This is a genomic window from Streptococcus sp. oral taxon 058 str. F0407 (assembly GCF_000235485.1).
Taxonomy (GTDB): Bacteria; Bacillota; Bacilli; order Lactobacillales; family Streptococcaceae; genus Streptococcus.
This window is the reverse complement of sequence record NZ_JH378888.1, coordinates 1-51975: the sequence shown is the minus strand read 5'-3', so window position 1 is coordinate 51975 and position 51975 is coordinate 1. Positions and strand designations below refer to the sequence as shown.

The 51975-nt window shown below is 41.2% G+C and carries 50 protein-coding genes, 1 tRNA gene, 1 other RNA gene and 5 pseudogenes; 15 read left to right on the top strand and 42 right to left on the bottom strand.

Going from position 1 to position 51975, the window contains the following annotated elements; translation table 11 throughout:
• From HMPREF9184_RS04665 to HMPREF9184_RS04655, 3 genes are all read right to left on the bottom strand, one after another.
• Nucleotides 1-520 (bottom strand): PTS sugar transporter subunit IIA (locus tag HMPREF9184_RS04665; protein WP_009444203.1); only part of this gene is annotated, 520 nt, incomplete at its 3' end.
• Nucleotides 517-1428, bottom strand: a complete 912-nt coding sequence (gene pfkB / locus HMPREF9184_RS04660) for a 1-phosphofructokinase (RefSeq protein ID WP_000640729.1) — start codon at nucleotides 1426-1428, stop codon at nucleotides 517-519. The genes pfkB and HMPREF9184_RS04665, both read right to left, overlap by 4 nt.
• Nucleotides 1425-2165, bottom strand: a complete 741-nt coding sequence (locus tag HMPREF9184_RS04655) for a DeoR/GlpR family DNA-binding transcription regulator (protein ID WP_000920636.1) — start codon at nucleotides 2163-2165, stop codon at nucleotides 1425-1427. The genes pfkB and HMPREF9184_RS04655 overlap by 4 nt, the downstream gene beginning before the upstream one ends.
• Before the next feature lie 161 nt (nucleotides 2166-2326).
• On the opposite strand from HMPREF9184_RS04655, the gene HMPREF9184_RS04650 reads away from it, so the two are divergent.
• Nucleotides 2327-2414: transfer RNA gene (locus tag HMPREF9184_RS04650), tRNA-Ser, on the top strand.
• 209 nt (nucleotides 2415-2623) lie between these two features.
• On the opposite strand, the gene ssrA is transcribed toward HMPREF9184_RS04650, so the two are convergent.
• The 4 genes from ssrA to HMPREF9184_RS09485 form a co-directional block, all read right to left on the bottom strand.
• Nucleotides 2624-2971, bottom strand: a transfer-messenger RNA (tmRNA) gene (gene ssrA, locus HMPREF9184_RS09490).
• Nucleotides 2972-3029: 58 nt separating this feature from the next.
• Nucleotides 3030-3665: an SGNH/GDSL hydrolase family protein gene (locus HMPREF9184_RS04645; RefSeq protein ID WP_000290627.1), complete on the bottom strand. Its 636-nt coding sequence runs from the start codon at nucleotides 3663-3665 to the stop codon at nucleotides 3030-3032.
• Between the two features lies 1 nt (nucleotide 3666).
• Nucleotides 3667-4494 carry an HAD family hydrolase gene (locus HMPREF9184_RS04640; RefSeq protein ID WP_000152910.1) on the bottom strand — a complete coding sequence of 276 codons (828 nt, stop codon included), beginning with the start codon at nucleotides 4492-4494 and terminating at the stop codon, nucleotides 3667-3669.
• A gap of 23 nt (nucleotides 4495-4517) precedes the next feature.
• Nucleotides 4518-5837 (bottom strand): CapA family protein, encoded by a 1320-nt coding sequence (locus HMPREF9184_RS09485; protein ID WP_000415402.1) that lies wholly within the window; start codon nucleotides 5835-5837, stop codon nucleotides 4518-4520.
• A 155-nt stretch (nucleotides 5838-5992) separates the two neighbouring features.
• On the opposite strand from HMPREF9184_RS09485, the gene def reads away from it, so the two are divergent.
• Both def and rlmB read left to right on the top strand, forming a co-directional pair.
• A complete protein-coding gene (gene def / locus HMPREF9184_RS04625) occupies nucleotides 5993-6604 on the top strand; it encodes a peptide deformylase (protein ID WP_001272939.1) in 612 nt (203 codons plus the stop codon).
• A 44-nt stretch (nucleotides 6605-6648) separates the two neighbouring features.
• Entirely contained in the window at nucleotides 6649-7377 is a 729-nt protein-coding gene (rlmB, locus tag HMPREF9184_RS04620; RefSeq protein ID WP_000855730.1) for a 23S rRNA (guanosine(2251)-2'-O)-methyltransferase RlmB, read from the top strand.
• 35 nt (nucleotides 7378-7412) lie between these two features.
• Here the strand turns inward: rlmB and trxB are convergent, their stop codons facing one another.
• The 7 genes from trxB to HMPREF9184_RS04585 all read right to left on the bottom strand — a co-directional run bounded on the left by trxB (nucleotide 7413) and on the right by HMPREF9184_RS04585 (nucleotide 11767).
• Nucleotides 7413-8324, bottom strand: a complete 912-nt coding sequence (gene trxB / locus HMPREF9184_RS04615; RefSeq protein ID WP_000272326.1) for a thioredoxin-disulfide reductase — start codon at nucleotides 8322-8324, stop codon at nucleotides 7413-7415.
• A gap of 65 nt (nucleotides 8325-8389) precedes the next feature.
• Nucleotides 8390-8614 carry a DUF4059 family protein gene (locus HMPREF9184_RS04610; RefSeq protein WP_000926602.1) on the bottom strand — a complete coding sequence of 75 codons (225 nt, stop codon included), beginning with the start codon at nucleotides 8612-8614 and terminating at the stop codon, nucleotides 8390-8392.
• A 77-nt stretch (nucleotides 8615-8691) separates the two neighbouring features.
• Nucleotides 8692-9435 (bottom strand): amino acid ABC transporter ATP-binding protein, encoded by a 744-nt coding sequence (locus HMPREF9184_RS04605; RefSeq protein WP_000590974.1) that lies wholly within the window; start codon nucleotides 9433-9435, stop codon nucleotides 8692-8694.
• Nucleotides 9435-10235: an amino acid ABC transporter permease gene (locus tag HMPREF9184_RS04600; protein ID WP_000219155.1), complete on the bottom strand. Its 801-nt coding sequence runs from the start codon at nucleotides 10233-10235 to the stop codon at nucleotides 9435-9437. The genes HMPREF9184_RS04605 and HMPREF9184_RS04600 overlap by 1 nt, the downstream gene beginning before the upstream one ends.
• A gap of 156 nt (nucleotides 10236-10391) precedes the next feature.
• The gene (locus HMPREF9184_RS04595; RefSeq protein WP_000889070.1) at nucleotides 10392-10748 is read right to left on the bottom strand and encodes an arsenate reductase family protein; all 357 of its coding nucleotides are present in this window, start codon (nucleotides 10746-10748) and stop codon (nucleotides 10392-10394) included.
• Nucleotides 10749-10760: 12 nt separating this feature from the next.
• Nucleotides 10761-11276 carry a methylated-DNA--[protein]-cysteine S-methyltransferase gene (locus HMPREF9184_RS04590; protein WP_000810634.1) on the bottom strand — a complete coding sequence of 172 codons (516 nt, stop codon included), beginning with the start codon at nucleotides 11274-11276 and terminating at the stop codon, nucleotides 10761-10763.
• Nucleotides 11273-11767, bottom strand: coding sequence for a GNAT family N-acetyltransferase (locus tag HMPREF9184_RS04585; protein WP_000405849.1), 495 nt, complete (start codon nucleotides 11765-11767; stop codon nucleotides 11273-11275). Before HMPREF9184_RS04585 ends, HMPREF9184_RS04590 begins: the two co-directional genes overlap by 4 nt.
• Nucleotides 11768-11901: 134 nt before the next feature.
• On the opposite strand from HMPREF9184_RS04585, the gene HMPREF9184_RS04580 reads away from it, so the two are divergent.
• On the top strand, nucleotides 11902-12348 hold the full coding sequence (locus HMPREF9184_RS04580; protein WP_001084369.1) for a DUF1836 domain-containing protein: 447 nt from the start codon (nucleotides 11902-11904) through the stop codon (nucleotides 12346-12348).
• Entirely contained in the window at nucleotides 12345-12992 is a 648-nt protein-coding gene (trhA, locus tag HMPREF9184_RS04575) for a PAQR family membrane homeostasis protein TrhA (protein WP_001097973.1), read from the top strand. Before HMPREF9184_RS04580 ends, trhA begins: the two co-directional genes overlap by 4 nt.
• A 55-nt stretch (nucleotides 12993-13047) precedes the next feature.
• Here trhA and nox read toward each other — a convergent pair whose 3' ends face one another.
• Complete coding sequence (nox, locus tag HMPREF9184_RS04570; protein WP_000036767.1) at nucleotides 13048-14427, bottom strand: H2O-forming NADH oxidase; 1380 nt, start codon at nucleotides 14425-14427, stop codon at nucleotides 13048-13050.
• A 308-nt stretch (nucleotides 14428-14735) separates the two neighbouring features.
• Between nox and HMPREF9184_RS04565 the strand changes: the two genes are divergently transcribed.
• From HMPREF9184_RS04565 to HMPREF9184_RS09480, 4 genes and pseudogenes are all read left to right on the top strand, one after another.
• A complete protein-coding gene (locus tag HMPREF9184_RS04565) occupies nucleotides 14736-15665 on the top strand; it encodes an FAD:protein FMN transferase (protein ID WP_001131131.1) in 930 nt (309 codons plus the stop codon).
• 18 nt (nucleotides 15666-15683) lie between these two features.
• Nucleotides 15684-16289 carry an NADPH-dependent FMN reductase gene (locus HMPREF9184_RS04560; RefSeq protein ID WP_000915930.1) on the top strand — a complete coding sequence of 202 codons (606 nt, stop codon included), beginning with the start codon at nucleotides 15684-15686 and terminating at the stop codon, nucleotides 16287-16289.
• Nucleotides 16290-16306: 17 nt separating this feature from the next.
• Nucleotides 16307-17551 carry an NAD(P)H-dependent oxidoreductase gene (locus HMPREF9184_RS04555; RefSeq protein WP_000673669.1) on the top strand — a complete coding sequence of 415 codons (1245 nt, stop codon included), beginning with the start codon at nucleotides 16307-16309 and terminating at the stop codon, nucleotides 17549-17551.
• A 128-nt stretch (nucleotides 17552-17679) separates the two neighbouring features.
• Nucleotides 17680-19220, top strand: a pseudogene (locus HMPREF9184_RS09480) (IS1182 family transposase).
• On the opposite strand, the pseudogene HMPREF9184_RS04540 reads toward HMPREF9184_RS09480, so the two are convergent.
• A pseudogene (locus HMPREF9184_RS04540) lies at nucleotides 19172-19357 on the bottom strand (AI-2E family transporter); the annotation flags it as partial. The pseudogenes HMPREF9184_RS09480 and HMPREF9184_RS04540 sit on opposite strands and share 49 nt — an antisense overlap.
• A 140-nt stretch (nucleotides 19358-19497) precedes the next feature.
• On the opposite strand from HMPREF9184_RS04540, the gene HMPREF9184_RS04535 reads away from it, so the two are divergent.
• Together HMPREF9184_RS04535 and HMPREF9184_RS09475 are read left to right on the top strand one after the other, a co-directional pair.
• On the top strand, nucleotides 19498-20292 hold the full coding sequence (locus HMPREF9184_RS04535) for an ABC transporter ATP-binding protein (protein ID WP_000411233.1): 795 nt from the start codon (nucleotides 19498-19500) through the stop codon (nucleotides 20290-20292).
• 50 nt (nucleotides 20293-20342) lie between these two features.
• Nucleotides 20343-20546, top strand: a pseudogene (locus HMPREF9184_RS09475) (beta-carotene 15,15'-monooxygenase); the annotation flags it as partial.
• 285 nt (nucleotides 20547-20831) lie between these two features.
• On the opposite strand, the gene HMPREF9184_RS04530 reads toward HMPREF9184_RS09475, so the two are convergent.
• The 23 genes and pseudogenes from HMPREF9184_RS04530 to HMPREF9184_RS04425 all read right to left on the bottom strand — a co-directional run bounded on the left by HMPREF9184_RS04530 (nucleotide 20832) and on the right by HMPREF9184_RS04425 (nucleotide 44590).
• Nucleotides 20832-21608 carry an ABC transporter permease gene (locus tag HMPREF9184_RS04530; protein ID WP_000736660.1) on the bottom strand — a complete coding sequence of 259 codons (777 nt, stop codon included), beginning with the start codon at nucleotides 21606-21608 and terminating at the stop codon, nucleotides 20832-20834.
• Nucleotides 21595-22548: pseudogene (locus HMPREF9184_RS04525) on the bottom strand (ABC transporter ATP-binding protein). Before HMPREF9184_RS04525 ends, HMPREF9184_RS04530 begins: the two are co-directional and overlap by 14 nt.
• A complete protein-coding gene (locus tag HMPREF9184_RS04520) occupies nucleotides 22548-23144 on the bottom strand; it encodes a TetR/AcrR family transcriptional regulator (RefSeq protein ID WP_000179443.1) in 597 nt (198 codons plus the stop codon). The pseudogene HMPREF9184_RS04525 and the gene HMPREF9184_RS04520 overlap by 1 nt, the downstream one beginning before the upstream one ends.
• Nucleotides 23145-23384: 240 nt before the next feature.
• Nucleotides 23385-23495, bottom strand: a pseudogene (locus HMPREF9184_RS09470) (SAM-dependent methyltransferase); the annotation flags it as partial.
• A gap of 281 nt (nucleotides 23496-23776) precedes the next feature.
• Nucleotides 23777-24034, bottom strand: coding sequence for a DUF896 family protein (locus tag HMPREF9184_RS04515; protein WP_000371291.1), 258 nt, complete (start codon nucleotides 24032-24034; stop codon nucleotides 23777-23779).
• A gap of 41 nt (nucleotides 24035-24075) precedes the next feature.
• Nucleotides 24076-26112, bottom strand: a complete 2037-nt coding sequence (gene glyS / locus HMPREF9184_RS04510) for a glycine--tRNA ligase subunit beta (RefSeq protein ID WP_000164738.1) — start codon at nucleotides 26110-26112, stop codon at nucleotides 24076-24078.
• A gap of 259 nt (nucleotides 26113-26371) precedes the next feature.
• The gene (gene glyQ / locus HMPREF9184_RS04505) at nucleotides 26372-27289 is read right to left on the bottom strand and encodes a glycine--tRNA ligase subunit alpha (RefSeq protein ID WP_000038733.1); all 918 of its coding nucleotides are present in this window, start codon (nucleotides 27287-27289) and stop codon (nucleotides 26372-26374) included.
• 35 nt (nucleotides 27290-27324) lie between these two features.
• Nucleotides 27325-27696 (bottom strand): GFA family protein, encoded by a 372-nt coding sequence (locus tag HMPREF9184_RS04500; RefSeq protein ID WP_000912020.1) that lies wholly within the window; start codon nucleotides 27694-27696, stop codon nucleotides 27325-27327.
• Between the two features lie 270 nt (nucleotides 27697-27966).
• Nucleotides 27967-28809 (bottom strand): aldo/keto reductase, encoded by an 843-nt coding sequence (locus HMPREF9184_RS04495; RefSeq protein ID WP_000675354.1) that lies wholly within the window; start codon nucleotides 28807-28809, stop codon nucleotides 27967-27969.
• A gap of 79 nt (nucleotides 28810-28888) precedes the next feature.
• Nucleotides 28889-30280, bottom strand: coding sequence for a peptidoglycan-N-acetylglucosamine deacetylase PgdA (gene pgdA, locus HMPREF9184_RS04490; protein WP_000739620.1), 1392 nt, complete (start codon nucleotides 30278-30280; stop codon nucleotides 28889-28891).
• 105 nt (nucleotides 30281-30385) lie between these two features.
• The gene (gene ezrA / locus HMPREF9184_RS04485; protein ID WP_000064796.1) at nucleotides 30386-32113 is read right to left on the bottom strand and encodes a septation ring formation regulator EzrA; all 1728 of its coding nucleotides are present in this window, start codon (nucleotides 32111-32113) and stop codon (nucleotides 30386-30388) included.
• An 80-nt stretch (nucleotides 32114-32193) separates the two neighbouring features.
• On the bottom strand, nucleotides 32194-34140 hold the full coding sequence (gene gyrB, locus HMPREF9184_RS04480; RefSeq protein WP_000134066.1) for a DNA topoisomerase (ATP-hydrolyzing) subunit B: 1947 nt from the start codon (nucleotides 34138-34140) through the stop codon (nucleotides 32194-32196).
• A gap of 13 nt (nucleotides 34141-34153) precedes the next feature.
• Nucleotides 34154-34717, bottom strand: coding sequence for an HAD-IA family hydrolase (locus HMPREF9184_RS04475; RefSeq protein WP_033585975.1), 564 nt, complete (start codon nucleotides 34715-34717; stop codon nucleotides 34154-34156).
• A gap of 84 nt (nucleotides 34718-34801) precedes the next feature.
• On the bottom strand, nucleotides 34802-35356 hold the full coding sequence (locus tag HMPREF9184_RS04470; RefSeq protein WP_001140923.1) for a DJ-1 family glyoxalase III: 555 nt from the start codon (nucleotides 35354-35356) through the stop codon (nucleotides 34802-34804).
• 10 nt (nucleotides 35357-35366) lie between these two features.
• A complete protein-coding gene (locus HMPREF9184_RS04465) occupies nucleotides 35367-36590 on the bottom strand; it encodes an FtsW/RodA/SpoVE family cell cycle protein (protein ID WP_033585950.1) in 1224 nt (407 codons plus the stop codon).
• 5 nt (nucleotides 36591-36595) lie between these two features.
• On the bottom strand, nucleotides 36596-39085 hold the full coding sequence (locus HMPREF9184_RS04460; protein ID WP_033585974.1) for a bifunctional DnaQ family exonuclease/ATP-dependent helicase: 2490 nt from the start codon (nucleotides 39083-39085) through the stop codon (nucleotides 36596-36598).
• Nucleotides 39086-39292: 207 nt separating this feature from the next.
• Complete coding sequence (locus tag HMPREF9184_RS04455) at nucleotides 39293-40144, bottom strand: NAD(P)H-hydrate dehydratase (protein WP_000643708.1); 852 nt, start codon at nucleotides 40142-40144, stop codon at nucleotides 39293-39295.
• 13 nt (nucleotides 40145-40157) lie between these two features.
• A complete protein-coding gene (locus tag HMPREF9184_RS04450) occupies nucleotides 40158-40979 on the bottom strand; it encodes a hypothetical protein (RefSeq protein ID WP_000601052.1) in 822 nt (273 codons plus the stop codon).
• A 54-nt stretch (nucleotides 40980-41033) separates the two neighbouring features.
• The gene (locus tag HMPREF9184_RS04445; protein WP_000673622.1) at nucleotides 41034-41807 is read right to left on the bottom strand and encodes an HAD hydrolase family protein; all 774 of its coding nucleotides are present in this window, start codon (nucleotides 41805-41807) and stop codon (nucleotides 41034-41036) included.
• A gap of 4 nt (nucleotides 41808-41811) precedes the next feature.
• Nucleotides 41812-42669, bottom strand: coding sequence for a bifunctional methylenetetrahydrofolate dehydrogenase/methenyltetrahydrofolate cyclohydrolase (locus HMPREF9184_RS04440; RefSeq protein WP_000057231.1), 858 nt, complete (start codon nucleotides 42667-42669; stop codon nucleotides 41812-41814).
• Between the two features lie 149 nt (nucleotides 42670-42818).
• Entirely contained in the window at nucleotides 42819-43139 is a 321-nt protein-coding gene (locus tag HMPREF9184_RS04435; protein WP_000168523.1) for a TfoX/Sxy family protein, read from the bottom strand.
• 33 nt (nucleotides 43140-43172) lie between these two features.
• Entirely contained in the window at nucleotides 43173-43907 is a 735-nt protein-coding gene (locus HMPREF9184_RS04430; protein ID WP_000140932.1) for an amino acid ABC transporter ATP-binding protein, read from the bottom strand.
• A complete protein-coding gene (locus HMPREF9184_RS04425) occupies nucleotides 43907-44590 on the bottom strand; it encodes an amino acid ABC transporter permease (RefSeq protein ID WP_001011651.1) in 684 nt (227 codons plus the stop codon). Before HMPREF9184_RS04425 ends, HMPREF9184_RS04430 begins: the two co-directional genes overlap by 1 nt.
• A gap of 190 nt (nucleotides 44591-44780) precedes the next feature.
• Between HMPREF9184_RS04425 and HMPREF9184_RS04420 the strand changes: the two genes are divergently transcribed.
• The 4 genes from HMPREF9184_RS04420 to HMPREF9184_RS04405 all read left to right on the top strand — a co-directional run bounded on the left by HMPREF9184_RS04420 (nucleotide 44781) and on the right by HMPREF9184_RS04405 (nucleotide 48441).
• A complete protein-coding gene (locus HMPREF9184_RS04420; protein ID WP_000443579.1) occupies nucleotides 44781-45011 on the top strand; it encodes a DUF1797 family protein in 231 nt (76 codons plus the stop codon).
• Between the two features lie 238 nt (nucleotides 45012-45249).
• Nucleotides 45250-47499, top strand: coding sequence for an ATP-dependent Clp protease ATP-binding subunit (locus HMPREF9184_RS04415; RefSeq protein ID WP_000882492.1), 2250 nt, complete (start codon nucleotides 45250-45252; stop codon nucleotides 47497-47499).
• Between the two features lie 131 nt (nucleotides 47500-47630).
• Nucleotides 47631-48083, top strand: a complete 453-nt coding sequence (locus HMPREF9184_RS04410) for an NUDIX hydrolase (RefSeq protein ID WP_000013077.1) — start codon at nucleotides 47631-47633, stop codon at nucleotides 48081-48083.
• Between the two features lie 58 nt (nucleotides 48084-48141).
• Nucleotides 48142-48441, top strand: a complete 300-nt coding sequence (locus HMPREF9184_RS04405) for a DUF1827 family protein (protein WP_000767192.1) — start codon at nucleotides 48142-48144, stop codon at nucleotides 48439-48441.
• A gap of 66 nt (nucleotides 48442-48507) precedes the next feature.
• Here the strand turns inward: HMPREF9184_RS04405 and metK are convergent, their stop codons facing one another.
• From metK to HMPREF9184_RS04390, 3 genes are all read right to left on the bottom strand, one after another.
• Nucleotides 48508-49698 (bottom strand): methionine adenosyltransferase, encoded by a 1191-nt coding sequence (gene metK / locus HMPREF9184_RS04400; protein ID WP_000003907.1) that lies wholly within the window; start codon nucleotides 49696-49698, stop codon nucleotides 48508-48510.
• Between the two features lie 344 nt (nucleotides 49699-50042).
• Complete coding sequence (locus HMPREF9184_RS04395) at nucleotides 50043-51386, bottom strand: DEAD/DEAH box helicase (RefSeq protein ID WP_000010997.1); 1344 nt, start codon at nucleotides 51384-51386, stop codon at nucleotides 50043-50045.
• Nucleotides 51387-51652: 266 nt separating this feature from the next.
• Nucleotides 51653-51975 (bottom strand): LPXTG cell wall anchor domain-containing protein (locus HMPREF9184_RS04390; RefSeq protein ID WP_000303067.1); only part of this gene is annotated, 323 nt, incomplete at its 5' end.

Sequence of the window (51975 nt, the reverse complement as noted above, 5' to 3'; positions counted from 1 at the left end):
AAGCCGTAACAGCCACGATAAAGTCACCAGATTCATTGGCAGGTGCTTGGACAGGCGCCTCTGCTTTTTCTGAAGCTTGGTCAAAGAGTTCAATGACTTGGTCGGCAGATGTTACTTGACGAAGTTTGTCAGCAAAACCGTCTTTCATCAGGTATTGAGACAATTCTGCCAAGGCAGCCAAGTGGGTATCATTGGCACCTTCAGGAGCCGCAATCATGAAGAAGAGGTCGGTAGGTTGCCCATCCAAACTCTCATAGTCAACACCCTTGCTTGACTTAGCAAAGAGAACAGTCGCTTCTTTGACAGCAGAGTTCTTGCTGTGAGGCATAGCAATTCCGTCACCCAGACCAGTGGAAGTGAGAGCTTCACGCGATAAAATTCCTTCTTTAAAGGTTTCAAAATCTGTCACATAACCGTGATCTACCAAATTTTTAATCATCTCTTCGATAGCTGCTGTTTTTTCAGTTGCTTGCAAATCCAGCAACATGACATCTTTTCTCAATAGGTCTTGAATTTTCATCGTTTTTCTACCTCAACTTTTTCATATGTTTCTTTAATAAAGTCCGCTGTTGCCAAGTCATCTGAGAAAGTAGTTGCTGTGCCACAAGCAACTCCCCATTTGAAGGCTTCTATTGCGTCTTTTGATTTGACAAATTCACCTGTAAATCCAGCTACCATAGAGTCACCAGCTCCAACAGAATTTTTCACTGTTCCCTTGATAGGTTTGGCGAAGTAAGCTCCCTCAGGTGTGACAAGAAGGGCCCCGTCCCCAGCCATAGAGATAATGACGTTTTGAGCACCTTTAGCCAGTAACTCTCGCGCGTATTTCTCAATTTCATCTAAACTGTCTAATTTAACACCAAAGATAGCTCCTAGTTCGTGATTGTTTGGCTTAACCAAAAGTGGCTGATAGTCCAAACTATCTATCAAGGTCTGACCCTCAAAGTCACAAACTACTTGCGCACCTGTCTGACGGGTCAAGGCAATCAAATCCTTATAGATAACATTTCCTAGATTTTTAGCACTTGAACCTGCAAACACAACCGTATCATCTGCAGTCAGACTAGATAAAACAGCTTTCAATTCTTCTAGCTGAGCTGGTTCGATAGTTGGACCTGTTCCGTTGATTTCCGTTTCTTGGTCTGCTTTAATCTTGACATTGATGCGCGTATCTTCTGCTACTTGGACAAAGCGTGTCTCTATCTCTTCTTTTGCCAGGGTATCTGTGATAAATTTACCAGTAAAGCCACCGATAAAGCCGGTCGCTGTATTTGGAACATCCAAGCGTTTCAAAACACGACTGACATTGATACCCTTACCGCCAGCGAACTTATCATCACTGTCCATACGATTGACACTACCAACTTGAACTTGGTCCAAGCGGACGATATAGTCAATGGAAGGATTGAATGTGACTGTATAAATCATACTTCTATTACCTCCGTTTTCTCCTTAATAGCCTGCAAGAGCTCATGCCCTTGACTTGTAATAACAATAGCGCGTTTGAGTGGTGCTACCTTGGCAAAGCAAGTTTGTCCAATTTTTGACGAATCCACCAAGACATAGGTCTGTTTGGCATTCTCTAAAATAGCACGCTTAACAGCTCCCTCCTCCATATCGGGAGTCGTATAATAACCATCGTCCACACCATTCATCCCGATAAAGGCACGGTCAAAGTGCAATTGATTGATTTGGTTAAGAGCAACACCACCGATACATGCATCTGTCGCCATCTTGACACTACCTCCAACCATGACCGTTGGAATCTGTTTTTCAACCAACTGAACCGCATGGTGAATGGAGTTGGTCACAACTGTGATATTCTTATTAACCAATTCCTTGATCAAAAAAGCTGTTGTTGTGCCAGCGTCGATAAAGATAACATCTTTATCCTTGATAAGAGAAGCTGCTTTCTGAGCCAGCAATTTCTTTTCCTGAAGGTTTTTGACAGATTTTTCTTGAATGGTTTCTTCCTCTTGCAAGGAGTGTGGCAATTCTGCTCCACCATGCACACGGCGAAGCTTGTTCTCTGCTTCCAACTCATCCAAGTCTCTTCGAACCGTTGATTCTGACGTTTCTAATAGACTAACCAATTTTTCAAGAGAAACTACATGATGTTGATTTAACTCCTCTAAAATCAGTTGCTTCCGCTCCGTTTTTAACACCAAATCACCTCCTGTTATCGTTTACACTATTCATTCTAACACTTTTTTTATCAAAGTCAAGCATTTTTTTTCATTTTCTTTCAAAAACTATCATTTTTGCCAATTCCAACATTTTTATTGCAAGATAAGTGGCTTTATGGTAGACTATTTGAGTAAGTATTGGAAGATTACTCAAGAGGCTTAAGAGGCCGTGTTGGAAACGCGGTAGGCGTGTAACAGCGTGCGTGGGTTCGAATCCCATGTCTTCCGTAGAAAAGAAAAATTATTTTGGGGATACGACAAAAACGTTGTATCCTTTTTGTATCCCTTTTTTAAAAATAATGTCCAGAAATTTTCTACCAACAGTAAAAAAGGACCATTTTTAAGTCTGTTAAAACCGCAAAAGAATACCAAAGATAAAAACAAAAAACGTTGATTTAACAACGTTTTATCAAGGAATGCGAAAGAATGCAAAGGAATAATGGAGCCGGTGGGAGTCGAACCCACGTCCAAACACCTGCCAACATATTTGTCTACAACCATAGGTTATGTATTATTTTAACAGTCCCTCGACACATAACTCAAGCCCAGGAACTGCGAGTCTATCAATCTCTTATCAAACCACTAGACAAGGCTTAATCGTATCTCGCTAATCATAAGACCTGTCATTGAACACGAGCAATCCAAATCGGGTCACGCCTGCTGGTTTTTAGGCAGCTAGAGCGTAAGAAGTGTTATTTTTTGCAGTTATATTTAACTGAGCGTTTACGTCGCCACACGGGTTGCAAAATATGCCTCATAATGCCTGTCGAATCCGTAACGACCCCAAGATTATAGAACTATTATAACCTATCTTCATAAAAAATGCAAAATCAAGCCGATTCTTTAGAAAAGATACGTTTTCAGAGCATCTGATAAGACTTGATAACCTGCTACACTTAGATGGAGACCATCCGTTGTATAGGCTGATTTAAGTTGTCCTTCTGAATCCGTCAAACTATCGTAAATCGGTAGAAAATCTACTTGCATATAGGCGGAGGCTAGAGCCTCATAGGCCTGATTCCATTCTTTGATCTTTTCATTGGTACGAATATATACTGTTTGCTTGTATTCTTCTCCCTCATTGACTGGCAGAATGGAAAGGAGCTTTATTTGTGACAGCGGATAATCTCGAGCAATTGACTGAATCACACGCTCAAGATTATCCAAGGCTTCATTCATGGGAATATCTTTTCCGATATCGTTTGTCCCAATCAAGAGAACAATTTGATCGACAGCATCACCATAAAGATGGGCATCAAGGTTATCTAGTAACAATCTCGTCTGGTAACCTCGGATGCCACGATTGACAATCGTCTTTGCGGCCCCAAACAACTCTTGCAGAGGATAATACTCCACAATCGAATCTCCGATAAAGATAATATCCGGCTCTAGGACAGAGACTTGATTCAATTCACTATATTTGGTTTGAATTTTTGCCTGCTCTTTTAGGAGCCAATTTTCTAATAACTGTACTGCCACCTTACCCCTCTTTCTCTAACCAATTTTCTAGGACCTGATAAACGCCCCCTTGGCTGTTAGCTGGCGCAAGGGCAGTCGCGACTGCCTTGGCCTCATCATCAGCATTTTCCACAGCATAGGCAATTCCAGCCATCTCCAACATCTCAACATCATTTTCGCTATCACCAAAAGCCATGATTTGTTCCGATTTCAAATCCCAACGCTTGAGCAATTCTTCCAATCCCCAAGCCTTGTGAACACCAGCCTGCAGGATATCAATACAACCATAACCGCTAGAAACAGCTCTTACACGACCATCAAATAAATCATTAATTTCCTGCAAAACAGAACTAGAACGTTCCTCACCGACGACCATGCTCATCTTTAGCACTCCACCAAAGAGGTCTGAGTTTAGCTCATCCACAAAATTGGTCCTTTGGTAAAGTTTTTCAATCATCTCTGGAGTCATAAATTTTTCAAGGTCTGTAAAAACAGTTCCTTCCTTGACAAAACTCCCGTTCATACTGGTGACGACGAACTGATCTCGACACTCTCTCCCTTTAAAATGAAGGAGAGCCTTGTCAACCATAGCATCATCCCAGGTCTGAGCCTGAAGCAATGTATCGTGTTCAAAAATACGAGCACCATTGGCAACGACTAGGACAACTCTACTCGCCAAATGTTTAAGCAATTGTCTCATCCGATGGACTTCATTTCCCGTCGCAATGACAAAACGGATACCTCGTTCATCTAATTGGTCTAAAATCTTTTCTAAACGTGGCAAGTCCAGTTGCCCTCTTGGATCCAGCAAGGTTCCATCCATATCTGTTGCAATTAATTTAATCGTCATCTCGTCTCCTTTAGGGCGAGTGGCTACCACTTCAACCCTACATGTTCATTCATTTCTTTATAGGCTGTGTCAATTCGTTCCTTGGTCGCCTCATCCAACTGCTCACGGTGACTGCCCCCCTCGATGAAGTCCTCTAGGATATAGGTCTGATAGAGGAAGAGCGGATAGCCTTCTGGTGAATAAGTTCCTTTTGGAGTTCGATTGACCCAAGTCGGATGCGCTTTGACAGTTTCAATCCTTGTTTTTCCATCTTTTTTCTTAATGGTCACATCCATGAGAACACCGCGCTCTGTCCACTTGGCATTTTCCTCGTCTTGCATGGTTTCAATGCGCTGATTTGAGAGGAAATTTCCCATGGAATAGATAATCAATTTCTTGTCACCATCTTTTTCAACCGTTTCGGCAGGTTCAACGACGTGAGGGTGCCCTCCAAAGATAATATCAGCTCCCCAGTCCACCATCTTGTGGTACAGTGTCTTTTGTTCTTCCGTTGGTTCTAGCTGGTACTCAATTCCCATCTGAGGCATAACAACAGTGATATCCGCTTCTTTCTCTGCACGCTCGATTTCCGCCTTCATCTTGTCTTCGTTTAAGTCAGAAAGGTAGCGATTATAGTCTTCTTGAGAGATATACTGTTCAATGCCATTAAAACCGTAGGAATAGGCCAGGAGAGCTACCTTGATTCCATTGACTTCCTTGATGACTATAGGGGCTTGGTCACGGGATTCATGTGTGTAGACTCCGATGGGTGTCATTCCAGCCTTTTCAATAGCTTGAGCCGTTGAAACTACTCCCTCAATTTGAGAATCCAAAATATGATTATGAGCCAAGTCTAGAACTTGGTAGCCTGCATCCTTGATCGCATCCATGACTTCTCCAGGTGCATTAAAAAGAGGATAACCTGCCAAATAGTGGTCCTTGTTCACAGTTCCTTCAAAGTCACCAAGCACTAAATCCGCTTGCTTGAGCCAAGGTTTTACATATTCAAAATTTTCGTGGAAATCATAGGTCCCATCTTCTTTTAGGGCTGTTCGGTAGATAGGGATATGGTAGAGAAGGTCACCATTTGCCATGATACGGGCTGTCTTTTCGTCAGAATCATTTTCCTTGAATTGACTAGAAGTACTTGCAGAATCAACTGTTTGGCTACTAGGACTTGTTCCCATGTTGCCTTGTACTGCTCGAACTAACAAGTTCAGCCCCATGGATAAGGCAACTGCAAGCAATAACACAATAATAAACTGAGCATTGGTCCAAGATTTATAATTCCTAAAGAAACTAATACTAGTCTTCAACAATCCATCAATAGGACCATGAGACCGTCTGTCTTTTCGCTTTTCCATTCTTATTCTCCCTTACTTTCTTATGCAAGCCTTTTCTTTTATTATACCACAGACAAAAGGGGAATACCGTTTATTATATTATTTTTTAGGAACTTCTGTGACTTTCTTTCTAACCTATTTTGTGTTATCATGTAGAGGTAATGAAAGGAGAGAAAATGTCTGCTATAGAACGTATTACAAAAGCTGCTCATTTGATTGATATGAAAGATATTATCCGCGAGGGAAACCCAACTCTACGTGCGGTTGCTAAGGAGGTCACTTTCCCACTGTCTGACCAGGAAATCATCCTTGGAGAAAAGATGATGCAATTCCTCAAAAATTCTCAGGATCCTGTTATGGCTGAGAAAATGGGACTTCGTGGTGGTGTTGGCCTTGCTGCTCCCCAGCTGGATATCTCAAAACGTATTATTGCCGTCTTGGTCCCAAATATTGTAGAAGAAGGCGAAACTCCACAGGAAGCCTACGACTTGCAAGCCATTATGTACAATCCAAAAATCGTCTCTCACTCTGTTCAAGACGCTGCTCTTGGCGAAGGAGAAGGTTGCCTATCTGTTGACCGTAACGTGCCAGGCTACGTTGTCCGCCATGCCCGCGTCACTGTTGATTACTTTGACAAGGACGGCGAAAAACACCGTATCAAGCTCAAAGGATACAACTCCATCGTTGTCCAACATGAAATTGATCACCTAAACGGAATCATGTTTTACGATCGTATCAATGAGAAAGACCCATTTGCTGTAAAAGATGGTTTACTGATTCTGGAATAAAGAAAATCCCGTTGCAAGACGGGGTTTTGTGTTATAATAGAGGCATGAAAACAAATGATATTGTCTATGGCGTCCATGCCGTTACTGAAGCCCTCCTTGCAAACACTGGAAACAAACTCTATCTCCAAGAAGATTTAAGGGGGAAGAATGTTGAGAAAGTCAAGGAACTGGCTGCTGAGAAAAAGGTGTCCATCTCTTGGACCTCAAAAAAATCCCTCTCTGAAATGACCGAAGGCGCTGTCCATCAAGGATTTGTCCTTAGGGTATCTGAATTTGCCTATAGCGAGCTAGAACACATTCTTGCCAAAACGCAGCAAGAAGAAAATCCTTTGCTATTGATTCTGGACGGGTTAACTGACCCTCACAACTTAGGCTCCATCTTAAGAACCGCTGATGCGACCAATGTTTCAGGTGTCATCATTCCCAAGCACCGTGCTGTCGGAGTTACTCCAGTCGTTGCCAAAACGGCTACAGGTGCTATTGAGCATGTACCGATTGCCCGAGTGACCAACCTTAGTCAAACCTTAGATAAACTCAAGGAGGACGGCTTCTGGACCTTTGGAACGGATATGAACGGTACCCCTTGCCACAAGTGGAATACAAAAGGGAAAATCGCCCTCATCATTGGAAATGAAGGAAAAGGCATCTCTAGCAACATCAAAAAACAGGTCGATGAGATGATTACCATTCCCATGAATGGGCATGTTCAAAGCCTCAATGCCAGTGTTGCTGCAGCCATTCTCATGTACGAAGTTTTCCGAAACCGACTATAAAAAAGTTTCCAATCACTTGATTGGAAACTTTTTTCTTAACTATGTTCTGTGATAAATTTATAGGCTTCTTGGCCTGCGATAGCCCCATCTCCAACTGCTGTTGTCACTTGGCGAAGGTCTTTCTGGCGAACATCCCCAACTGCAAAGATACCTTCAACGGCTGTCTTCATGTGATTATCTGTTACAATCCAGCCTGACTGGTCTTGAATATTCAAATCCTTAACAAAATCACTAACAGGGTCCAGTCCAACATAGATAAAGACACCTCCAAAGGCTTGCTCTGTTACTTGACCTGTTTTCACATTTTCAAATACAACTGACTCTACTCGGTTTTCACCTTTGATTTCCTTGACTACAGAGTCCCAGATAAAGTTAACTTTCTCATTTGCAAAGGCTCTGTCTTGCAAAACTTTTTGAGCACGAAGTTCATCTCGACGGTGAACAATGGTAACAGTCTTGGCAAAGCGAGTCAAGAATAGAGCTTCTTCTACCGCAGAATCTCCACCACCAACTACGAGCAAGTCTTGGTCACGGAAGAAAGCTCCATCACAGACCGCACAGTAAGAAACACCTCGACTATTTAGTTCTTCTTCTCCAGGAACACCTAAAAGACGGTGTTTAGACCCAGTTGCCACGATGACAGTACGAGTTTCATAAACTTGGTCATCTGTGATTACCTTCTTATAGTCAGCATGATCTTCAATCTTTTCAACAAATCCATAAAGGTGCTCTACTCCAAGATTTTCAAGAGGTTCAAACATCTTCTCTGCCAATTCAGGTCCACTGATATTGGCATATCCAGGATAGTTCTCGATATCAGATGTGTTATTCATTTGCCCACCTGGCAGACCACCTTCAATCAAAGCTACTTTCAGATTGCTTCGAGCGGCATATAAGGCAGCTGTCATTCCCGCAGGTCCAGCACCGATAATAATCGTATCGTACATTTCGATTCCTTCTTTCTTGTTGTAACTATCTTTATTCTAACTGTTTGGAGTTTATTTAGCAAGCATTATGCTCTGAAAACTAAAATGAGACTCATGACGGCAAAGGATAATACTGGAATCACCAAAACCCCGATCATAATCATATCATAGAGATGGGCTTGACGGGCCTTAGCTGTCTTGTCCACACCAGACATAGCTCGCAATCCAATCCAAATCCCTAAAAAAATCACGACGAGAATGGTCGTTAAGATCAAACTCTCGAAATATAAAGAAAATAGTTGCAGCAGCATGATCTCTCTCGTTTCTATCTTTTTTAAAGAGTAAACTCAGCTAGTCCAACTAACTGAGTTTTCCTTTTTCTATTATATCAAATATAAGTCCGTTTGTAACTAGCGAAGAATTCTTTTGTCCGTTCTTCTTTTGGATGATTGATGATTTCATCGGGTGTGCCTGACTCGATGATTTTCCCTTTATCTAGGAACAAAATCTTATCTGCCACTTGGGCTACAAAAGACATATCGTGACTAACCAAGATCATGGTCTGACCAGACTTAGCAGCGTCTGCAATAGACTTTTCTACCTCACCGACCAATTCTGGGTCAAGTGCTGAAGTTGGTTCGTCCAAGAGCAAGACGTCTGGTTTCATAGCGAGGGCACGCGCTAGGGCAACCCGTTGCTTTTGCCCACCTGACAAATGGCGAGGGTAATGCTGTTCACGATCAGAAAGTCCAACCTTAGCCAACTCTTCCTTGGCGATTTTGGTTGCTTCCTCGTCCGATAGTTTCTTAACAACGACCAAGCCTTCCTTAACATTGTCAAGCGCTGTTCGGCGTTCAAATAAGTTGAACTGTTGGAAAACCATAGACAACTTGCGACGAAGGGTTAGGATCTCTTCTTGGTTAATCTGAGAAAAATCAACTTTGAAATTGTCAATCTGAATCGTTCCACTATCTGGTGTTTCAAGATAGTTGAGGCTACGCAAGAAAGTTGATTTTCCAGCTCCAGATGAACCAATCAAGGCCACTACTTCTCCCTTTTGGATATCCAAGTCCAGATGATCCAAGACAGTCTGTCCTGAAAAGGATTTGCTTAAATTCGAAATCTTAATCATTAACGAAGGTCTCCTTTCACATCTGAAGTTACTGTATCCGGTGCTGAAATTGCCATTTTCTTCTCGATAAAGCGACCGAGGCTTTCAATTCCGATATTGACTACCCAGTAAACAAGAGCAACGGAGATGAATCGCTCAAAGTAACGATAATCCGCTCCGCCCAAAATCTGAGCCTGGGCAAAAACTTCGACAACACCCGCACTAAAGGCTAGAGAAGTTCCCTTGGTCAAACCGATGAGGGAATTGATCAAAGTTGGTGTTGCTACCACCGCTGCATTAGGAATAATAACACGACGATAAACTTGTGCACGGGTCATCCCCAGACTGCGCGCCGCTTCAATCTCACCAGGATTGACAGAAAGGATGGCTGCACGAATGGTTTCGCTGGCATAAGCCGCCTCATTAAAGGCAAAAGCTACAATAGCAAAAGTCGCTGCTGGAATAGCATTGATATTGAAGCTGGTTCCCCATTGTTGATTGAGTGCTTTCAGAGCAAGTGGAATCCCGTAGTAGGTCAACATGAGCTGAACCAAAATCGGTGTCCCTTTTAAAAAGCTGACAAAAAAGGCCTGCAAGGGATACAATATCTTAACACGGTTGATTTTAACAATGGCAAAAACCAAGGCCAGGACCAAACCAAAAATCGCACCTCCAAGAGTCAACATCAAGGTTGTAGGCAGTTGTTGGACAATCCTTGGAATCCCATCAAAAACCGAACGCAAACTAAAGAGCTTGCCATCCGGAATGAATTGCATCAAACTTTGGTACCAATCTGATGCTAAAAATGTTGTAACAGTCATAAAAACATCCTCTCCTGATAATGATTCATTCTATCATACTTCTGCTCGCAAGCAAATTATTTGCTACGGGCTGATCAGACTTTGTCTATCTTCTAGTTTATCACACTTTAAAACAGGGAGGCTATATATTTTACCTATCAAGGAGATAGATAAAAACTATCTCAAACCTAAGTCCTCATAGCTTTTTCTATAGCCGATTTGTTTAACAGCACCATTCTCCACCAAAATTGGACGTTTTAACAACATGCCATCACTAGCCAGAAGCTTAGCTGCTTCTTGTTTTGACAAGCTTCCCACCTTATCTTTCAAGCCCAGTTCACGGTATTTGATCCCGCTGGTATTGAAAAATTGTTTCACTTCAAAACCAGAAGTTTCCAACCAGTTCAAAATCACTTCTTCACTTGGTGTTTCTTCTACAATATGGACGTCTTGGTAGTCAAGTCCGAGTTGGTCTAGTTCATTTTTTGCTTTCTTACAAGTTGAACATTTTGGGTATTCGATAAATTCTAACATCTTCTTTTCTTTCTATTCTTTATTTTCTTGAAAAACTGCACCTTCATGCTGCAAGAGCCAGGCTTTCTTTTCGACTCCAGAAGCATAGCCTGTCAGACGATTACCAGACCCTAGTACTCGGTGACAGGGAACGAGGATGGACCAGGGATTACGCCCTACTGCTCCGCCAATCGCTTGGGCAGAGGGCACCTGCAAGTCTTGAGCTATTTGTCCGTAAGTTACTGTTTGCCCATAAGGAATGCTCTGTAAGTAGGCCCAGACCCGCTTTTCAAAATCCGTCCCAATGGGAGCCAAGGGCAAGAGAGAGAAGTCTTGATCCTTCCCATCGAAATAAGCATCTAAATAGCAACTAACCTGGTCAAGAACAGGATGCTCCTTAACGATTTCCATCCTATCCGTATCAATACCTCTCTCAAAATGAGTTTGGTCCTGCACCCAAATTCCATACAGATATTGCTCGTCAGCAACCAAGGACAAGGTTCCAATTGGCGACGAGTAGAGCATTTTTACGTACTTTTTTTGCTTCATTTTTTTAATTTCTGATAGGCTAAGCGTTCCCCATCAACTGGAACCTTACCGACCTGTTGGAAACCTAGCTTTTCAAAGATATGCTGCATGGCCTTGTTTTGTGCATGCGTATCTGAACGAAAATCTAGATAATCAAAACCTTCAATCAAGCCTTCTAGGAAAGTCTGAGCAACACCTTGTCCTTGTACATCTGCTGCCACAGCGATACGGTGAAAGACCAGATATTCTGATTCTTCCCCCTGCCAACTTCCTTCATAAATGGCTTCATAGGCTTCCTCTGGGCTCTTGGTCACAGCAGCATAGGCTAGCAGTTCTCCCTCTTCCAAGGCCACATAAGCTTGGCCTGAGATAATATCATCAATAATGATGTCAGCATTTGGATAGCCATTTTGCCACTGGCCACTACCAGACTTAGCTAAACATTTTTTGGCATCCTCCATCACCTGCATAATCGCATCTACTTCGTTTGGAAAAGCTAAACGAATCTCCATCTCTTCCCCTCATTTCTAACTAATTTCTCTCATCATAGCATAATTTAGAGCTTTCTACAAGCAGTTGAAACTTGACTTTTGTTTTTTATTATTTTATAATCTAGTTATCGAAACTAGATAAAAAGGAGTTGGAAATGAATTCTATCTTTTCCTACCCAAAATGGGAAGACATTCCAAACATTGACCTCTATCTGGATCAGGTTTTGCTTTATGTCAACCAAGTCTGTGCCCCCATCTCCCCAGATAAAGAAAAGGGCCTGACCGCATCTATGGTTAATAATTATGTCAAACATGGTTACCTGACAAAGCCTGACAAGAAGAAATACCAACGCAAACAGATTGCCCGTTTGATTGCCATTACTACTCTCAAGTCTGTCTTTTCAATCCAAGAAATCGCTCAGACCCTCAATACTCTACAAACTCAAGCGAGCTCAGACCAGCTCTACGATGCTTTTGTGGACTACATGAACCAAGGAATCGATCCAGAAAATCCTATTATCCAAACCAGCTGCCAAACGGTTAAACTGTATCATCAAACTCTAGACTTAATCCTTAGCAAAGAAGAGGAGGAAATCCAATGAATACCAGTTTAAAACTCAGTAAAAAACTCAGTTTTGGAGAAGAAATCGCCAATAGCGTGACCCATGCTGTGGGTGCAGTTATCATGCTCATCTTACTCCCCATTTCATCCACCTATAGTTACGAAGCACATGGATTTTTATCGTCTTTTGGCGTTTCTATCTTTGTTATCAGTCTATTTCTCATGTTCCTCTCGTCAACCATTTACCACTCTATGGCCTATGGTTCGACCCACAAATACGTCTTGCGAATCATCGACCATTCTATGATTTATGTGGCTATTGCAGGCTCTTATACGCCGGTCGTATTGACCTTGATGAATAACTGGTTTGGCTATCTGATTATTGCCATTCAGTGGGGAACAACCATTTTCGGCATCCTCTATAAAATCTTTGCTAAAAAGGTCAATGAGAAATTTAGCCTTGCCCTTTACCTGATTATGGGCTGGTTGGTTCTGGCAATTATTCCTGCCATCATCAGCCAAACAACGCCAATCTTTTGGAGTCTCATGGTAACTGGCGGACTTTATTATACAGTTGGAGCTGGATTTTACGCTAAGAAAAAACCTTATTTCCACATGATCTGGCATCTCTTTATCTTAGCTGCGTCTGCACTCCAATACATCGCTATTGTTTATTTCATGTAAAAAAGTTGAGAATCTTTTCTCAACTTTTTGTTTTCATATTCAAATAACAATTCTATTATTTTTCAGCTGTAAGTGCAGCCATTGTGATGTAGTTGTAAGGTTTGTTAAAGTGTGGCAAGAAGAATAGGTCTGTCAAGGCCAATTTATCAATTGTCACATGCTCTTGGATAGCAAGTGAGAACATGTGGATTCCCATGCTGATAGCAGCATCATGTGAAACCATCTGTGCACCAAGAATTTCACGGCTGTCTTTGTCAAAGACAATCTTGATAGCAACTTCGTGGTTGTCATGTTTGATAAATTCAGGTTTTTGAAGATCGTTAAAGCCAGTTTCAGTTGCGTTATAACCAGCAGCTTTTGCTTTCTCAAGAGTCAAACCAGTTGAAACCATGTGAAGACCGTAGATAGAGATACCGTTTGATCCTTGTACACCGATTCCTTCCAATTCATGTCCACAAGCGTTGTAAGCACCAACGATACCAGTGCGTACAGCATTTGAAGCAAGCGCGATGTAGCTAGTGTCTTTACGAGCGTTGTCATAAACAGTTGCACAGTCACCAACAGCATATACACCTGGGATAGATGTTTCTTGTTTCTTATCTACAAGGAAAGCACCGTTACGGAAAAGTTCAATCTTACCATCAGCAAGGGCTGTGTTTGGACGGAAACCAACTGCAAGAACCACCATATCTACATCAAATGTTTCTTTGTCCGTTACCAAGCGTTCAACTTTGCCATCACCTTGGATAGCTTTTACTGTTTGACCAAGCGCCAAGCGGATGTTATGATCTTCCAAGTTCTTCGCCATCATTTGAGTGAAGTCTTTGTCGTAGTAGCCGTTCAACACAGTGTCTACGATATCAACAAGGACAACTTCTTTTCCAAGACGCTCGAAGGCTTCAGCAAGTTCTACACCGATGTAACCACCACCGACAACGGCAATGCGCTCAAGGTGTTTGCTCTTGTCTTCAAGTTTCTCAATAACTTCTTCAGCATTTTGGTACAACTTAACAAATTGAACATTTTCAAGTGTTGCTTTGAATTCGCGGTTGCCCTTAACGATTTCAACACCTTCGATTGGAGGCAAGATTGGAGTTGAACCAGTCGCAAAGATTAATTTGTCGTAAGATTCTTTGTGTTCTTGACCTTCAACTTCTGCAGTCACAACTTTATTATCGTAGTCAATTGAAAGAACTGGTGAGTTCATGTAAACTTTAGCACCTTTTGCTTCCAATTTTTCTTTATCAGAGTAGAAGAGACCTTCTGGGCCATCAATTTGTTCCCCGATCCAAAGCGCCATTCCACAACCTAGGAATGAAATATTTGAGTTTTGGTCAAATACAACGATTTCATTTTCATGTCCGAAGTTGTCCAACATAGTATTGATACATGCTGTACCAGCGTGGTTAGCACCAACTACAACGATTTTACTCATAGAATAATTCCACCTTTAAAATTTAATTTACTCTCCTAGTATATCATTTACTGTTAGCGTTTACAAGGTATTTGCTTAGAATTCTCTTATTTTCAGAAAAAAATACACTTAACATTGATAAATCTAATTTTTCTATCGTTTTCATACTAATTTTAAGCATATTTCTTGACTTTTTGTTAAAAATTATTTGTGAAAACGCTGACTTTATGTTATGCTATAAACATGGAAAGAAAATGTAAGGGGTTAAATTATCCTAGAATTTAACATAACTTAGAAGATTTCCTATGAAGTAGAAAGGAGTTGGTAGCTTGCCTCTTCGTTCACGTTCTGAACGGCTAATGGGAACAACTATCACCATTTCATTAGTAGATGAACGGGCTGATTGCCTACTTCAAGGAGCCTTTGATTTGCTCAAAGAGCTCGAGTACCGCTTCAACGCCAACAGTCAAGAATCCGAACTGATGGAAATCAATCACCAGGCTGGAATTGCACCTGTAAAGGTCCATCCTGACCTGTTTGAACTGATAGCTCTTGGATTAGAACACAGCCTAGCTCCATCTAGCCACCTCAATATCAGTATTGGCCCCTTGATTCAAACTTGGCGAATTGGCTTTTCAGATGCTCGGCTTCCAAAGCCAAATGAAATCGAAGCCGTCTTGCCTCTAGTTGACCCACATTTTATCAAGTTAGATCCGACTAGCTCTACTGTCTTTTTAGAGAAGAAAGGAATGAAGCTCGATTTAGGTTGTTTGGCTAAGGGCTATAGTGCAGATAAGGTTGCCCAGTATTTAAAAACACACGGTGTCACCTCTGCCTTGATCAATCTGGGAGGAAATATCCTCACCATCGGGAATAACCAAACCAAAGAAGGGAAAGACTGGCAGATTGGTATTCAAGATCCACGAAATCCTCGTGGCAATCATCTCCTAACCATTCCTGCTTCTAACAAATCCGTTGTCACTTCAGGTATCTATGAACGCCACCTGACAGTAGATGGAAAAGACTATCACCATATCTTTGATAGTGAGACAGGATTTCCTGTCGAAACCGATCTTGCTAGCCTAACGATTGTCTCTGATAAATCCGTTGATGGTGAGATATGGACAACACGCCTTTTCGGAGAACGAAGTGCTTCTATCCTCTGGCAAGTCGAAAGTATAGATGGGATTGAAGCCATCCTCATCGACAAAGAGGGACGCCTTGCTTGTTCTTCAGGCCTTCAAAATTGTATTATGTAAAAAGAGAAAGGAAATCTCATGCTAAAACTTATTGCCATTGTTGGAACGAACTCTAAACGTTCTACAAACCGCCAATTGCTCCAATACATGCAAAAACACTTTGCGGATAAAGCTGAAATTGAACTCGTTGAAATCAAGGATATCCCTGTTTTCAACAAACCTGCAGATAAACTTCTTCCCGCTGAAATTCTTGAAATTGCAGCTAAAATTGAAGAGGCTGATGGTGTGATTATCGGTACTCCTGAGTACGACCACTCTATCCCTGCCGTTTTGATGAGCGCTCTTGCTTGGCTATCTTACGGTATCTACCCACTTTTGAACAAACCAATCATGATCACTGGTGCTTCATACGGTACTCTTGGTTCATCTCGTGCTCAATTGCAACTTCGTCAAATCTTGAACGCTCCTGAAATTAAGGCAAATGTTCTTCCGGATGAATTCTTGCTCTCACACTCTCTTCAAGCATTTAACCCAAGTGGCGACTTAGTTGACCTTGATGTTATTAAAAAATTAGATGCCATCTTTGATGACTTCCGTATCTTTGTGAAAATTACTGAAAAATTGCGCAATGCACAAGAATTGCTTCGCAAAGATGCTGAAGAATTTGACTGGGAAAATTTGTAAGATAGGAGACCGAAAGAATGAAATTTGTTGGACTTGTTGGATCAAACTACGATCAATCATATAACCGCAAACTCTTGGAATTTATCCGTCGCAATTTCAAATTCAAATTTGAATTAGAAGTTCTTGAAATCGACGAAGTTCCAATGTTTAACCAAGACGAAAAATGGGACGAAAGTTTCCAATTGCGCTTCTTGTATAACAAAATTACACGTGCTGATGGTGTCATTATCGCTACTCCTGAGCACAACCACACTATCTCAGCTTCACTCAAATCTGTGCTTGAATGGCTCTCATATGAAGTTCATCCATTTGAAAACAAGCCTGTTATGATTGTGGGTGCATCATACTACGACCAAGGAACATCACGTGCCCAAGTTCACCTTCGTAAGATCCTTGACGCTCCAGGTGTCAATGCCTACACGCTTCCAGGTAACGAATTCCTTCTTGGTAAAGCCAAAGAAGCTTTTGATAACGATGGAAACATTACCAACGAAGGAACTGTTAAATTCCTTGAAACTTGCTTAGATAACTTTGTTAAATACGTAGGAGTCGTTTCGAAATTGAAAAAACCAAAACCAATCGAACCAGAAGACTTGGATTGTGGAAGACCAATTGCTACAACCATTACAGAAGTTGACCCTGACGATCCAGAATGGGTAGAAAAAGTTGCAGCAATCACTGGTGCTGTCTCTGGTGATACCTATGTCAAATTGGACCACGGTATCCTTACAGTTAACCAAATCGATATGTTCTTGAAAGCTATGCCATTTGAATTGACATATGCTGATGACAACAACCAATTCCTCTACTACAACAACGCTCACCAAGATCCAGACACTATGTTTGCTAAACGTGTACCACCTCAATCAGGTAACCGTATGTCAACTGTGCATGCTTCTCTTCCACCAGCACGCATGAAGAATGTAGAGTGGGTTATCGGAACACTTCGCAACGGAAATCAAGAATACGTTCGTACTATCGTTCCAGGTTCTCCTGCAGGTGTTATCAACACTCACAACTACCAAGCTATGTACTATCCTGACGGATCATACGCTGGTATCAATGAAATCGTCTTTAACTTCCAACCATGGCTTGACTGGTACTTAAAAGAAACTGGTCAACGTTTAGTAGGTGGTAGCGGACCATTTGCTCCTGCCGCTGGAGGTCATGGAGATGCTGATGCTACTTCTGGCGCTTCTGATTCAGGTGACGCTGGAGGCCACGGTGGTGGCGCAGACGCTACTTCTGGCGCAAGCAACTAAGAAACCAAAAAGGGAGCCTAGTGGCTCCTTTCAGATTGAAGACAAAGTCCTTAGAAGACACTTTTCTAAGGGCTTTTCTTTTTGTAAAGTTGTATCATAGAGGTAAGAAAAGTTGTGAGGTGCTAACTATGTTTCACAAAGAAAAACCAGATTATCATCGCTGCCAATATGGCTTCTATACGATAGACGAATTGGTCCCAAGAGATCACTTTCTTCGCCAAGTGGAATCAGAGGTTGATTTCGACTTTATCTATGACTTAGTTGAAGATACCTATAGTCCAGATAATGGTCGTCCTAGTCTCGATCCCATCATGTTAGTCAAAATTCCTTTGATTCAATGCTTTTATGGCATTCGCTCCATGCGCCAAACCATTAAAGACATTGAAGTAAATATAGCCTATCGTTGGTTTCTTGGACTAACCTTGGATGACAAGGTGCCTCATTTGACCACATATGGAAAGAATTACAGTCGTCGCTTTCAAGATAAAGAACTGATTACCGAGATATTTTTACAAGTACTCCATCAAGCTTTATTTGCTGGTTTAATGGATCCTTCGGAAATATTTGTGGATGGTACCCATATCAAAGCTGCAGCTAACAGTCACAAGTATCATAAGGAAATGGTTGCCCAACAAGCTAAATTTATGAGTGAGCAATTGGAAGTTGAGATTGATGTAGATAGGAGAAAACACGAAAAAAAAGTCCTTAAAGCCCGCAAAAGAAAGCGAGGCTAAGGAAAAGAAAATCTCAAGGACAGATCCTGAGAGTGGTTGGTTCCACAAGGGGGAACACAAGGAAGTATTTGCCTATTCTGCCCAAGTAGCGTGTGATAAGCATGGTTGGGCCTTGGCTTATAGTGTTGAAGCAGGAAATGTACACGACAGTCAGGCTTTCCCTGCCCTTTTTTCAAAGTTAGAAGCTTTCTCCCCACGCTACATTATTGCGGACTCAGGCTATAAGACCCCAGCTATTGCCCATTATTTATTACAGCGAAACATTATCCCTGTCTTCCCCTATACCCGCCCCAAGGGAGTAAGGGGGAACTTAAGACCCGGTGATTTTGTTTATGATGCCTTCTATGACTGTTACCTCTGTCCAGAGAACCAAGTATTAGCCTATCGCACGACGACCCGAGCAGGCTATCGTGAGTATAAGAGTGATCCAAAAGTATGTATCTCCTGTCCCCTATTATCCGTTTGTACCCAGAGCCAGAATCAGCAGAAAGTCATCACAAGACATGTATGGAAAGACGACCTTGAATATTGTAAAGAGATTCGACACCAAAGAGGGATGAAGGAGCTTTATAAGAAGCGCAAAGAAACAATTGAGCGACTCTTTGGGACTGCCAAAGAATACCACAACCTCCGTTATACAAGAGAGAAAGGTAAGTCCAAGATGGAAGATAAGATTGGGCTTACTTTAGCGTGTTTAAATCTCAAAAAACTAGTAAAAATGAGGGTGGACAAGCCTTTTTATTTTGTTCAAATGACCATTATTCTATCAAAAGATGGAATTTTAGCCTGACAAACAGAAAAAGACAAACACCATTTGGAATGTTTGTCTTCAATCTAAGACGGAAAATCCTTCTTCCGTCTTATTTCTGGTATCGAGACTCTGGAATCAATCGATTCCAAGCTCTTCCTTCTTCTTCTGCTGGGTTTCCTTGTGATTATCATAGCGATCTACCAAGAACTTGGCGATTTCTTTGAGGATAAAATGAGTCGGGATTGCCACAATCATCCCCAGCATGCCATGGATATTGCTGGATAAGAGCAAGAGCACCCTGATGGTAATAGGATGGACCTCATCTAACACCAGATAAAGAAGATAATCATTAGCAAAAGGACCTACATCAGCTTACTTTTATAAAACATCTGCCTCCTCCTATCGGTTATTTTTTCCTAAATTTTGTTATAATAAAGGAGATTTAACGAAAGAGAGTAAAAATGGAAAAGATTATCAAACTAGAAAATGTAAGCTTGGCTAAACAAGGCCGAACCATCTTAAAGGATCTCAACTGGCAGGTGAAAAAGGGGGAGCATTGGGCCATTCTCGGTCTCAACGGTTCTGGAAAGTCTACTCTCCTGCGCCTGCTTATGGCTGAACATTGGAAGACCCAGGGCAAGGTGACGGTTCTGGGTACGGAATTTGGCGCTGGCGATATTCCTCAGCTGCGAACTAAGATTGGAGTAGTTGGCTCCTTCATTGCTGAACGCCTGCCTAGCCATCTCATTGCCGAAGAAATCGTCCTGACAGGTAAGTATAAAAGCAGTATTCTCTATGCTCCTTACGGGCAAGCAGAGCTGGATCAAGCTAGGGAAATGCTGGTCTCCCTTGGCGGACAAGATTTGATTGGCCGGAGCTACATCAGTCTCTCTCAAGGGGAAAAGCAGCTCTTGCTGATTGCGCGCAGTCTCATGGAAAAGCCAGAACTGCTTATCTTAGATGAAGCGACCAGCGGTCTGGATCTCTTTGCTCGCGAGCGCCTGCTGGATCAGATTGGTAAGATTACACAGATGGAGAAAGCTCCAACTATCCTCTATGTCACCCACCATGTTGAGGAAATCACTGCTGCTATGGATCATGTCCTACTCCTAAAAGAAGCTGAAATTATTGCCCAAGGTCCTAAAGGAGACATACTTCAAAAAGAGGTCATGGATCGCTTCTATCCTCAGCCAGTCGAGCTGATTGAGCTGGGAGAAGACCGTTATTTCATCAAGATGGAGAACAGGTCCTCATGAAGCAATTTTCTAACACTATCTTCAACCTGGGCTAGTTTCTGATTCTGACCATGACTGCGATTGTCTTGCCTTTCCTATCTGGACAGAGTCTGCTGTCCCACACTTACATCCCTTTGAGGATTGCTGAAGGGGTCCAATTCGTCAGTAATCCTTGGTATTTCTATCCTATCCTCCTGCTCTTTCTCCTCAGCCTCTTTTTAATCCGGCCCCTGCTAGAAAAAGTTCAGACCAAGCATCTTTTTTGGATTTTGTCCTTCACTTGACTGATGCCCGTAACGAGATTTTACCTTGTTCTAAAACTGCCATCTGAGAACGGTTTGACACTTAACTTTTCAAGGACAAGGTTATTTTTTCCCAATCACATATATTAGAAACTATCTTTTCATTTAGTCCAACGATATTCACATAGTCCCCTCTCCCCAAAACTTTCGATTGTCATAAATAACCCCTCTTGTTCTTCAATCTGAACAGGAGGGGTTGTTTTGATTTGAAATGAATCAGACTTGGCTTTGTGTTATTAGCATTTTCATCACTTCATTTTAATCGTAATCAGCATACCTCCACCAAGCTATTGTTGCGATAAGACCTAGAATACTTACCCCAAATAAACTGACAATGCTCCCAAAATTCAATAGTGCTTTTCCTGCAATACCACTTGCGAGTGCAGGAATCGCCCATGGAATGTATTTCCCAAAGTTAAGAGCAGAACCAAGCTGAGAAAAAATAATAGTAAAAATAGTAAATGCCAATGGTGACAAATATCCCCGGCCTAAACAAGCAAAAAAAGCCACTGGAGTAGAGAGTATGATTGTAAGAGTAGTACAAAAACCAAAAGTAAGTATACCTTTGAAAATCACCGCTAAGCTCCCACCCTCAAGTCCAATCAGATTGCCAGCTAATAATCCCAATAAAAGTGCAAAAATTGATAGAATATAGCTCCACAAAACGATAACGATAAACTTGGATAATACGATTGTATCTCTTTTTATCGGAAGCGCTAATAGGTCTATCATTGTTTTATCAGAATATTCTCTACCAAAAATCCAAGATGCTGTAAATCCAAAAATGAGCAATCCCCCAACAGAAATGACTTGTGATACGGTCATTAAGTACGACGACCAGTCTGTTATCCTCATCATTTCCATTTTTGCAGAAATCAATCCAAGATTTTTGAAATTCTCTGGATATTTCATCATAGTTGCAAACAACCCAACAATAAAAGGAACTAAACAGATAGAACAAGCAGTTACGATGGAAAGTTTTGATTTTATTAACTTTTTCCATTCAATTAAAATACAGGAACTAAGCTTTTTCATTCGAAACACCTCCATTATAGTCATTCAGTATTCTTAAGAAATAATGCTCTAAATCTTCTTTCTCAACAGTCAGTGATTTAGGTGGATAACCTGCATTAACTAGCAATGTAGCAATTTTTTCCGGATATTCCACAGCTTTTGTATCAGTTAATTCTAAGAAATCGATATTATTTTCTGTGTCTGATTGAATGTTTACATGATAGCCCTGGTTAGATAATACTTCTTTCATAGCCTTATTATTAGAGCCACTTACTAGTAACTTCTTTTCTAAGTACTGCTCTAATTCATTGCTTTCAACTTCTCTTATAAGTCTGCCCTCATGTACAATAACTATCCTAGTAGCAATTTTAGATATTTCTTCCAGATTATGACTTGAAATAAGAACAGTTGTGCCTAGATTATTCGCCAATTCCTTTAATAGTTCTCTCACTTCAATAACTCCAAAAGGATCTAATCCATTTGTTGGCTCATCAAGAATTAGAATTTTAGGTTTATGAATAATCGCTTTTGCAATTCCTAAACGCGCAACATTTCCTAAAGAAAGATGCTTCTCCTGTTTATGTTCATATTGCTTTAGTTTTAATTTCTCAATTACCCAGTCAATATTATCTTTATTAACCCCTCTTAATTTACTAACTATTTCTAAATTTTCTCTCACAGTTAAGTCTGGATAAGAATAAGGCGTCTCAATAATATAACCTATTTCGTTTCGAAGTTCTAAATTACTCAGATCTAACTTTCTTCCTTGGATATAACATTCTCCTGATGTAGATTTTATCAATCCTAGCATCATTCTCATCGTCGTTGTTTTCCCTGCACCATTTAGTCCTTAAAAACCTACTATTTCACCAGGTTTTATTGAAAGATTCAAGTTGTCGACAACATTTTTTGTTCCATATCTTTTAGAAAGCTTTGCGGTTCTAATTGCTTCTTTCACCATTACCTATCCTCCTTAGTAATTTGCTCAACAATTCCTTGTATAACGAACTTCAATGCGATATCAAATTGTTCTTCACCGATTTCCTCGATGTGTAATATAGTCATAGCAATCGTTCTAAATAAAGCAGAGACGATTTCTACCGATACATTTTCTTTAATGTTGATTCGAGACACAATTTTTTTAACCATCCTATCGTCTATCAGATGATGATTTGTTATCGCCTCTTTCGGCAATTTTCTTATGAGTAATTCCATTTCATTATTTTTAAATATGGTATACATAAATGAATAGCAAAAACCTTGATAAAAATCATAAAGTAACTCTACCAGACGATTTCTATCTATCTTGGTTTCCATACCTAATTGTTCTGTCAGGCGATTCATAACATCTATTTGATATTCTTCTAAGACCGCAAAAAATAACATTTCTTTTGAGGAATAAAAATTATAAAAAGAACCTTTGGAAATATCTACCATTGCTGCCATCTGGTCAACTGTGGTTTTCTTAACCCCATATCTTTGAAGGCATTCCTTTGCAACTTTATGTAATTTCTTTCTAATTACTTCTTTTTCTTCAGTAGTAAAAGCAGTAGCCATAACTTCCTCCTAAAAACTCTGTGACGTTTTTTGATTTTACAGTCATAAAATATCATATAAATTGAAAAATGTCAAAAGTCTTATATCTTCTGTGTAAGAAAATATAAATCTTTAAATTCACAAACACCATAATTCTCTTCTTTTAGACCTAATCATTTGATTTTCACGATTTAAAAAATAAGGATACAGTTACTGAAAGCTCCTATTATCTGGCTTTTCTCTCTGTATCCTTATTGTATCTCAAGTTCCTTCTCTCAATTTCTCAATCATGACCAAGAAAGGCGGATGGTTAATCTGATTGATGGTCTTGTAGAGGGCAACAGTGAAGTTCCGCTGAGGCAGGTAACTAAGATTAGCTGAGCATTGTTCAAGCAAGCTTCTGCCAAACGCTGGCGGTTTACTACTTCATTTAAAACAAAGAGTCTGAGACAAAAAGATTTTGATTTTAGAAATTCCTTATTATAAATTTTTAAAATCGATAGATTAGAGCAAAAAAGTGAACAAGACAGAATTCTGAGTGTCAGATAACTCGTTTTGTTCGCTTTTTATATTGAAGGTTAGACTTTTGTCCCAGACTCTTTTTTATTGAAAAAGAAAAGGGGATTGTAAATCATCTACAACCCCCTTTCGTTTTATGAGTTGGGATCATCTAAACTACGGCCGTGTAAACCTTTTTCACGTTGTACCTGACGTAGTTTTTCTGGTGTAACGTCGTTGCCTTCTTCGTCCACAATTTTAATTCCTTCAATGTGGTGACGAACAGAACGACGATAGCCTTCGATATACTCCTCACGAAGTTTAGCTTGTTCCACTTTTTCAGCAGAAGTTAAGCCTTCTGTTTTTTTCTTTTTGGCAAGCTCGTTGATACGAGCGATTTTTTTCGGATCCATTTCTTCTCCTTTATGATAAGATACAGTTCGTTTGACTGAGTTTATTTAGTATTGATTTGGTTAAAACGAGCGAGCTTAGCTGTTTTCTTGGTTAATTTCAACAAGATGGCCAATCGATTTTGACGAATATCTTGATCGTCGGTCATTACCATAGTATTCTCAAAGAAAGCATCAATAACTGGACTAAGCGCAAAGAGTTGTTCTAATTGCTGACTTGCAGTTCCTGATAAAACTAATGATTCTACTGCCTCCGCCAAAGCTTTTTCTTCTTCATTTTCAAAGAGAGCAGGATCAACTGTTTCATATCCTTCCGCTTTCTCAGCCAAGTTGAAAGCACGAGAGAGAGATTCAACAGATGGTTTGAAATCTTCTTTTTTGCTTGCTTCTACGAGAGCACTTGCTGATTCCAACATATCCGCCACAACAAAATTTGAACTTGCAAGGACTGCTTCCTTAATGTCTTTTGGAGTAGAACCCATCATCTTATCGACACGAGCCTTGATAAAGTCCATGACCTCTGCTTTATTTTCATAAGTCAAGCTGTCGAATTTCAAAGCATAAAGGCTATCAATGAGCTCATCCATAGCAATATGCCAACCAAAGGCATCCAAGATACGAACTACACCTTGAGTCGCACGACGGAGGGCATAAGGGTCATTTGAACCTGATGGAATCAAGCCTACTGAGAAGAAACTCAAAATCGTATCCAATTTGTCTGCAATAGCAAGCACTGCCCCGACCTTGCTCTCTGGAAGTTCTCCTTCAGCTGATGTCGGCATGTAATGTTCACGAATGGCTGCTGCAACTGCTGGAGTTTCCCCAGCAAGAAGGGCATATTTCTCACCCATAATCCCTTGAAGTTCATCAAACTCACCAACCATACCCGTCAACAAGTCAAACTTGTAAATAGCTGCTGCACGAGCTAGGTCAACCGTTTCATCCACTGATAAGCCAGCTTTTTCTGCCAAGAGAATAGCAATCTGACCAGTACGAATCATGTGTTCACGAAGGGAACCAATCTTCTCGTGGAAGGTCACATGGTTCAATTTTTCAACAAGGTCAGAAATAGCCAATTTTTGGTCTTCACGCCAGAAGAATTCTCCGTCTTCCAAGCGGGCTACCAAGACTTTTTCATTTCCCTTGATGACATTTTCCAAATGCTCTGCGTTTCCGTTACGAACTGAAATAAAGTTTGGCAAGAGTTTTCCATCTTGATCACGAACAACAAAGTAACGTTGGTGTTCCTTCATCGAAGTCACCAAAACTTCTTCTGGAACGTCAAGGTATTTGGCATCAAAACTTCCCATAAAGGCAGTTGGGTATTCAACCAAGTTCAAGACTTCATTAAGCAAGTCCGCATCAATTTCGATACGTACACCATGTTTCGCCTCGATTGCTTTGATTTGGTCAACAATCATTTGCTCACGTTCACGAGGATCCGCGATTACAAACTGTGCACGAAGGTCTTCTTCGTAGCTCAATGCTGACTGAATCTTGGTTTCTTGTCCCAAAAATCGATGTCCACGACTGACACGTGCACCCTTGATATCGAGAAAGTCCAAATCAAACTCTTGCTCATCCAAAAGTACAGTCAAAGTGTGAACAGGACGGATGTATTCAAAGCTGTTGTTTGCCCAGTGCATGCTGACAGGGAAGGTCAGGGCTTGCAAAACTTCCGTCACTGCTGGGATGATTTCCTCTACCGGGCGACCGACTTCTTCCTTGGTAACATAGACATATTCTTCACCCTTGATTTCACGGAATTCAATATCTTCAACTGTCAAGCCTTTCCCACGGACAAATCCTTGAGCTGCTTTGGTGAAGTTTCCATCACCATCCAAGGCAATTTTCTTTGCTGGTCCCTTGAAATCTTCTGTCAAATCAGACTGTTTGTCTGCAAGACCAGTCACACGAACAGCTAAACGGCGTGGTGTTGAGAAAGTTTGAATGGCTTCAAAAGACAGACGGTTTTCCTTGAGGAAGGCTGCCATCTTTTCACCTAGTTGTTTTTCACTTGGAGTTACTACGTAGGCTGGTAACTCTTCAAGACCGAGTTCTACTAATAAGTTTTTTGTCATGTTTTTTCCTTTACATCTTCTTCAATCTTTTTTGATATGCACCTTAGGTACTGGGGACGTCGCTAACTAACTTTGTGAGTCTGTGTGGAAATCTGATGCTAAATTGATCAAGATTTCCAACAGTCTCATCAAAGTGGATTTAGCTGACTGATTTTTGAACCTAAGGTTTCAAAAATCCCCACATAACAGTACAGCGGTGCATATCCCTCTAGCAAGTCTTCGACTTGCCTCTAACGATTTTAGAGCACAGTATTACTCACTATTCTGCGTCTTCTGCTAAGAGTTTAGCTCTTGTTGCTTCATCCAAAAGTGGGTAGCCTAGGCGTTTGCGTTCTGCGACAAAGGTTTTGGCTACGACACGGGCCAAGTTACGGATACGAGCGATATAGCCTGCGCGCTCTGTTACAGATACGGCACCACGCGCGTCAAGCAAGTTAAAGGTGTGTGAACATTTGAGAACATAGTCATAAGCAGGGTGAACCAAGCCTTCTTCCAAGGCACGCCCAGCTTCTTTTTCAAACTTATCAAAGTTTTCCAGCAACATTTCTTGGTCCGAAATTTCAAATGAATATTTTGAATGCTCATACTCAGGCTGGATAAAGATTTCTCCGTATTTTACACCATCAGCCCACTCGATATCATAGACAGAATCCACTTCCTGAATATAAGAAGCCAAGCGTTCCAAACCATAAGTAACTTCCGCAGTCACAGGCCCAGTTGCCAATCCACCAACTTGTTGGAAATAAGTAAACTGAGTGATTTCCATCCCATCAAGCCAAACTTCCCAACCAAGACCAGCCGATCCAGTTGATGGATTTTCCCAGTTGTCCTCAACGAAACGAATATCGTGCTCCAAAGGATTGATACCCAATTTTTCCAAAGATTCAAGGTAAAGCTCTTGGATATTTGATGGAGAAGGCTTCATGACCACTTGGAATTGGTGATGTTGGTAAAGACGGTTAGGGTTTTCCCCATAACGACCGTCAGCAGGACGACGTGATGGCTCTACATAAGCCGCATTCCATGGCTCAGGCCCTATGGCACGAAGGAAAGTGTAAGGACTCATCGTCCCCGCACCTTTTTCATTGTCATAAGCCTGCATGAGCATACAACCTTGGTCATTCCAAAATTGTTGCAAAGTAAGAATAATTTCCTGAAAAGTCAATTTTTTAGACATTGTTTACTCCTTTAGTTTATATTATCTTCTTAGATTTATTTATCAAGCAACCAAGAAAAAGCTGGGTCCTGAAAAATATGACGTTTGGGAACAGTTTGTAAATTCTGATCGCATTCATCTATTGTTCCTAATTTCAAAGCACAGACTTCGGGTATATTTTCTTGAGCAGTGAAAATTTGACTGTGACAGTTCTGGCAGTAATAACGTTGTTTCCCTGGAGATGAACTATAGGTAACCAAATTCTCTTTTCCATACAATGCCAGATTTTTGCTGCTAACTTTGGCATTAACTGTGTAGACCGACGCAGTTGCTTTCCGACAGAATGAGCAATGGCAAAAAACTATTTCCGACAATTCTTCATCTAAAGTGTAGGTGACTGATTTACATAAACAAGATCCTTTAAGCATTATTCTCCTTTCCACTTAGGTATTAGACGGAATTCAAAAAGAACCGCATTTCAACACCCAAGCCTTACGACTAGGGGCGTCAGAAACGCGGTTCCACCCTAATTTATTACTTCATTGTTTTTAAAAAATACGACAGAAAGCGCCAGTTTCTTACCTTGTTCTACTTGGCTCCCACTGTCCCAAGCTCGCTTGAAGAACGCCATAAGACTTTCTTTCCTGTTGAATATTATATCAGAAAGGCACGAAATTTACAATTCTTTTTCTTACTTTCTAAAAATCCATCTCATCCACACGTGGTGCACCAGAAGTCACCGAGATAGTCTTTAAGATTTCTCGCTCTTCTTTGCTGAGTTCAATCCCAAAACAGTCAAGATTGCTCTGGATACGAGAGGCAGTCACGGACTTAGCTAGTGGTAAGAAGCCTTCTGCCAAACTCCAAGCCAAGGCGATTTGAGCCACTGATTTCCCATGCTTTGCAGCAATTTCTTGGACCTCTTTCTGTTCAAACAATTCTCCTTGCCCAAAAGGTCCCCAAGCCTCTAGGAGAATTCCTTTCTCTCTACAGTAGTCAACCACTTCCTCTTGATAAACTCCTGGTGCCAAGCGCACCTGATTGACCGCTGGAATGATTTTTGCTGTTTCAAGCAAGGCATCCAAATGCTTGGGAAGGAAATTACTAACGCCGATAGCGCGGATTTTACCTTCTTTGTATAGGTCCTCCATCGCTCTCCAGACTTCAGCATTGCGACTTTTCCATTCGTCATTTTCTCTTAATGGTTTTGGATTTGGCCAATGGATAAGGTACAAATCTAGATAGTCCAATCCCAATTTTTCCATTGATTGCTCAAAAGCTTGGCGGGCTTCTTCATAGCTGTGATTGGTGTTCCAAAGTTTGGTTGTTACAAAGATTTCTTGGCGTGGAATACCGCTGTCTCGAATAGCGCGACCAACACTCTCCTCATTTTTGTAGATCGCTGCAGTATCGATATGACGGTAACCAGCCTTTAAGGCTTCTAAAACAGCTTGGTAAGCTACTTCTCCATTTTCAGCTTTCCACGTCCCAAATCCTAAAACTGGAATTGAAACTCCGTTATTAAGGGTATAAAATTTCATCATTTTTCCTTTCTATGTGAAGAAAATCTAAAGAAACAAAGCCAGATTAACAGAGGCACGTCTCTTTAGATTTTGTCGATTATTGATCACGGTCATAATACATTTCGTGAGCTTTCAATCGAGAATTCAGCAATTCTGGAATAGTCACAAATGTATAACCTTGGTCTTTCAGATATTCTATAATCTTTGGAAGAGCATTAACTGTAGCGCCATGAATATCATGCATAAGAACAATCGATCCATTACGAACTTGATGCTGAATCTCTGTCAAAATAGCTGTCTCATTTTTACTCTTCCAGTCCAAACTATCCACATCCCACATGATAAAGCTCAAGTCCAGACTGTTACGGATATCATCTGTAATAGCCCCATAAGGCGGACGCATGAGTTTAGAACTCGAACCTAGAACCTTGGTCAAGGCATCTTCTGTATCCGTGATTTGCTTTTTAGCATCTTCAAGAGTCAATTTTGAAAGAATAGGATGATCCCAGCTATGGTTTCCCACAACATGCCCTTCAGACTTCATTCGTTTCAGAAGATCTTCATTGCCAGCAATGTTTTTACCAAGTACAAAGAAGGTCGCCTTTACATTGTACTTAGCCAATGTATCCAAAGCTTGTGTCGTTGTAGATGGATTTGGACCATCATCAAAAGTCAAGGCTACAACTTTTTTATTTTTTTGTACAAAGTAAGCTTGGTAGAGCTCAGCATCCTTTTCTAATAGATAAGAGGAATCAATGACATCAAAGAAACTGGATATTGGTAGGGCAATTTCCTCCAGAGTCTCCCCTGAATTAGGAGGATAAAGGATGATTTGACTATCTTTATAATCAAAGCTCCATGATGCCAGATCTTGGTCCGTAAAGTATTTTAGGACCTGATCAATTTTTGTCTGGTCAAGCTTCTTATCCTCAAGAGTTGATTTTATTTGACTCAGTAGGAGTTCCTTAGCCTTATTAGCATCCTTGAAAAGTTGACTAAGTGTAAAAAGTTTACCATCTTCTGTCAAGAAAATTTTCCCTAAAGACGTCTTTTCTTTTTCTTCAACCTTTGCTGCAGACAAATCGTAAACTTGCTTACTAATATTACGAGCAACAACTCCCTTTAAAACAGGATCCAATTGCTCGGTATAATAAAAGACCAAATCTTCTTTATCTTCCAGCTTTTCTTTAATATCTTGGTTGATTTTTTCTCTAACAGGCGCAATGACTTCCTCTCCTTGAAGAGGATAATAGGCAATTACCTCAGCTTGACCTTTTCGGAAATGGTCTTTCTGACTGCCTGCGTTGAATTGTTGGTCTTTTTCGTTTTTTAAGGCTTCAATTTTTTGTTCATAGGATTGTTTCTGTAGAATCTTGTGACCAATCACGCCACCTAGGCAGATCATAGCAAGACTTAAAATACCTACTAAAACAAGTAATACATTTCTCTTTTTATCGTGGGAAACACGCTTCTCTTTATTTTTCTTCATACCTCCATCATATCAAATCAGAATTATAATTTCAATGATAAATCGATATTCTTCTATTTTTGAAAGAAATAATAAAAAGCCTAGATGATCTAAGCTTTTCGGGTATTAGAAGCGAATCGCTTCACGTGTTTTTTCATAAGAAGAAACAAAGCGATTTGTGACTCCTGGTTCTGCAACTTCCAAGGCCTGAGAAATCTTCTCAAATGATGCCTTGTAGTCAAATTCTTTTTCAAAAATTTCAAGCGCTTCATTGAAAGCTTGCTGGATACGCTCATCAAATGAACGGTAACGGTTTGAATACTGCAAGAGTTGCTCCGTCAAGGTCGCATATTGAACAATATTGTAGGTTTCTGTTTCAAGAGCTTCCATATCATGGGTCGCAATTTCAAGAATTCGTTTAACTGATTCAATATTCACTTGTGCTTGCTCTAACTCTGCCATCAGATCTTCTGTGTTATGGCTTGCAGTGAAGAAAAGTTTCAAGAAACTTTGAGGAATACCCGGCAAGTTTCTCTTTTCCATATACCGTTTAATGGTATGCAAACGATTCACATAAACATTGGCTTTCTGACGAGCATTGATGTCGTCTTTTTCGATTTGAGCTAGGCGTTCACTAACAGAAACTTGTTCGTCTTCAATGTCTTTTAGATTACTTTGAAGTGAATTAAACTGCTCCTCTAAAACAGAGTAGGCCTGAGTAGGTTCTGTCTGATCTTCAGTTGCCTCTGTGATTGCGGTATCAAGACCTGACAATTCAGCTTGAAGACGGCGGACATGGTTCCCATCACTTTCTGGGAGAAGATAGGTTTTATTTAAGCGTTCAAGATCCTGAACCAAAACCTGATTATTTTCTTTCAAGTGATTGAGATAGGTTGGAAGCGTTGAAAGGAGACTCTCAACGACTTTTTGAGCAGCAATTTCACGCGTGAAAATATCGTAGAGCGCATTAATCTCTTCTTGGATTTGTGTATTTTCATACTCCGCATTGTCCAATTCCAACTGGCGGATGTTTTCTTGATTATTTTTCAAAGATTCATGTAAAAGTTGGAAGCGTGACTCGATGTCCGTTTCAGTGAAGTGATAATTAGCATCTAAGAGTTTACGGTAGCCTTCCTCCAAATCTTCCAATTGTTCTGGCAGTTCCTTTGTCAAGGTTTCAACAAGAGCTGGAATTCGATCAACGATATGTGTCAAAGCGAGAATATGATTTTCAGTTGAATCAAGAATTGCTGCAGCCTCAACTGGGTCACCTGAAGAGTTCAAGGTTACAAATTGAGAAAACTCTGACTGGATATTTTCCAATTGTTTCTCAATTTCAGGAAGGGCTTTACCATACTGTTCCGAATTTTCTGCTACAGTATGTTGCAGACTTTCAAATAAGTCCAAAGCATGCAGAACACGTCCGCTATTCTTAGACTCTTGTTTTTCAAGTTCTGAAAGCGCATTGCGAATCGCCGCAATGTCTTCTTCAATTAGATCAATTTGACTTTCGATTTGATCGATTTGATGAGTAGCTTTGAAAAAGCGAAAAGAATTATTATAACCTTCAGCCTCAAACAGATTATTTTCAATATCAGCAAATGAGTTAAGGGATAAATCAACCCATTTTTGATTCCATTCACGGAAGGTTACCTGACTTTGACCAATCAAATGCATGTTTTTAACCGCTTCAACCTCATCATTTACAGGAAGGTTGTAGAGTTCTTCTTTTCTTTCTTCGAGGGCCGTCAATCTACTTACATTACGCTTACGTAGGAAGATTGCCGCTACATAAGCCAGAATCAAAATGACTGCAATCGCAACCATTAGATAAATTAGTTGTCCATTAGACATATCAAACTCCTTTTATACTAGAAACAATCGTAATGATTATATCATATTTTTTAAACCAAGGGAACTATTTCCCACATTTTTTAGACGTCAAGTGTACTGTAAACAGCGTTTTCTTCGATAAATTCGCGGCGAGGTTCAACTCGGTCACCCATCAACATATCAAAGATTCTATCTGCTTCGGCAGCATCGTCTACCGAAACACGCGCCATCAAGCGATGTTCAGGATCCATGGTTGTTTCCCACAATTGGTGGTCATCCATTTCTCCCAGACCTTTATAACGCTGGATGGTTGGTTTTGCACGCCCTTCACTATGACGTGCTAAGGCTTCTTGGAGTTTAATTTCTTGATCCGCACCTGGTTGGATGTATTCTTTGATCTCACTTCCAACTTTTACTCCGTAGATTGGCGGTTGGGCAATGTAGACATATCCAGCTTCTAGAATTGGCTTCATGTAGCGGTAGATCAGGGTCAAAAGGAGGGTCCGAATGTGGGCTCCATCGACATCAGCATCGGTCATCAAAACGAGCTTTTGGTAACGAGCCTTAGTGACATCAAATTCTGCTCCAAAGCCTGTTCCCATGGCAGTAAAAAGGCTCCGAATCTCTTCGTTGGCTAGAATTTTATCCATGCTAGCTTTTTCAACATTCAAGATCTTACCACGAATTGGCAGGATAGCCTGGAATTCACGGTTACGACCAGATTTAGCTGATCCACCAGCTGAGTCTCCCTCAACGATGAAGAGTTCTGTTTCAGCAGGGTTGTTTGAAGAACAGTCTGCTAGTTTTCCTGGTAAATTGGAAATTTCCAAGCCAGATTTCTTGCGAGTGACTTCACGCGCACGCTTGGCAGCCACACGAGCCTTGGCAGCCAAAATTCCTTTTTCCACGATGCGCTTGGCAATCTGTGGATTCTCCATGAGAAAATCAGAAAAGGCATCGCTAAAGAGACGATTGGTAATCTTAACCACTTCACTATTCCCCAGTTTGGTCTTGGTTTGTCCTTCAAACTGCGGATTAGGGTGCTTGACAGAGATAACGGCGGTCAAGCCTTCACGAACATCTTCCCCAGTGAGGTTATCTTCATTGTCTTTTAGCAATTTATTTTTGCGGGCATAATCATTGATAACACGAGTCAGAGCTGTACGGAAACCTTGCTCATGTGTTCCACCTTCATGGGTATGAATATTATTGGCGAAACTCATGACGTTTTCGTGGTAACCGGTTGTGTACTGCATGGCTACTTCAACTGTGATATCATCCATCTCACCGTCTGTGTAGATTGGCGTATCAAAGATAACATCCTTGTTCTCATTGATATATTCAACGTAGCTAGCAATCCCACCTTCATAGTGGTAATGCTTGGTTTGTTCGAGACCTTCACGCTTGTCTGTGATGGAGATTCGAAGTCCTCGGTTCAAAAAGGCTAATTCTTGAACACGTTTGTTTAATTTGTCAAAGTCAAAAGTCGTTGTTTCTGTAAAAATCTCTGGATCCGGCGTGAAGTGAACTGTTGTTCCAGTTTTATCCGTATCTCCAACGACCTCAAGATCAGCAACTACATGACCACGACGGTATTCTTGATAATAAATTTTGCCATTTTTGTGAACATGGACATCTAGTTGCGTTGAGAGGGCATTTACTACTGATGAACCCACACCGTGAAGACCACCTGATACCTTATATCCGCCACCGCCGAATTTTCCTCCAGCGTGAAGAACTGTAAAGACTGTCTCAACAGCAGGACGTCCCGTCTTTTCCTGAATGTCAACAGGAATTCCACGACCGTCATCCACAACGGTAATAGAATCATCTGGTTCGATAAAGACTTGGATATGACTAGCAAATCCAGCCAAGGCCTCGTCAATAGAGTTATCAACAATTTCCCAGACTAGGTGGTGAAGACCCTCTTTAGCAGTCGATCCGATATACATACCTGGACGCATACGAACGGCTTCCAGACCTTCTAAAACTTGAATTTGACTGGCATCATAATCCTGAGCCTGTTGGTTTTTGATTTCTTCTGTCATTTTTTCCCTTTTCTTACATATCTATTGCTTGTCTCAATGTCGCAACGTTTTTAAAAAGATAGGCATCTAAGCCAGCAGCTTCACCTGCTTCTATATCAATATTTCTGTCACCAATGACCAAACCGGATGTAATATGATATTTATCACGTAAATAAATCATGGACTCAGGATCTGGTTTCCGTTTAAATCCAGAACTGGCAGTCACCACCTCGGTGAAGTAGTTGGCTATCTGGGTCTTGGCAAGAAGTTCTAGCACTTGGTCATTTCGATGAGAAACCAAGAAATGGCGACCACCCTTGTCCGAAATGTCTTTGAGTAATTCTGGAACTCCCTCAAACAAAACTGGGTGCTCTAGCTCACGTGCTTCATTTTCTTTGTAGTTCTCTAAAAAATCCTCGATATCTGGTGCAAACTTCTCGATGGCAAAAGCTGTCGAAACCTTCAAGGCTTCGTAAACACGGTCGTGTTCTTGCTCAATTCCATATTGGGCTAAGGTTTCTACAAAAGCTGCTGTAGAAGTCTCGTAATTATCCAATAAGGTACCACCTAAATCCCATATGTAGTCGTGATATTTCATACCCTTCATTATACCATTTTTTTATGAAAAAAGCGATGATTTCCTAGATTTTTCCAAGTAAAAAACGAGAGTCTGCCTCTCGTTTTACTGCTGATTTTCAAAGACATCCCGATAGAGCATACCGACTCGTAAACTCTCAGCATCTCCTCCCAACTGCTCCACCAACTCATAGGCAAAGGCAAGGGCAGTTGACGGTCCTCGACTGGTTGTTAGATTACCATCTACAACCACTGTTTCCTTTTGGTAAGTTCCGTCAGTGATGTTCTCCTGAACACCGTCATAGCAGGTAAAGTGCTTGTCTTTCAGGACACCTGCTTGATGGAGGGCGATTGGAGCTGCACAGATAGCTGCAATTTTCTTTCCTGCTTGATCAAAGGCTTGAATCTCAGAGATGAGGACTGGATTATCCCGTAAGCGAGCCGAGCCAGGCATGCCTCCTGGAAGAACTAGCAAGTCATAGTCAGATAAATCACCATCAAAAACACGATCGGCTTTTACCTGAATACCATGTGATCCTGTCACTTGCTCCTCAAACCCTATCATATCACAGGAAATGTTTGCTCGACGCAAGACATCAACTACTGTCAAGGCCTCGATTTCTTCAAAACCCTGAGCTAATATAACTGCAACTTTTGCCATAGTGGCCTCCTTATTTGATTTGTTTTAAGACGACTTTCTTTCGTTTGAAAGGAACTTTTCCACTTTTCTCTTCGGCTAGATTGGTCTGGTAACTCATAGACAAGAGGAGACCGACTCCGATGAGATTACTAATAATTGCGGAGCCCCCTTGAGAAATGAATGGCAGAGGAATCCCTGTCAAAGGAAGTAGGCCTGTTACGGCACCGATATTTTCAAAGATATGGAAGAGCAACATCATGATAAAACCAGTCGAAATATAGGTATAGAACTGGTTATTTGATCTGAGTGTAATTTTCAACATCCTATAAATAAGAAGTAAGTACAAGGCAATGACAAAGACTGAACCAATGAAGCCAAAATCTTCAGCAATCACCGTGAAAATCATATCACTCTCACGTACTGGGATGAGAAGATTGGACACATTGAAACCTTGTCCAAACAAGCCACCACTTCCAATAGCAATTTGCCCTTGCGCCTGTTGGTAAGTTGTTGTTTGTGCGAAGTCAAAGGGATTGAGCCAAGCCAAAATACGGTTAATCTGGTATGTCGGCATCCCAATCTGGTGCAAGAAGGCACGTCCGTCCTTGCTTATAAAGATGGCCATGAAGCCTGCTACTGCAGTCACTCCTGTCACAAAAACTGGAACGATAATCTTCCACGAAACACCTGAAAGGAGCACCATGCCCGCAAAAATAGCTACGAAGACCAAGGCAGTCCCTAAATCACTTTGTAGGGCTAAGAGGAGCAAGACTGGGATGGTAAAGGCAATCATCCAACCAATCAATAGGAAATCCAACGGAATAGTCCGTCGCCATTCCTTGTGTTTTTGAGTGAATTGTACAATGACTCGAGCCAACATCAAGATATAGGAAATCTTCATGAACTCAGATGGTTGAAAGAGTGTCGTTCCCCCGATTGACACCCAGTTTTTGGCCCCTGTGGAAGCTACTAAACTCGGATTGTAAAAAACAAGGGGGAGAACCATCAAGGCCAAACCTAAGCCATAAAGATAGGGAGTCACCTTCCATAAAAACTCGGTATTGAAGAACATGACGACGAACCCAATGACAAGGCCCAAGGAAATCCAAGCAATTTGCTGACCTAGAATTGGAAGTACATTATTGGGATAGTCATGACTAACTGCTATATAAATTGCCATTACTCCTATCACCAGTAAACAAAAAACTGGTAGAAGGAGGCTATAATCGACTCGAGAGTCGAAGGAACGTTTCATATTTTTTACCTTTTCTCTTTCTTGGATTTTTCTTTCATTTTATCGCGACGAGATTGGAGAAAATCTGCTACTGCAGACTCTAGCTGATTTCTAGCAAAGACCCGAACCGTTCTTTCTTTTGACAAGGTTTGGGCGATTTGTTTGCCATAGCGCTTGCTGACGACACGACTGTCTAAGATTAGAGCAACCGAACCTTGGTCAGGCCGTCTAACAGTACGACCAAGGGCTTGTTTCAACCGAATAATAGCCATCGGCAACTGATAATCATAAAAAGGATTTTTCCCTTCTCGACGTAGTTCTTGGTTTAATTTTTTTGTTAAAGGTTCTTGTGGATTTTGGAAAGGCAATCTCGGAATCACTTGGAGTACAAATGGATGGGTTGAAAAATCAACTCCTTCCCATAAACTACCTGTTCCAAGCAAGATCTGGCGTTCACCTTTTTCAAAACGCTTTTTCAGTTGGCTTGGTTCCCCATTTTTATACTGAGCTAGGTGAGGTTGGTCTAGCAGGTCCGAAACTGCCAGCAACATCTCTTTTGAGGTAAACAAAACCAATAAAGGTTCTTGAAAGGCTTGTAAACTTCGAATGACCGAAGCCACTTCACTAGCATAGTCAAAAGGCGAAACTTCTGTCACGAGAGGAAAGTCATCAATTAGAAAAACTTCTTGTTGCTCCTGCTTTGCTACATCGAGCCTAACAAGTGGAGCATCTGGAAATCCCAGTAAATCCGCTAAGGAAACCCGATTGCTGATTTCAAGAGTGGCAGATACTCCTAGGAGTCTACAATCTTCTGGCAATAAGTCTGCTAGTATAAAGCGACCGTTTTTACTTGAACAAATCAGGATATCCTTACTAGATTTCTCTGCTGGAGCAAGCCAAAATTCACGGTCCGACGTAAAAAAGTTTGCAATCTCTCTGTACTCCGGGAGAGCTAACTCCGAAAAATGTTGGCGCAACTGTTCGAGAGAATCCAACCACTTTCCATTCTTAAGACCTGACTGATACTGCTCCATCAAGTAACGACATTCAAAGCCGATACTCTCAAGCAAGCGTTTCTGAATCAAATCCTCCTCTGTCTCCAAGGACTTTTCAATTTGAGTTACAAGATCCTCAAGGCGATAAGCCTGCTGGGCTAGATTTTCAAGAGCTAACAGCATTTTTTGAGCTTCATCCAAGATCAGCAAACGGTTATCGACAAACTCTGGATTGTCTTCCAAACGAGTGACCAGATAGGCATGATTGGTCAAGAGAACGCGACTGGTCTTGGCCTTTTCCTGCCCTCGTTTCCAAAAATCCTCTGTAGCAAATAAACTTTTCTTTGAAAGCTTGCCGTCGTGGACTAGTTCAGGCAGAAAGTGCTGATAGCGATAAAGTTGTCCGATTTCGTCCAAGTCACCAGTCTCTGTCTCCGTTAGCCAAATGAGCAGTTGCATTTTAAAGCGTGTGAAAAGGCGATTGGACTCAGATCGATGGAGGACTCGGTGAAAGGCATCCAGTTTTAAATAATTTTGAGGACCCTTGAGACTATGAATCTCCAGATGGAAAACCTCTTTTAAACGCTGACCCTCTTCCTGCATGATCTGATTTTGAAGAATTTTGGTCGGAACGCTCACTAGTATCCCTGCTTCAGTCTCCGAGTTCAAAGCTGGAAGGAGATAGCCGTAAGTCTTGCCCAGTCCCGTTTGAGCTTGGATAAAGGAAGTCTGGTGCTCTTCTAATAAGTTCTCAACCTTCTCCGCAAATTTCAGCTGTTGTGGACGCTCCTCCAGCCCCAATAAAGAAATGTTTTTAGCAAAATCTTTGGATAATTTGCGTGGAGCTAAGGCTTGACTTTCCTTTTTCAGGAAAAGCCCATGTAATTCTATCAAGTCTGGCGAAGACAGGAGAGATTGCTGCTGATAGACCTCCTCAATCACCAGATAACTTTCATAGAGAAGGTTATCTGCAAGGTCTAACAAGCTTTCTAAAAGCCCTTTTGGTAGCTCGAAAAGTTTTTGACGCATGTAAAGCAAGAGTTCTGCTGTTGCCTGAGCGTCAGACAGAGCCGTATGGGCCTGTTCCAGTTCAATTCCCAACTCTTGACAAAGGATACCTAGATTGTACTTTTCAAACTGAGGATATAGAACTTGGGCTAGCTCAACCGTATCCACCCGCGGTGTGCGCAATTCATATCCTTCAAAAAAGAGAAATTCCGCAAGGAGGTTGGCATCAAATTGAACATTGTGCGCAACAAAAACACCGTCCTTAACCAATTCAAAAATTTTTCCAGCCACCTGAGAAAACTCTGGCGCCGCAGCTAAACGCTGATCGGTCAGACCTGTTAATTCTTTGATATGAGAATCCAAGGGTTCATGGGGATTGACATCGGTCGCATACTGATCGATGATTTCGCCATTCTCAATCACCACAATGCCTACTTGAATAATTTTTGCCTTGCTTCCGGTGCTGGTCGCCTCTAAATCAACGACCACATACCGATCATTTCTCGCATTCATCATTAAAAATTATATCAAAAAAAGCATGATTTGACACCCCTCAACTTTGATAACAATCTTGCTTCACTTGTCAGTTTGATTAAAAATCAAGACCTTAAAAGTGAGAATTTCTCGCAAGTTCAGCAGTAGGTCTTTGGTTCTGAAGTATTTGAAAATGTTACCAGAAAAACAAAGCAACTGTAAAAACATAAAAAGGCAATTAAGATTTCAGTTGCCTTTTTGAGATATTGTTTTCATTGTTTTCGGAAGAGCCTTGCTAATTTCTGTTGGCAAGACAAGATAGTGTTCCTGAGCTAGTTCTTGGGCAATGGCTGAGTGAAGATGGGTCGCTACCACCACTCTCTCATAAAGACTGGCTTGATGAAACTGACCTGCAAAACCAGCAATCATCCCTGCTAAAGTATCTCCCATCCCACCAGTTGCTTGATAGGGGCCTCCAACCTCCAGTTGATAGTATTCACGCTTGCCTGCTTGCCAGATACGAGTCGCTGGACCTTTTTCGACTAGAATCGTTCCTTGAGGAAAAGCTGAAAGAGACCTAGCAGTCGTCTCCGTATTTTGATGGTCAAGAACTATACCAGATAATCTTTCCCATTCCTTTTGGTGGGGAGTTAGGATGAGCTGACTGGACGGAAATTCTAACTGGCCGTTTGCTAAGATGCCCAAAGCACCGCCATCTACAATCAAAATCTGTTCTTTTCTGAGACTGTCAAAAACCCGTTTCACGAGTTCTTCTCCGAATGCATCCTCTCGCAATCCCGGACCAAGCAAGACAACTTCTGCCTTTTCCAACTGTTCTTTTAACAATTGCTGGTCTTGAAGAGAAAAAGCCATAGCCTCAGGTAAATGGCTGTGCAGAGCTGGGATATTCTCCTTATCCGTCCCAACAGTCACCAAGCCAGCGCCACTTTTAACTGCTGCAATGGCTGACATGATAATAGCTCCCCCATAAGGATAGGTTCCTCCCAGTAACAGCAGACGACCGTAGTCTCCCTTGTGACTGTGACGAGACCGTTCTACAATGACTTTTTCTAGTAAAGTTTGATCAATCGCTTTCATCTTTTTTCCTCAACTATCCTTTATCTGATTGTTTTAAAACAACTTGATAGACTTTCTTAGTCCACTCTTCTAAGTCTTCTCCATCATAGTCAAGATAATGCACCCTATCTTGTATTTTAGTTGGAATAATATTTTCAAATTGGCTCTTATTATGAGTTGGAATAATACAAATATACAACTCACTAAATAAATTCAACATGTCCTTAATTTTTGCAACATGGTAGCCATCAAAAATATAACCAGTAACTTTAGTCAAATCTGTATAGATAAAATGAAAACTTACTCCAGGAATAAACTTGTCTTGTAATTCTTTCTCTGAAGGAGCTCGACCTAATAAACGCTCCATCGCCAATCGATAACCAGAACTTGTGTTTGACCACCCTAACATGACATAGTCAAAATAATCTATCGGATCAGATGCAGCATTTCGACTATCCAAAACCAACTCCTCAGCATCTCGCCCAAAGGCTTTCACAGCAGATAAAAGCTGACCAGTTTTAAAAATAGAAATCGCTGCATCTATAGTCGTAGTATGACTACAGTAGTCTGAAGTCACTAACCTCTTATGTAGGTCATAAGTCGAGGCTACTCTTTTATCTGTAGGGGTAAATGGTGGCAGAAAGGGATGCTGACAGAGGTAATCTAAAATCTCTTTTTTTAAACAAGAATCAGTACACTCGATACTTGTTTGACGTTTATGAAGTTTTTCGTAAGCTGTAAATTTAGCAATTTTTTCTAATTCCCACTCTTGAATATTTGGATAATCAATTAGTGCTAAGTGATATATTCCATCCCATTGCAAACTATATTCTCCATTATAAATTTTTAAAATCATCTAATCACCTCTCACTCCATTATACTACAAAAGGAGGCTCAGACCTCCTTCTATCTATTTTCCCTTAAATTCCGCAAAGGTCTGTAAGATTTTAGCTGCTACTGCTGGAGAAGGAGCTCCTTTTAGCTCTAACGTGTCATCTGCATATGGAGTAAGGCCAGCAAAATCTCCTATCTGGACAGAATAGAGAGACGTTTTAAATAGTTCAATATCGTTTTGGTCATTTCCAAAAGCGATGAAGTTCTCCCCGCATAACTTTTCAACAGTTGTCGCCTTATGAGTATCCAAGGGATTAACATAAAGGCACTTTTCATGCGCATGATAGGAGAGATGAGCCTGTCCTAGTCTTTCTAGCTGACCAAGCAGATCATCAAGCAACTCCTCGTGGTCACCCATATAAACGACTACCTTAATTGGAGTCCCTAAGTCCTCGAGTTTCTGATGACGAGCCACCTTTAGGGGATCCACACTGGAAATAAATGGAATCTTCTCTACAATCTGACCACTATAGTCAAAGCAATCATCTACAAAGAAAGGGAGATTATAAGTCTGGCAATAATCCACTAGCGCCTGATAAACTCTAGCATCAAGATTCCTTTCGAGAACAGCCTTCCCTAGATGATAGGCTACGCCACCATTCAACCCTATGACCAAGCGCTGACTGAGTTCAGGGCCTAATAAACCCAAGCAATCCCGATAAGAGCGAGCTGAGGCAAACACAAGCTCATGACCATAATCTTCAGCCTTTAAAAGAACCTGCTGAATCTCCTCATCTATGGTCATGTAGTCAAAAGACAGTGTCCCATCTAGGTCAAATACGAATTTCATTTTCCTAGTCCTTGTTCAATGTTCGAAGTGCTGCCTGATAGGTTTGCTCCATCAGCATGGTAATGGTCATAGGACCAACTCCACCTGGGACAGGTGTGATGTGGCTAGCAAGCGGTGCAACGGCATCATAGTCAACATCTCCACAAAGCTTGCCATTTTCATCACGGTTCATCCCTACGTCAATGACAACCGCTCCTGGTTTGACAAAGTCAGCAGTCACAAACTTAGCGCGACCGATTGCAACCACAAGAATATCTGCCTTAGCAGCCACCTTGGCAAGATGATGGGTGCGTGAGTGAGTCAAGGTCACTGTTGCATTCTTAGCCAAAAGTAGCTGAGCCATCGGTTTTCCAACGATATTCGAACGACCGATAACAACCGCATTTTTACCTTCCAACTCAATCCCATATTCATGAAACATCTCCATAATTCCTGCAGGTGTCGAAGGAATCATGACTGGATGACCTGACCAGAGGCGTCCCATGTTTAGCGGATGGAAACCATCCACGTCTTTTTCTGGGTCAATGGCTAATAAAACCGCCTCTTCATCGATATGTTTGGGTAAAGGTAACTGAACCAAAATCCCATGCCAAGCTGAATCTTGATTGTATTTGGAAATCAAGTCTAACAATTCCGCTTGGGTAATGGTCTCAGGAACTCGCACTACTTCACTACGGAAGCCAGCAGCAAGAGCTGACCGTTCCTTGTTGCGAACGTAGACTTGGCTGGCAGGATTGTCCCCCACCAAAATCACCACCAAGCCTGGAACTAGACCTGTTTCTTCTTTTAGTTTAGCAGTCTTTTCAGCCAACTGTCCTTGTAACTTAGCTGCAAGAGCCTTCCCATCAATAATCTGTGCCATATTTCTTCTCTTTTCTATCAAATATCTTCTATTATATCAAAAAATGACTTGGCATTCTAACACTTCTTGACTAATAGACCTTATAGTTTGAAACTATAAGAAAAAGCTCTTATCGAGCTTTTAGTGCCTATTTATCTTAGGCAAGTCTATCATGCTTTCTTTTTGACCTTGGGAGCAGGCAAAACTTCGTACATATCCTTGATTAGTCTCGCTAGAAATAACTTGTCTTCAAGATCTTCTATTAAAATCATCTCTTTGGCTCCTTCATAAGGACGTTCAAGCCTAGTCTGTCCCAGTTGATCCAAAACCACCTTCACAGGCTTCAATAACAAACGATTATCATAGATTCCCCCAATAATCTTCCCACGATAATAAAGGATATACTCTCCCATCATTGGACGATAACTCATCTCATCTAGCTCCGATAGCTGATCGAGAATAAAATCTAAATATTCTTTACTGGAAGCCATGATTTCTACTCCATTTCTTCTAAAAATGAGGTCTTACAAAACCTTACTCAAAAAATCCTTGGTCCGTTGTTCTTGGGTCTGGTCAAAAATCTCCTCTGGCCTTCCATCTTCAACAACAACCCCATCCGCCATAAAGATAACACGGTCTGCTACCTCGCGGGCAAATCCCATTTCATGAGTCACAATCACCATGGTCATCCCTGACTTAGCGAGGTCTTGCATAACAGCTAGAACTTCTCCAACCATCTCAGGGTCTAGGGCTGAAGTCGGTTCATCAAAGAGCAAAACATCTGGTTCCATAGCCAAACCACGTGCGATAGCAATCCGTTGTTGCTGGCCACCTGACAAACTCTGTGGATAGGCCGTCGCCTTATCTGGCAAACCAACTTTTTCTAGCAGTTCTTGGGCTCTATTCTCCGCTACTTCCTTGCTTTCTCCTTTGGTTTTTATTGGTGACAAGGTGATATTTTCCATGACCGTCATATTGGGAAAGAGGTTGAATTGTTGGAATACCATGCCCATCTTTTCACGCATAGCAAAAAGATCATTCTTCTTATCCGTAATATCGACTCCTTCAAAGATAACCTTTCCCTTACTTGCTTCCTCGAGAAGATTCATCGAACGAAGGAGGGTTGATTTCCCGCTCCCTGACGGACCGATAATGACCACAACTTCTCCTCGTTTAATCTCAAGGTTGATGCCTTTTAAAACTTCATTTTTCCCAAAAGACTTATGCAAGCCTTCGATTTTTATCAAGGTTTCTGTCATTATTTCTTGTCTCCTTGTCCAATGTAATTTTCAAATGCCTTCAAAGCCACTGTCAAAACAGAGGTCATAATCAAATAGTAAAAGGCTGCAAATAAAAGGGGAGTCAACGGTAAATAAGTTGTTGTTGCTACTGTCGTTGCCCCATTCCACAGCTCCATCACCCCAATCGCTGACAAAAGAGAACTATCCTTGATAATAGTGATAAATTCATTTCCAAGAGCTGGAAGAATATTTTTGATAGCCTGTAGCAAAATGACATAACGCATAGCATTTTTAGGACGAATACCCAAGGAATAAGCTGCCTCTAACTGCCCTTTAGGAACTGCATTAATCCCTGCACGAACGGTTTCAGACACATAGGCACCACTATTCATCGAGATAATCAGAATACCTGGAATTAAACGAGAAAGGTCCACACCTAAAATCCCTACTTGAATAGTGGGCGCATCGATATGCATGAGGGCAAAAGCAATCATAATTTGCACCATCATCGGTGTTCCTCGGAAAATCCATACATAGATATTCGCAAACCAGACAAGAGGCTTAAAACGTGAGCGTTGAGCAAAGGCCAATAAGACACCTAGAATGGTACCGAAAAAGACTACCAGAATTGAAATCACTACAGTAATAAGAGCACCATAATTAAAATAAGGTAAATACCTTGGTAAAAAGGAAAAATTCATATAAACTCAGCTTTCTAAATATCAGATTGTATGATTATAACATAATTTGAATTAAAATTCAATATTTTTTCACTAATTTTCACCAATAATTTTATGCAAAAGAGAAATAGCGAGAAATCTTAGTTTTTTCTAGTCAAGTCCCCGTGGTTTATGGTAAAATAGTAACGATAAGAAATGGAGGAGAATCATAATGGAATCACATTTGGTTAGAATCATCAACCGCCTAGAAGCTATGACAAAAGATGGCGGAAATCTAAAACGTAATTTTGAACGTGAAGGAGTTGTTGTTGCAGAAGTTGCATACAGCTATGACGAAGAAAATGGATCACTCTTCACCCTTCGCGATGTTGAAGCGCGTGAAACCTATACCTTTGATAGCATTGACTTGATTGCAATGGAGATCTACGAACTCCTTTACTAATAAAAAAGCAGCAGGGAAAACCTGACTGATGAACGAGAATCCTTTTTGTCCCTGCAAATGGGATTTTTTCTTACCCTCAATGTCGCTGGATTCTCCATAAATCCTTCTTTTAAAAAAGATCACTTCCAAATCTTTTTACTTGCTTTACACCTTAATCATGCTATAATGAGAGTATAAAACTTTGACTATTCTTGACCTTTTTCTTAGACCAAGAATAAGAATGAAATGAGGTAGATGTATGCTCTGTCAAAACTGTAAAATTAACGACTCAACAATTCATCTGTATACCAATATCAATGGACAGCAAAAGCAAATTGATCTCTGTCAAAATTGCTATAAAATTATCAAAACAGATCCAAATAATACCCTCTTTAAAGGAATGACTGACCTAAACAATCGTGACTTTGATCCTTTCGGAGACTTTTTCAATGATTTGAACAATTTCAGACCTTCTTCTAATAACATCCCTCCCACTCAATCTGGTGGAGGAGATGGGGGCAATGGGGGCTACGGACCTCAAAACCGTGGTCCACTTCAAACACCTCCTAGCCAAGAAAGAGGACTCCTAGAGGAATATGGTATCAACATTACTGAGATTGCTCGTCGTGGGGATATTGACCCTGTTATCGGTCGAGATGAGGAGATTATCCGTGTTATCGAAATCCTCAACCGTCGAACAAAAAACAATCCTGTCCTCATCGGAGAACCAGGTGTTGGTAAAACAGCCGTTGTTGAAGGTCTGGCTCAAAAAATTGTCGATGGCGATGTTCCCCATAAACTCCAAGGCAAGCAAGTTATCCGTTTGGATGTGGTTAGTCTAGTTCAAGGAACAGGTATTCGAGGTCAATTTGAAGAGCGTATGCAAAAGCTCATGGAAGAAATCCGCAAACGCGAGGACATCATTCTCTTTATCGATGAAATCCATGAAATTGTTGGTGCAGGATCTGCTGGCGATGGCAATATGGATGCAGGCAATATCCTCAAACCTGCCCTTGCCCGTGGTGAATTGCAACTGGTCGGTGCCACTACTCTCAATGAATACCGTATCATTGAAAAAGATGCTGCTCTAGAGCGCCGTATGCAGCCTGTCAAGGTAGATGAACCAACTGTCGAAGAAACCATTACTATCCTCAAAGGGATTCAAAAGAAATACGAAGACTACCATCATGTCAAGTACACAGACGCTGCTATCGAAGCTGCTGCAAATCTTTCCAACCGCTACATCCAAGACCGTTTCTTACCTGACAAGGCTATTGACCTTTTAGACGAAGCCGGTTCAAAGATGAATCTGACACTGAACTTTGTTGATCCTAAAGTAATTGATCAGCGTTTAATTGAAGCTGAAAATCTCAAGGCACAAGCTACACGAGAGGAAGACTTTGAAAAAGCTGCCTACTTCCGTGATCAGATTGCCAAATACAAGGAAATGCAAAAGAATAAGGTGACCGATCAGGATACTCCAATCATTAGCGAGAAAACCATTGAACATATCATTGAGCAGAAAACCAATATCCCTGTTGGTGAGCTCAAAGAAAAGGAACAATCTCAGCTTATCCATCTAGCAGACGACCTCAAAGCTCATGTCATTGGTCAAGATGAAGCTGTCGATAAGATTGCCAAAGCCATCCGTCGTAATCGTGTTGGACTTGGTACTCCCAACCGCCCAATCGGAAGTTTCCTATTTGTCGGACCAACTGGTGTCGGTAAGACAGAACTCTCTAAACAACTAGCCATTGAGCTCTTTGGTTCTGCTGACAGCATGATTCGCTTTGATATGAGTGAATACATGGAAAAACACAGTGTGGCTAAATTGGTCGGAGCCCCTCCAGGCTATGTAGGCTACGATGAAGCTGGTCAGTTAACGGAAAAAGTTCGTCGCAATCCTTACTCACTCATCCTTCTCGATGAAGTTGAAAAAGCACACCCAGATGTGATGCACATGTTCCTCCAAGTCTTGGACGATGGTCGTTTGACAGATGGGCAAGGACGCACAGTTAGCTTTAAGGATGCTATCATTATCATGACCTCAAATGCTGGGACTGGTAAGGCTGAAGCCAGCGTTGGTTTTGGAGCTGCTCGTGAAGGTCGGACCAACTCTGTTCTCGGTGAACTCGGCAACTTCTTTAGTCCAGAGTTTATGAACCGTTTTGACGGCATCATCGAATTTAAAGCTCTCAGCAAGGACAACCTTCTCCAAATCGTCGAACTCATGCTAGCAGATGTCAACAAACGCCTCTCTAGCAACAATATCCACCTCGATGTGACAGACAAGGTCAAGGAAAAGTTGGTTGACTTGGGATATGATCCAAAAATGGGGGCACGCCCACTCCGCCGTACCATTCAAGACCATATCGAGGATGCCATCACAGACTACTACCTTGAAAACCCAAGTGAAAAAGACCTCAAGGCAGTCATGACAAGCAATGGTAAGATTCAAATCAAATCTGCCAAAAAAACTGAAGAGATTGCTTCTGAAAAAGAAGATTAAAACGATCTAACAGGTGCAGGAAGTCTATCATTTTCTGCACCTTTTTTTACTAAAATAACTGTAAATTCTTGACAGCTTGCCCCTCGTTCATTATGATAATAATAAAGATACTAGAGAATGAGGAAAGTTCTATGGCAAACCCAACTTTTGGTGATAAAAAAGAGAATGTGACCTACCAGCCCCGCTATGGTGTGTACGCAGTTATTCCTGATGCAGAAAAAAAACAAATCGTTTTAGTTCAAGCTCCCAATGGTGCTTGGTTCTTGCCAGGTGGAGAGATTGAAGCGGGCGAAGACCATCAAGAAGCACTAAAGAGAGAACTAATCGAAGAACTAGGCTTTACAGCTGAAATCGGAAGCTATTATGGACAAGCTGATGAGTATTTCTACTCTCGCCATCGTGACACCTACTACTACAATCCCGCTTATCTCTACGAAGCCACTTCTTTCCAAGAAGTACAAAAACCTTTAGAAGACTTTAATCATATTTCTTGGTTTCCTATTGATGAGACAATAGAAAAACTCAAACGTGGTAGCCATAAATGGGGAGTTGAAGTTTGGAAAATCCAGCATGGAATCGACTAAAATACACGATTTTATCCAAAAAGTGCTATAATAGAGATAGAAAATCGGAGGAACTATTATGAAGCTTATCAACACGACTAATTCACACTCGCAACTTGTTAAAAGCCAATTAGAAAGCACTGACGCAACTCTTGTTGAGGTCTATTCTGCTGGAAACACAGATGTGATTTTCACACAAGCTCCGCTTCACTATGAAATCCTCATTTCCAACAAACACCGCGCTATTCGTGAACCAGAAATAGAGACCATCCAAGATTTCTTCATGAAACGCAAAATCGATAAAGATACTATCGATGAAGCTAACATCAAGACGCTTTATTCAGATAAATTGATTGAAATTTCTATTCCTACAAAATAAGAAAGCCAGCCAAAAGCTGGTTTTCTTTTGCAAAAAAGATTGGTAGGTCCTACCAATCTTTTATTTTTATTTCACAGCTTCTTTCAAAGCATCTACCTTGTCCAAACGTTCCCACGGAAGGTCAATATCTGTACGTCCCATGTGTCCATAAGCCGCTGTTTGACGGTAAATTGGACGTTTGAGGTTCAGCATTTGGATAATCCCTGCTGGGCGAAGGTCAAAGATTTGACGAGCCGCTTTTTCAAGTTTGCTTTCAGCTACTGTTCCTGTACCAAAGGTATCAATACGGACAGAAACAGGCTGCGCAACACCGATAGCATAGGCCAATTGAACTTCTGCCTTTTTAGCCAGACCAGCTGCAACGATATTTTTTGCAATATAGCGAGCGGCATAAGACGCTGAACGGTCAACCTTAGTCGCATCTTTACCAGAGAAGGCACCACCACCGTGACGAGAGTAGCCACCATAAGTATCGACGATGATCTTACGGCCAGTCAAACCTGAGTCTCCTTGAGGTCCTCCGATTACAAAGCGCCCAGTCGGATTGATGAAGAATTTTGTTTGCTCATCCAAGTAAGAGGCTGGGATAACCTCTTTGATAACCTTTTTAATCACATCATTGTGAATTTGTTCATTGCTGACTTCTGGATTGTGCTGAGTTGAAAGCACGACTGTATCCACTCGTACTGGACGATCATTTTCATCATACTCTACAGTAACCTGTGATTTGGCATCTGGGCGAAGATAGCTGATTTCACCAGACTTGCGAAGTTCTGCCAAACGACGAACCAACTTGTGACTGAGTGAAATTGGCAATGGCATGAGTTCCTCTGTCTCATCCACCGCAAATCCAAACATGAGCCCTTGGTCTCCAGCTCCAATCAAGTCAAGCGGATCTTGATCTGCATTTCCACGAACCTCCAAGGCTTCGTTAACCCCTTGGGCGATATCCGGTGACTGCTCAACAAGCGATGGATGAACTCCAACTGTTTCCGCAGAAAAACCATATTCTGCATTCGTATAACCAATCTCTGCAATGGTATCACGAACTACACGGTTAATATCCACATAGGCATTTGTAGAAATTTCACCAAAAACATGGACAGAACCAGTGTATACAGCTGTCTCAGCAGCAACGTGCGCTTCTGGATCCTCTGCTAAAATAGCATCCAAAATCGCATCTGAAATTTGGTCTGCAATCTTATCCGGATGCCCCTCAGATACAGATTCAGACGTGAATAATTTACGTTCTGACATAAAAATGTCCCCCCTTAAAAAAATATTGTTATAGAGTTACAAAGTACTGATAGGTATTTCTATAGTCTAAGAGTTACGACGCGAAAGAAATAAAAACGATGTTTTTTTATTTCTGAAGCTAGTAAGGCGCATAGGGTGACCGCCTTATAGCGGTAACCGTAGAATGACGAGCGACTTTGAAGCCATCATTCTTTGCGAGTTACAAAGTACTGATAGATCTTTCTACCATCTTATCGGGACTATATAACCTTATCATTATACCACTTTTTACTATTTTTTGCAGTATTTTTGAAAATTCATAAAACGAAGTTAGAAAAAGGAGCTATGCAGCTCCATTTTTGTCTTTAAAATGTTTGGCGTTTAGCTTTACGCTCGGCACGGCCACGAGCACGATTTTCAGCACGCTTGGTTTTGCGACGTTTTTCATCCACCGCCCATTGAATCTTCTTCTTATAGCCTGGTTTGACTTTTTTCTTTTTCTTTTTGACCAAGCCAATCATTTCAATATCAAGCTTATCCTGCTTCTTTTCACGATTAGCACGACGGTCACGGTCATAGGTATCTTGAAACTCTCCGTCTTTGACCATCTTCGGAGTAAACTTGATTCCTAATTTTTCCAACTCACGGATATCCGAGTCATCACTTGGCTGGTAAAGGGTAATAGCTGTACCAGGTAGACCATTACGCCCAGTCCGTCCAACTCGGTGAACAAAGAAGGACAAGTCTTGAGGAATGGCGTCATTGATGACATGGCTGACCCCTTCAATGTCAATTCCACGCGCTGCCAAGTCCGTTGCGACAATGTACTCAAAATCGAGATTTTTCACCTGATTCATGATCCGCTTGCGTTCACGAGGGGCAATATCTCCATGAATCTTTGCTACCTTCAATCCTTGAGCAGTCAAGTAGGCATGTAACTCATCAGCACGCGTTTTTGTGTTAACAAAGATCATTGCCAAATAAGGCTGCATGACTTGAGTCAATTCATAAATCTGAGCATTCTTATCGCGGCCCTTGGTCGAAATCAACCAGTTATCAATGGTATCAGAAATGACTGTTTTAGTCTTGATTTTCTCCATGACAGGATTTGACAAGTATTTTTTCAAGAACGGTTGCAATTTTTGTGGAATTGTCGCTGAAAAGACCATGAATTGCAAGTCTTTTGGAAGACTTCCTGCAATCTTATCGACTGTTTCCAAGAAGCCCATATCCAAGGTCATATCGGCTTCATCGACAACAAAGGTCTTGGCCTTGTGAATGGCCAAATCACCAGATTTAACCAAATCATAGATACGCCCTGGAGTCCCGACGACAATATGGGGCTGATTGCTCGCGAGCTTATCAATCTGACGAGCCTTATCCGTACCACCGACATAGTTGACCACACGAACTTCCACATCTGAGTGGGCAGCAATCTGACGAGCCGCCTGGTAGATCTGAGTAGCTAATTCACGACTTGGAGCAGTAATCACCGCTTGCACACTATCACTTGTTTCATCCAATTGCTGGAAAATAGGGAGCAAGAAAGTGTGGGTCTTTCCTGAACCTGTTTTTGACTCACCGACCAAGTCTCGACCTGCCAAGACAATAGGAATCAACTTTTCCTGTACCTCTGTCGGAGTTGTAAAATTCAACTCCTCCAAAGCCTTTTCTATATAATTTTTAAACTGAAATTTCGTAAATGACATATTATCCTCAATTCTATTCATCTAACCATTATACCATATTTTGAACATTTTCAGTAGTCCAACTCATCTGGCCTATCACAAGGCTATCAATTTCTCCAAATACCTCTCTTAGACTTGAAATCACACATTTGATTTCTACCCAAAATACAAAAAGAGAAGACCAAGTTGGTCTTCTCTCAGCCTTAAAACTTGTGACTCAGATAGATTTGTCAAGCAGATGCTTAAGAATCTTTTAAAAGTCGAAAGCTTCTAGATAAAATCAGTACTTAATCATCTTTCCGCTTGCGACCAAGAAGTAATGCTCCTAAACCTGCAAGAAGAGAGCTAGTTATTAACCCAGTGAGTGAAAGTGGTGCAGTGCTACCTGTATTTGGCAATGTAGCTTGTTTTGCTTTTTCTCCTGCCGGACTTTGAGCTGGTGGATTCTCTTCAGGTTTTCTTGGTTGTTCTGGTTGATGTCTATCTGCCTGATTATTATCAGCTCCCTGCTCTCCCCCTGGGTTCACTGGTGGAATTGGATTTGGTTGTGGTGCTGGTTCCGGTTGCGGCTGCGGCTGCGGCTGTGGCGCTGGTTCCGGTTGTGGCTGCG

Coding starts and splice junctions, on each gene's coding strand:
- pfkB (WP_000640729.1), bottom strand. CDS start 1,428: ATGATTTATACAGTCACATTCAATCCTTCCATTGACTATATCGTCCGC.
- HMPREF9184_RS04640 (WP_000152910.1), bottom strand. CDS start 4,494: ATGACGATTAAATTAATTGCAACAGATATGGATGGAACCTTGCTGGAT.
- HMPREF9184_RS09485 (WP_000415402.1), bottom strand. CDS start 5,837: ATGGAAAAGCGAAAAGACAGACGGTCTCATGGTCCTATTGATGGATTG.
- def (WP_001272939.1), top strand. CDS start 5,993: ATGTCTGCTATAGAACGTATTACAAAAGCTGCTCATTTGATTGATATG.
- rlmB (WP_000855730.1), top strand. CDS start 6,649: ATGAAAACAAATGATATTGTCTATGGCGTCCATGCCGTTACTGAAGCC.
- trxB (WP_000272326.1), bottom strand. CDS start 8,324: ATGTACGATACGATTATTATCGGTGCTGGACCTGCGGGAATGACAGCT.
- HMPREF9184_RS04610 (WP_000926602.1), bottom strand. CDS start 8,614: ATGCTGCTGCAACTATTTTCTTTATATTTCGAGAGTTTGATCTTAACG.
- HMPREF9184_RS04605 (WP_000590974.1), bottom strand. CDS start 9,435: ATGATTAAGATTTCGAATTTAAGCAAATCCTTTTCAGGACAGACTGTC.
- HMPREF9184_RS04600 (WP_000219155.1), bottom strand. CDS start 10,235: ATGACTGTTACAACATTTTTAGCATCAGATTGGTACCAAAGTTTGATG.
- HMPREF9184_RS04595 (WP_000889070.1), bottom strand. CDS start 10,748: ATGTTAGAATTTATCGAATACCCAAAATGTTCAACTTGTAAGAAAGCA.
- HMPREF9184_RS04590 (WP_000810634.1), bottom strand. CDS start 11,276: ATGAAGCAAAAAAAGTACGTAAAAATGCTCTACTCGTCGCCAATTGGA.
- HMPREF9184_RS04585 (WP_000405849.1), bottom strand. CDS start 11,767: ATGGAGATTCGTTTAGCTTTTCCAAACGAAGTAGATGCGATTATGCAG.
- HMPREF9184_RS04580 (WP_001084369.1), top strand. CDS start 11,902: ATGAATTCTATCTTTTCCTACCCAAAATGGGAAGACATTCCAAACATT.
- trhA (WP_001097973.1), top strand. CDS start 12,345: ATGAATACCAGTTTAAAACTCAGTAAAAAACTCAGTTTTGGAGAAGAA.
- nox (WP_000036767.1), bottom strand. CDS start 14,427: ATGAGTAAAATCGTTGTAGTTGGTGCTAACCACGCTGGTACAGCATGT.
- HMPREF9184_RS04560 (WP_000915930.1), top strand. CDS start 15,684: ATGCTAAAACTTATTGCCATTGTTGGAACGAACTCTAAACGTTCTACA.
- HMPREF9184_RS04555 (WP_000673669.1), top strand. CDS start 16,307: ATGAAATTTGTTGGACTTGTTGGATCAAACTACGATCAATCATATAAC.
- HMPREF9184_RS04535 (WP_000411233.1), top strand. CDS start 19,498: ATGGAAAAGATTATCAAACTAGAAAATGTAAGCTTGGCTAAACAAGGC.
- HMPREF9184_RS04530 (WP_000736660.1), bottom strand. CDS start 21,608: ATGAAAAAGCTTAGTTCCTGTATTTTAATTGAATGGAAAAAGTTAATA.
- HMPREF9184_RS04520 (WP_000179443.1), bottom strand. CDS start 23,144: ATGGCTACTGCTTTTACTACTGAAGAAAAAGAAGTAATTAGAAAGAAA.
- HMPREF9184_RS04515 (WP_000371291.1), bottom strand. CDS start 24,034: ATGGATCCGAAAAAAATCGCTCGTATCAACGAGCTTGCCAAAAAGAAA.
- glyS (WP_000164738.1), bottom strand. CDS start 26,112: ATGACAAAAAACTTATTAGTAGAACTCGGTCTTGAAGAGTTACCAGCC.
- glyQ (WP_000038733.1), bottom strand. CDS start 27,289: ATGTCTAAAAAATTGACTTTTCAGGAAATTATTCTTACTTTGCAACAA.
- HMPREF9184_RS04500 (WP_000912020.1), bottom strand. CDS start 27,696: ATGCTTAAAGGATCTTGTTTATGTAAATCAGTCACCTACACTTTAGAT.
- HMPREF9184_RS04495 (WP_000675354.1), bottom strand. CDS start 28,809: ATGAAATTTTATACCCTTAATAACGGAGTTTCAATTCCAGTTTTAGGA.
- pgdA (WP_000739620.1), bottom strand. CDS start 30,280: ATGAAGAAAAATAAAGAGAAGCGTGTTTCCCACGATAAAAAGAGAAAT.
- ezrA (WP_000064796.1), bottom strand. CDS start 32,113: ATGTCTAATGGACAACTAATTTATCTAATGGTTGCGATTGCAGTCATT.
- gyrB (WP_000134066.1), bottom strand. CDS start 34,140: ATGACAGAAGAAATCAAAAACCAACAGGCTCAGGATTATGATGCCAGT.
- HMPREF9184_RS04475 (WP_033585975.1), bottom strand. CDS start 34,717: ATGAAATATCACGACTACATATGGGATTTAGGTGGTACCTTATTGGAT.
- HMPREF9184_RS04470 (WP_001140923.1), bottom strand. CDS start 35,356: ATGGCAAAAGTTGCAGTTATATTAGCTCAGGGTTTTGAAGAAATCGAG.
- HMPREF9184_RS04465 (WP_033585950.1), bottom strand. CDS start 36,590: ATGAAACGTTCCTTCGACTCTCGAGTCGATTATAGCCTCCTTCTACCA.
- HMPREF9184_RS04460 (WP_033585974.1), bottom strand. CDS start 39,085: ATGAATGCGAGAAATGATCGGTATGTGGTCGTTGATTTAGAGGCGACC.
- HMPREF9184_RS04455 (WP_000643708.1), bottom strand. CDS start 40,144: ATGAAAGCGATTGATCAAACTTTACTAGAAAAAGTCATTGTAGAACGG.
- HMPREF9184_RS04450 (WP_000601052.1), bottom strand. CDS start 40,979: ATGATTTTAAAAATTTATAATGGAGAATATAGTTTGCAATGGGATGGA.
- HMPREF9184_RS04445 (WP_000673622.1), bottom strand. CDS start 41,807: ATGAAATTCGTATTTGACCTAGATGGGACACTGTCTTTTGACTACATG.
- HMPREF9184_RS04440 (WP_000057231.1), bottom strand. CDS start 42,669: ATGGCACAGATTATTGATGGGAAGGCTCTTGCAGCTAAGTTACAAGGA.
- HMPREF9184_RS04435 (WP_000168523.1), bottom strand. CDS start 43,139: ATGGCTTCCAGTAAAGAATATTTAGATTTTATTCTCGATCAGCTATCG.
- HMPREF9184_RS04430 (WP_000140932.1), bottom strand. CDS start 43,907: ATGACAGAAACCTTGATAAAAATCGAAGGCTTGCATAAGTCTTTTGGG.
- HMPREF9184_RS04425 (WP_001011651.1), bottom strand. CDS start 44,590: ATGAATTTTTCCTTTTTACCAAGGTATTTACCTTATTTTAATTATGGT.
- HMPREF9184_RS04420 (WP_000443579.1), top strand. CDS start 44,781: ATGGAATCACATTTGGTTAGAATCATCAACCGCCTAGAAGCTATGACA.
- HMPREF9184_RS04415 (WP_000882492.1), top strand. CDS start 45,250: ATGCTCTGTCAAAACTGTAAAATTAACGACTCAACAATTCATCTGTAT.
- HMPREF9184_RS04410 (WP_000013077.1), top strand. CDS start 47,631: ATGGCAAACCCAACTTTTGGTGATAAAAAAGAGAATGTGACCTACCAG.
- HMPREF9184_RS04405 (WP_000767192.1), top strand. CDS start 48,142: ATGAAGCTTATCAACACGACTAATTCACACTCGCAACTTGTTAAAAGC.
- metK (WP_000003907.1), bottom strand. CDS start 49,698: ATGTCAGAACGTAAATTATTCACGTCTGAATCTGTATCTGAGGGGCAT.
- HMPREF9184_RS04395 (WP_000010997.1), bottom strand. CDS start 51,386: ATGTCATTTACGAAATTTCAGTTTAAAAATTATATAGAAAAGGCTTTG.